Raw genomic sequence first — 57,671 nt, forward strand, 5'->3', positions numbered from 1 at the left:
AGGCGTTCGAGCGGCGGATCGGGGCGTTGGAGCGGGAGCTGGCGAAGCTGGCCACGCTTCGGAGAGGGATCGTTGACGAACGGGCCACAGGGCCTGATGCGCGACTTGGCGACCTCCTCACTGAGAGCCCGAAGAACGGTTATTCGGCGTCCGAGGTCCATGAGTGGACCGGGATGCTCGTTCTGGGGCTCGGCTGCCTGACCAACGATGGGTTCGTTCCTCGCCAGTTGAAGCGGATCCCGAAGTCGCCGCTCGCCGAGCGGTTCCGTCTGGCTGACGGAGACTTGCTGATGAGCCGGGCCAACACCCGTGAACTCGTGGGTCTCGCCGCCCGTTTCAGGGATGTCGGTCAGCCGTGCAGCTATCCGGACCTCATGATGCGATTGAGGCCGGACGAGGGCCGATGCCTCACCGCGTACCTGGAGCTGGTACTTGGTTCTTCACGCGTCCGACGTGATGTGCAGGCAGGAGCGCGAGGAACCAGTGAGAGCATGGTCAAGATCAGTGCGGGCACAGTGGAATCGCTGAGAATCCCCCTGCCGACGATTGCAGAGCAGCGGAAGGCGGTCGACGCAGTCACGTCGGTAGACCAGCGGTCCGCCACTGTACGAGTACTCCTCGCCAAGCTTCGTGTCACGCAACGGGCCGTAGTAGAGGACCTGCTCAGTGGCCGGTCCCGAGTGAACCGGACCTGAGGCCTTCTATCAACGCACCGAATGACGCCCGGCCCGTGACGAACACGTTCGCCGGGCGTTTGCTGTCCCGCACGGCAACTCCTGCCCGCACCGGCGCGACCTCGACGCAGTTGTTGCCACCGGAGTCGGAGTATGACGACTTCAACCACTGCGGGCCGGGCACGTGAGACACCCCTTACAGCTCTCTTGCGATCTTGCGGACGAAGTCCCTGGACTTGGGGGGAGTCAACGCCACCTTCTCCGCCATGTCCAGCCGGGTTCGGAAGTTGGCCAGTTGGGTTGGCGAGTCGATGAACACGGGCTCTGCGGGGGAGTCCATGTGCACCGTGTCCAGATGGGGATTGGGCGCTTCGGCGTACAGCACGGAGGAGTCCCCGAGCAGGGGGAAGCCGCCTGCTTCGAAGGGAACCACGCGCAGCGTGACATTGGGGCGTTCGCTGGCCTCCAACAAGTGCTGGAGCTGGGCTTTGGCCACATGGCTACCGCCGAGTTGCATGCGCAGGGCCGCTTCGTGGATGACACCCGAGTAGGAGATAGGGGAGTCACCGGTCACCACGGTTTGGCGCGCCAGGCGGTGTGCCACGCGCAGCTCGATCTCCAGGCGGGCGAGTGGAGGGAAGAACAACTCGAAGATGGCACGTGCGTGTTCTTCGGTATGGAACAGGCCGGGCAGGTGCGCGATCTGCACCGTTCGCAAGCCGACGGCGTAATCCTCCAGCGCGGACACGTCCAGGAAGCCAGGCGGGATCTTGCCTCGGTACTCCTCCCACCAGCCGGTCTTACGACCGCCGGTCAGGTTTGCCAAGGCGTTGACGAGGTCGGTGTCGTCGCACTCGTAGATGCTGGCGAGGCGGCGCAGGCGTTCTTCGCTGATGCCGAAGCGGCCGGCCTCGACGTTCGAGATGACCGTGCGGTCCGTGCCGAGCAGTCCGGCGGCTGTTGGCGCGGACATACCTGCCGCCTCGCGGAGCCGTCGCAGCTCGGTGCCGAACCTGCGTTGAAGGATGGTCGGGGTCTGCCGGGGTGACATGAGGCCTCTCCTAGTGCTCGCGCACAGTGTGCCGAGTCGATTACTCACGGTCTACCAGAATCCAAATGTTAACTCTTCTGTGTAACCACATAGCAACGTTATGTGGTCTCGCAGTACCTTGTTAATCGCACCGCCCCGGCACTCGCCGCCCCGCGGAAGCGCACCGGCCCCCTGCTCTCCGGAAGGCAGGGTCCCGGCACTGCCACCGCCGTCCGGCAGTTCGCAGACAGGCGCACCAAAGAACCCGTTCCGCACCACGGAGGTAGACCCTCGTGAGCAGCAACGAACAGAGCACTGAACCGAGCAACAAACCGGCCCACCCCGTCAGTTACGGCGTCGATTACGACGTCAGCTACGGCGACCACCCCGCCCCTATCCCGTTCACCGCCCCCTGGGTGTACGAGATCCACTTCCCCTGCGACCCACGCGGCCCCCGGATCGTCCGGGGCACCCTCCGTGCCGTACTCCACGCGCACGGGATCGGTGAGATCGCGGAACGAGCCGAGCTGTTGACCTGCGAACTCGCCACCAACTCCGTGCGGCACACCAAGGGCCCGGTCATCGTCCGGATGCAGTGGCTGTGCCCCGTGCTGCGGGTGAGCGTGTGGGACGCGAGTCCGGATCTGCCTCCGTTCGCGCCGGGCGCGGCGATGCCCGATCCCGCCGCTCCCTGTGGTCGTGGGCTGCCGATCGTCGAGAGTCTCGCCGACCGGTGGGGCGGCTGCGGGTCCGTCGACGGGCCGAATGGCGGGCCGGGTGGCAGGACCATCTGGTTCGAGCTTGCCCTTGGCGGTGATTTCCGGTCGCCGTCCCCGGCACTCGCGGCCTGATCCGCGCACCCGGTGCCGTACCTCCCGCGGTCGACGCCGGCAGTGTTCATCACCCGTATGGGGAACACCGCTGGCATCCCGGTTCAGGACTCACAGCGCCCGTGGTACACCGATCACGCCGTTCCGCGAGAGAAGGCGACGACGCCATGAGCACCCACCCGCAGCCCGACGACAGGTACGCGGACATCGATCACGAGCGGGCCCTGAAGCACGCCATCAGGTACATGGCCGGCAGCCGCGTACAGATCATCGAAGGGATCATCCAACCCGTGCCGCCGACTTGGGACCACGAACGCGCCACACGGGTCATTCGCCGGCAGATCGAGGACCGCGTCGACGAACTCGGCTGCGTCGAGGGTTCCGGGGACATCGACCTCCCCGGCTCGCCCAACTGGTACGTCCCGGACATCGCCGTCGTCCCCGAGGAACTCGCGCAGGACGACAACATCGTTGTCACCCCGGACCTGACGCTTCTGGCGGTCGAGGTCACCTCGAAGTCCAACGGCGACACGGACCGCGTCACCAAGCGCAAGCGCTACGCCGAGTACGGCGCTCCGCTGTACCTACAGGTCGACCGGCAGAACCGCGAAGTCACCCTCTTCTCCGAGCCGGGCGGACTCGGCTACACCAAGGCCGACGGCCCTCACCCCTTCGGTACCCCGGTCACCCTGCCCGAGCCCTTCGGGATCGTCCTGGACACCACGCGCCTCTGAGTAAGGAGCAGGTGATTTCCGGCCACCCTCACCCGTGCTCGCCGCCTGATCCGCGCGCATCCCGCGCCACGCTCTCCGGCCGCCGATAGAGTTTCGATCACCCGTCCTGTACCGGAGGGCGGGGAGCGAGGCCGGTGGCCAGGGAGGGCAGGCGCGTGGCGGAGCAGCCGGAGTACGTCAGGACCGAGCGGCCGCTGATCGAGCAGCTGACGGTGATGGGCTGGACCCATCTCCGGGGCGGACCGAGCGCCGGGCCCGCCACCGCGCCGGGCGCCTCGGACCGTACGAGCTTCGAGACCGTCGTGTACGCGGACCGGTTCAAGGCCGCCGTGGCCAGGATCAACCCGAGGCCGTCGGACGGGAAACCCTGGCTGAGCGACGCGCAGCTCGACCACCTCCTCGCCCTGGTCCAGGGCACCGCGCCGGGCCAGGGCCCGAAGGAGCGCGGTGTCGCCGGGAACCTGGAGGTGACCGACCTCCTGCGCAAGGGCCGCAACGCCCGCACCCTGCCGGGCTGGACGAAGGGCGACCCCGAACACGTACGACTCGTCGACTGGGACGGTGAGTTCGGGGAGCAGCCGGACACTCCCGGCGGCGGAAACGACCTGCTCCTCGTCTCTCAGTTCCGGGTCGAGCGGAAGGGCGCCGCTCCCGTCACGCCCGACCTCGTGCTGTTCGTGAACGGGCTGCCCTGGGTGGTGATCGAGTGCAAGGCGCCCGTGGTGTCCGGCCCTCAGGGAGACGTTCGGGCCGCCCTGGACGACGCCGTCGACCAGGTCCTTCGGTACGCGGGTGTCAACTCCCCGGCCGCCGTTCCCGAGTTCGTCCGTTTCGCGCAGGTCCTTGTCGCCACCGACCGCGACCACGCCGAGACCGGCACGGTCACCGCCGAACCCCGGCACTTCGCCCCCTGGCGCACGGTCGCGCCCGTGAGCGAGGACCGCGTACGCGAGGAGGTGCGCAAGCCCGCGTCGGCGGCCCTCACCGACCAGGAGATCCTCGTCGCAGGGATGCTGCGCCCTGCCCATCTCCTCGACCTGGTCCGGGACTTCACCACTCGGCTCGGCAGCGGTCACCGTACGGTCAAACTGGTCGGCCGCCACCAGCAGTTCAAGGCGGTGAAGGCACTCACGCGGAAGCTGGAGGAGCGGGACCGGAAGGCGGCGGCCGGACTGGCCGTCAGCCACCGGGGCGGTGTCGTCTGGCACACCCAGGGCTCCGGCAAGAGCCTGACCATGGCGTTCCTGGTTCGGCACCTGCGTAGTCGTCCCGCTCTGAAGTCGCACAAGGTGGTCGTGGTCACCGACCGCCTCGACCTGGAGAAGCAGATCCGGGCGAGCCTCGCCGCCACCGAGGAGAAGGTGCACCGCGCGCCGGGCGTCAAGCGGGCCAGGAAGTACCTGGAGGTGGACGTCGGGGACGTCGTCCTCGTCACCCTGCAGAAGGCGCAGCGCGACGACACCGCGTACGACGGCCGGGAGGAGTCACTGCCCGACACAGTCCCGGACGATGACGATGACGATGACGAGGACGGTGGCGGGGACGAGGGATACGTACAGAACCGGGTCGCCAATCCCCACCACCACGTCGTCGTCCTCGTCGACGAGGCCCACCGGGGCCAGGACAAGTGGCAGCACGCCCGCTGGCGGGCCATGCTGCCGCGCGCCGCGTTCGTCGGCTTCACCGGCACCCCGGTGATCAGCAGCAACCGCAAACGCAGCGAGGAGATCTTCGGCCCGTACGCCGACACCTACACCCTGCGCGACGCCGAACTCGACCGGTCCGTCGTGCCCGTCCGCTACGAGGCGTACGCCGTACCGCTCGATGTCATCGAACAGGCCGCCCTCGACGCCCGGTTCGACGAGAAGGTGCCGTCCGATCCAAAGCTGCGGGCCAAGGTGCTGCGCAAGTTCGGCCGCCGCAAGGAGATTCTGGAAGCCCCATCGGTGATCGAGGCCAAGGCCGAGCACATGCTCGACCACTGGGCCCGCACCGCGTTGCCCGACCGCTTCGGGGCGCAGATCGCCACCGTCTCCCGGCTCGCCGCCGTCCGCTACCACACCGCGCTGCTCGCCGCCCGCGACCGGCTGGTCGCCCGCCTGGACGCGCTCGACCCGGCCCTGACCGCCGACCCCATGGCCGTGCGCTACGCCTCCGACGAGGAGCGGGCGCTCCTCATGCTCCTGCCGGACCGCGAGGTACTGAGAACGCTCGAAGCGGCCGTCGTCATCTCCCCGGCGGGCCAGGGCGGCAGCGATCCGGAGGAGTGGCGGCCGTGGATCACCAAGAGCCACCAGGACGCGCACATCGAACGCTTCAAGAACGGGCTGCCTCCGCGCGACATCACGGCCGACCCGGCATGGAACGTCAGGACGCACGGGCTCCAGCCGTCCGGCGTCGGCACCCCGGCGAGCGGTGGCCAGGTGTGGAACGTCGATCTCGACCTGCCCGCGGACAGCGGACCACCCGCGCCGCCGGACACGGAGGGCGGCGCGTCACCGGAGACCATGGCCTTCCTGGTGGTCCAGTCGATGCTGCTCACCGGCTTCGACGCACCCGTCGAGCAGGTCCTCTACCTGGACTGCAAGTTGTCCGGCGCGGGACTGCTGCAGGCTGTGGCCCGCACCAACCGGCCCTACCCGGCCAAGAAGTGGGGCCAGGTCGTCGACTACGTCGGCATCGGTCCCGAACTGGCCCGCTCACTCGCCTCCTACGACCAGGAGCACCTGCGGCACGTCCTCGGCTACCGGAACGTATCCGTGGACCACCTCCGGCCGGACTACGAGGGACCGCAGCCCGACGGCCGAGGGCCGGACCGGGACGGACTGCTGCTGCGGTCCGACGCCGCCGCCAAGGCCCTCCTGGAAGACCTCGGGGCGAAGGTCACCCGTTTCCTGGCCGGGCAGAACGTCACCGACCCCGGCGACGAGTCCCAGTGGGAGGACTTCCTTGGTGAACGCCTGGACGATCCCTTGCTGCGGGGTGAGTTCGACGAACGCGTCCGTGATTTCCTGACGGCGCTCAACGCGGTCCTGCCGGACCCGGAAGCTCTGAAGTACCGCGAGCTGGCGGGCCAGTTGGGCACACTGCAGTACATGGCCAGACGCCGTTACCTCGACGGCCGCGAACAGTTCAGCCCGCGCCGCTACGGGGCCAAGGTGCGCCGGCTCATCTCGCAGCACATCGAGACCACCGGGATCCGGCAGCGGATCCCACCCGTCGAACTCACCGACCCGGAGTTCATGGAACGGGTCGACGCGAATGCCGACCCCCGGGCGCGGTGCTCGTACATGACGGGCTCGCTGAAGCTGCGCATCACCGCGAAGATCGGCGGCGACCGGGCGGGCTACCAGCGGTTCAGTCTCCGGCTCGAAGAGATCATCGCGCGGATGCGGGACGACTTCGAGCAGGCCGCGGCCGACCTGGCGCGTCTGGTCGGGGACGTGGCCGTGGCGGAGCGGGAGCCGGAGAACGACGACGGCCTCGACTCCCGGACCGAGCGGCTGGTCCTCGGACTGCTCCAGCAGCACGCCGAAGGCGCCGTGCGGGAACCGTGGCCGCCGGGCACCGATCTGATCCGGGCGGCCCGCGGCCTCACCATGGAGATGTCGGTGCTCGTCCGGCGGCCGCAGATACACACGCAGATCGCCGCCCGCAACCGCATGCGCAACGAACTGTATGAGCACCTGGAAACCTGGCTCGCCATGGACTGGGACGACATCGGCGACCTCGCGAGCCATCTGACGGAGCTGGCTGTGGAGAGGCACGAGTACTTCCTCGGATACCGGCCGCGCGACGAGGCGGACGGCGGGGACACCTGACCCGGTGACCGCAGGTGACCGCCGATGGCTGCCAGGCAGGGTGATGTCGTTGCCGGATGGTAGGAAGAGCAGGTGAGCACCGTCGTCGAACAGGCCATCGCCGATCTCCCCGTGCCCAGGGCGTGGCGGTGGGATGTCGTCGTGCGGCCCCGGCGCCGCACCCTCGGCATCGAGATCGCCGAGGACGGCCGCTTGCTCTTCGCGATCCCCGCAGACGCGGATCCCGAAAAGATCGCCGACGCGGTGCGAAGCCGCATGCCGCGTCTCGCTGCCGAGGTCCGCCGCCGTCAGGACCTGCGGGCGGCCGAACCGGTCAAGGACCTGATCGGCGGCGAAGGCTTCGCCTACCTGGGCCGCCGATACCGGCTCAAGCTCACTCCCGACGACGCCGGCAGTCACGTACGGCTGCGACAGGGATGGCTGGAGCTGCCCCGATCGCGGTCGGCCGCCGCCGATGCCGGGCCCCTTGTCGAGTGGTACAGCAGCCGCGGGGAGCGCTGGCTCGCTGCCCGGCTGCCGCCGCTGGCCTCACTGGCCGGAGTGCGTGATCCGGCCGGCATCGAGGTGCGGGACCTCGGCCGTCGCTGGGGTGCCTGTTCCCCTGAGGGCGCGATCACCGTGCACTGGGCGGTGATACAGCTGCCGGTCGCCCTGGTGGACCTCGTCCTGATCCATGAGCTCTGCCACCTCAAGCACCCCGGCCACGGAGCGGCTTTCCGAGGGGCCGTCCGGCTCGCGCTGCCCGACGCCGACCTGCGCGAACGGCAGTTCGCGCAGGAGGAGCCCCGACTGTGGCGGGGAGCTGTCTCCTCGCCAAGGCACTAGCTAGGCGGCAGGCGGCTGCTCATCGAGCGTGTCCGCACCGGCCGCCCCGTCGCGCACGTCGCGGCCGAGATGGGCATCTCCCGCGTCACGGCCCACAAGTGGGTCCGCCGCTGGAGGTCCGAAGGCGAGCAAGGCTGCACGACCGCTCCAGCCGTCCTGGAGGTGACCTTCACCGAGCCGGTCCGCGGCGTCGCCCCGGCCAGGCGATCGTGCTGTACGACGGCACCCGCGTGGTGGGCTCGGCGACGATCGCGTCCACCACGCGCGCGACGGCCGGAGCGGCCTGAGCCGGCCGCCCGGACACACGGGAGTGACCTCGACGGCGCCCCCGACGGCGCCGGTTCAGACCGCGAGGAACTCCACCAGCACCGGCGCCAGTACGCCCGGCTCCACCATGTGGGTCTGCCGGTCCACGGAGCCGTAGGTGCCGTCCGGGGCCGCCTGCGCGATCGCACGGGCGACCTCGTGCCACCACGCGTCGCTCGCGCCGCCCGCGAGGACCAGCAGGGGAGCGCTGATCGAGGCGATCGCGGACGTGGGCACCCGGCTGTCGCCCAGCACGGCGTCGTCGTACGCCAGACTCGGCGCCAGCGACTCCATCCCGGCCCACATGGGGGACTGCCGGGCACCACGGATCATCTCCTCGCCCAGCCCCGTGTGCCGCAGGAACAGCTCCACCGCGTCCCCGCGCCGGCCCTGCCCCAGCGCCTCGGCCAGCCGCTCGGTGTACTCGGCCGCGGCCCGCGCGGCGGCGTCGTCCACGGCGTACGGCACCTCGTACACGGCGACCCGGCGTACCGGCACCCCGCTCGCCGCCGCCCGGAGCACCAGCGCGCCGCCCGAGGACATGCCGTACAGCGACGCGTCGCCGCCCACCGCCTCGATCAGCGCCGCCAGGTCCTCGATCTCGCGTTCCACCGCGTAGGGCGCCGTTTCGCCGCTCTCGCCGCGCCCCCGGCGGTCGTACACGGTGACGTCGAAACGGCCCGACAGCTCGGCGGCGAGCGGGGCCGTCGTGGCACCGGTCGACATGGCGCCGCTGACGAGCACGACCGCCGGTCCCCGCCCGGAGCGTGCGTAGGCGATGCGGGTGCCGTCACGCGAAACAGTCGTCTTCTCCATGCCTGAGCAGACTGCCTCACCGCACGTGAATCACCGCTCAGGACACCTCGACTTCGTAGAAACAGAAGTGGTCCTTGATCTCCGCGACCTCCGGCTTCGGGTCCGGGTACGCCCAGACCAGGTCCGCCGCGTCCGGCAGCGACCAGTAGGACGCGTCGCCCTTGAAGGGGCAGTGGGTGGTCGTGTCGGACGGCGTCAGCAGGTCGAGGCGCACGTCCTCGGCCGGGATGTAGTACCGGTCGGGACAGCCCGTCTCGTGCAGCACCAACGCCCCGTCGCTCTCCGCCAGCACCTGCTCGCCGTGCACCACGCGCACGTGCCGGTCGCTCGGCTCGACGGTGATGACGTGTCCCTTGAGTCCCTTGGTCACGGTCGTCCTCCTGGTGGCAGTGGTCTGCGTCACGTCCCTACAGCGTTCCCGGAGGCCGGGTTCTTCCCCTCCGGGCCCGGCCGTACGGTGGAGGCCATGAACATCTGCGTCTTCCTCTCCGCCGCCGACCTCGACGAGCGCTACACGCGTCCCGCGAAGGAGTTCGCCACGCTGCTCGGCAAGGGCGGGCACACGCTCGTCTGGGGCGGCTCGGACACTGGGCTGATGAAGGTGGTCGCCGACGGCGTGCACGAGGCGGGAGGGCGGCTTCTCGGGGTCTCGGTGGACTTCCTGGCGGCCAAGGCGCGCGAGGGTGCCGACGAGATGGTGATCGCGCGTGACCTCGCCGAGCGCAAACGGCTGCTGCTGGAGAAGGCCGACGCCGTGGTGATCATGGTGGGAGGCACCGGCACGCTGGACGAGGCGACGGAGATCCTGGAGCTGAAGAAGCACGGGCACACCGACAAGCCGGTCGTCCTGCTCAACACGGCGGGCTTCTACGACGGCCTCAGGGAGCAGTTCCGCCGCATGGAGGACGAGGGATTCCTGCCCCGCCCCCTCACCGAGCTGGTGTTCTTCGCCGAGGAGCCGGTCGGGGCACTGGCCTATCTGGAGGAGAGCCGGGGCACCGAGTGAGCCTGCGGTGATGCGAGCATGGCGGGCATGGCTACACATGTGATCACCGGAGCGGGCTCCGGCATCGGCGCGGCCGTGACCCGCCTCCTGCACGAGCGCGGCGACGAGGTCGTGCTGCACGCGCGCGACGCGGGCCGCGCGAAGGAACTGGCGGCCGCGTTCCCCGGCGCCAGGACGCTGGTCGGCGACCTGGCGGACCCGGACAAGCTCTCCTGGGCCTTCTCGCACCAGACGCTGCCCGACCGCGTGGACTCGCTGCTGCACATCGCCGGTGTGGTCGACCTCGGCCCGGTCGGCGACCTCACCCCGAAGACCTGGCGCAACCAGCTCAACGTCAACCTGGTCGCCCCCGCCGAGCTGACCCGGCTCTTCCTGCCCCAGTTGCGCGTCGCCCAGGGCCACGTGGTCTTCGTCAACTCCGGCGCCGGCCTCAGCGCCCACGCCGACTGGTCCGCGTACGCGGCCTCCAAGCACGGCCTGAAGGCCCTCGCCGACTCCCTGCGCCAGGAGGAGCACGCGAACGGCGTCCGCGTCACCTCCGTCTACCCCGGCCGCACCGCCAGCCCCATGCAGGCCAAGGTCCACCAGCAGGAGGGCAAGGAGTACGACCCCGCGCGGTGGATCGACCCCGAGTCGGTGGCCACGACGATCCTGATGGCCCTGGATCTGCCGCGGGACGCGGAGGTCAACGACCTGACGGTGCGCCCGGGCAGGTGACGGGCGGCTGAGCTTCCGGGCCGTCCGGCGTCCGAGGGCGAGCCGTCCAGGCCGAAAGCGGAGGCCCGGGGCGGCGCACCCTCGGAGACGGGACGGGACGGGAAGGGGCGGCCGGGGGCGGGAACCCGTCCCGGCCGCCCCTGCGTACGCTTCCCCTTGTGAACGACAACCTCCACCTCGGCCCCGCCACCGGCGTCGGCTCCCTGCCGGGGGACGACGCGCGCGAGGCCGTCAAGACCGCCACCGGCACCTTCGAGGACTTCCCCTTCCTGCCCGAGCTGCCCGCCCGCGGGCCCGGCGCCGACATGATCGGTCGCACCGCCGGGATGCTCGTCGAGCTGTACGCGCGCGTGGAGCCCAGCGGCTGGCGGCTCGGCGACCGGCCGGGCCGGGACACCAAAAGGGCGCGGGCCTGGCTGGGGGAGGACCTCGACGCACTGGAGGAGTTCACCCAGGGCTACGAGGGGCCGCTGAAGGTCCAGGCCGTCGGCCCCTGGACGCTGGCCGCCGCCCTGGAGCTCAGGAACGGCGAGGCGGTCCTCTCCGACGCCGGCGCCTGCCGCGACCTCGCCGCCTCGCTCACCGAGGGGCTGCGCCTGCACCTGGCGGAGGTCCGGCGCCGGGTGCCCGGCGCGCGGCCCGTGCTCCAGCTGGACGAGCCGTCCCTCACCGCCGTCCTGCGCGGCCAGGTGCGCAGCGCCAGCGGCTACCGCACCCACCGGGCCGTCGACCGCCAGGTCGTCGAGGCCGCCCTCCGCGACGTCGCCGGGGTGCACGGCGACGGCCCCGTCGTGGTGCACTCGTGCGCCCCGGACGTGCCGTTCGCCCTGCTGCGCCGGGCGGGTGTCGCGGGCGTCTCCTTCGACTTCTCGCTCCTCACCGAGCGTGATGACGACGCGATCGGTGAGGCGGTGGAGGGCGGCACCCGGCTGTTCGCCGGCGTCGTGCCCGGCACGGACGGCCCGTTGTCAGACCCTGCCGGTAGCGTCATGGGTGTCAGGACGCTGTGGCGCAGGCTGGGGCTGCATCCGGGGCTTCTCGCGGAGGCGGTCACCGTCACCCCGTCGTGCGGACTCGCGGGCGCCTCCCCGGAGTACGCCCGCCGGGCGCTCGCCCACTGCGTCCGGGCGGCGAGATCCCTCGCGGACAACCCAGAGTAACGGGAGGACCACACGGTGGCCGGCGACAAGCAAGCGGAGACGACGAGTGTGCCCGCCGAGGCGCGCGAGAAGCACGTGCAGCTCGCTGAGCAGATCGAGGAGCACCGCTTCCGGTACTACGTGAAGGACGCCCCCGTCGTCAGCGACGCGGAGTTCGACCGGCTGCTGCGTTCCCTCGAGCAGTTGGAGGAGGAGTATCCGGCGCTGCGCACCCCGGATTCCCCGACCCAGAAGGTCGCCGGCTCCTACGAGACCGAGTTCACGGCCGTCGAGCACCGCTCGCGCATGCTCTCCCTGGACAACACCTTCAACGACGACGAACTCGCCGCGTGGACCGAGCGCATCGCCAAGGAGCTGGGCGAGCAGAAGTACCACTTCCTGTGCGAGCTGAAGGTCGACGGACTCGCCGTCAACCTCACCTACGAGCGCGGCCGCCTCACCCGCGCGGCCACCCGCGGCGACGGCCGCACCGGCGAGGACATCACGCCCAACGTCCGCACCATCGCCGAGATCCCGGAGCGCCTCGAGGGGGACGAGGTCCCCGACCTCGTGGAGATCCGCGGCGAGGTCTACTTCCCGATGGAGAAGTTCCAGGAGCTCAACGCCCGGTTGAACGCGGCCGGTGACAAGCCCTTCGCCAACCCGCGTAACGCGGCGGCCGGTTCGCTGCGCCAGAAGGACCCGCGCGTCACGGCCGGCCGCCCGCTGCACATGGTGGTCCACGGCATCGGCGTCCTGGAGGGCTTCTCGGGCATGACCCGTCTCTCCCAGGCCTACGACCTGCTGAAGAGCTGGGGCCTGCCCACCTCCCCGCACAACAGGGTGGTCGACGGCCTCGACGGCGTACGCGAGTTCATCGCGTACTACGGCGAGAACCGCCACTCGGTGGCGCACGAGATCGACGGTGTCGTCGTCAAGCTCGACGAGATCCGCCTCCAGGGACGGCTCGGCTCCACCGCACGGGCGCCCCGCTGGGCCATCGCCTACAAGTACGCGCCGGAGGAGGTCAACACCAAGCTCGTCGACATCAAGGTGGGCGTCGGCCGCACCGGCCGCGTCACGCCCTACGCGCAGGTCGAGCCGGTCACGGTGGCCGGCAGCGAGGTGGAGTTCGCCACGCTGCACAACCAGGAGGTCGTCAAGGCCAAGGGCGTGCTCATCGGCGACACCGTGGTGCTGCGCAAGGCCGGTGACGTGATCCCCGAGATCCGCGGACCGGTCGCCGACCTCAGGGACGGCAGCGAGCGGGAGTTCGTGATGCCGGCCGAGTGCCCCGAGTGCGGGACGCCGCTGCGGGCCATGAAGGAGGGCGACATCGACCTGCGTTGCCCCAACGCCCGTACCTGCCCCGCGCAGTTGAGGGAGCGCGTCGCCTACCTCGCCGGCCGGGAGTGCCTGGACATCGAGCACTTCGGCGGCGTCGTGGCGGCCGCGCTCACCGGGCCGCTGGAGCCGGCCGACCCGCCGCTGGTGGACGAGGGCGACCTCTTCGACCTCACCGTCGAGAAGCTGCTGCCCATCAAGGCGTACGTCCTCGACCCGGACAGCGGGCTGCCCAAGCGCGACCCCAAGACCGGCGAGGAGAAGATCGCCACGGTCTTCGCCAACAAGGAGGGCGCGCCGAAGAAGAACACCCTCGCGCTGCTGAAGCACATCGAGGAGGCCAAGACCCGCCCGCTCGCCCGCTTCCTCAACGGTCTCTCCATCCGGCACGTCGGACCCGTCGCCGCGCAGGCCCTGGCCCGCGAGTTCCGCTCGCTCGACCGCATCGAGCAGGCCACCGAGAAGGAGTTGGCGAACACCGACGGCGTCGGCCCGATCATCGCCACCGCCCTCAAGGAGTGGTTCGCCGAGGAGTGGCACCGCGAGATCGTCCGCAAGTGGAAGGCGGCCGGGGTTCCGCTGGAGGACCGGTCGACGGGGGAGGACGAGGGCCCGCGCCCGCTCGAAGGACTCACCGTCGTCGTCACCGGCACCCTGGAGAACTTCACCCGGGACGCGGCCAAGGACGCCCTGCAGAGCAAGGGCGCGAAGGTGACCGGATCGGTGTCCAAGAAGACCTCGTTCGTCGTGGTCGGTGACAACCCCGGGTCGAAGTACGACAAGGCGATGCAACTCAAGGTGCCGGTGCTCAACGAGGACGGTTTCACCGTTCTGCTCGAGCAGGGGGCCGAGGCGGCGGCCGACGTAGCGCTTTCGGCCGAGGAATAGCGGTTGAAGGCCACCCGATCGGCGCATACCAGATGCATACGGGAGCCCGGGTCGCATTCGGGCAACCGTCGACGACAGCTGCCCGTGGAAGCCTTCCGCGGCCTAGTGTTGAGGTGTGCGCCTGCCGTGCCCAGCTGCGGTTGGGGGCATCTCCCTGCCCCGAGGGACAGGGGGAAGAGTTCTCCAACGCGGAGTCATCGAGGGTGGTCGAGGCGGGCCGCGTGGCGTGGGCACCGCCGGCTGGTGAGAGGGACGGAAATGGAACCGACCGAGAGCGCCGCCGCGGGCTCACGGCCGCGCGTGCGTCGTCTGGTGGCGACGTGGCACGTGAGCCGGCGGCCCGGGCAGCGCGGTGGTGGCGTGCCGCGTTCCGCGGTGAAAGCCCGCGGCTCGGCGCCGCGGGCCGTCGGCCACGCCTCCGGACTTCCCGGCACCGACGGCGAACGGCACCCGTCCTGGCCCGCGTTGCCCTCGGCGATCGTCGCGGCCGCCGGCTTCGTGCTGGGCGCCGGTTTCTACCGGGCGTTCACCGACGGCCAGGCCCTCTTCCCGTCCGGCACCACCGGCTGGGCCCTGGCCGTGCTGACCGGCATCGTCGTCGGCCACCTGGTCATGCTCGGCCGCTCCCGCTGGTGGGGCGGCACCGGCTCGGGCGCCGCCCTCACCCTGGCCGTCCTGCTGCTGTACGGCTGGATTCCGGCCGGCATGGTCAGCCTCACCGTCGTCGTCCTGGTCGGCGTGGCCCGCCGGGGCCGCTGGCGGCAGGGAGTCCTGCACGGCGCGGTGGACATCCTCGGCATAGCCGCGGGCGCCCTGCTGCTGGGCGTCTGCGGCTCCGTGCCGTCCGTGGAGGACCCCTGGGACCCGAACACCTGGGGGATGGACGCGGCACCCAAGGTGGTGCTCGTGGCCGTCGCCTACCTCGCCGTCACCCGCGCCCTGCTGTGGTACCTGCAGACGCCGCGCGCCGGCCTGCCCACGGTCGCCCGCACCGCCCTGGTCAGACAGGGCCTGCTCGCCGTCGCGCTGCTCGGCATCGCGCCGCTGGTGTGCGTGGTCGCCGTCGCCAAGCCGCTGCTGCTGCCGCTGTTCGCCATACCGCTGATCGCCCTCGACTCCACGCTGTGGATCGCCCGCGCCCGGGCGGAGGAGCAGCTGCGCGACCCGCTCACCGGACTGCCCAACCGCCAGTGGCTGCTGGAGCGGACCTGGACCGCGCTGGACGACGCCGAGCGCAGCGGCGCCCGAGCCGCTCTGATGATCATCGACCTCGACCGCTTCCGGTCGGTCAACGACACCCTCGGGCACCTGGCCGGCGACCGGCTGCTGCTGCAGACCGCCGACCGGCTGCGGCTGGCCCTGCCGCGCGGGGCGGAGGCCGCCCGCCTCGGTGGCGACGAGTTCGCCGTCTTACTTCCCGTCGCCGACTCCACCACGTCGGCGACCCGGGTCGCCCGGGGCCTCGTCACCGCGCTCAGCTCCCCGCTGGACCTGGACGGACTCACCCTCGTCCTGGAGGCCAGCGCCGGGGTCGCCGTCTTCCCCGACCACGCGCTGGACGCCGAAGGCCTGCTGCGCCGGGCGGACGTGGCGATGTACCAGGCGAAGCGGGACCGTACGGGCGTGGAGGTCTACGAGTCCAAGCGGGACTCCAACACCCCGGACCGGCTCGGGCTGCTGGGCGATCTGCGCCGGGCCCTGGACGCCCACGAGGTCCAGTTGCACTACCAGCCCAAGGTCCGCTTCGACGGACAGGTCGCGGGCCTGGAGGCCCTGGTGCGGTGGGTGCACCCCGAGCGCGGCAAGGTGCCGCCGGACGAGTTCATAGCGATCGCCGAGTCCTCGGGGCTGATGCCCCACCTGACGGAGTACGTGCTGGAGACGGCGCTCGGCCAGGTCGCCCGGTGGCGCTCCCAGGGGCTCTTCGTGCCGGTCGCGGTCAACGTCTCCCCGCGTGACGTGCACACCCCCGGCTTCGCGGGCGCGGTGGCCGCCCGGCTGGCCCGGCACGGCGTCCCGGCGGGAGCACTCCAACTGGAGATCACCGAGCACGTCCTCCTGGAGGACCCGCAGCGCGCCGCCGACACCCTCAACGCGCTGACCGGGCACGGCGTGAAGATGTCCCTGGACGACTTCGGCACCGGCTACTCGTCCCTTGTCCACCTGCGCAAGCTCCCGGTCAGCGAGCTCAAGATCGACCGGTCGTTCGTGGCCCGGCTGGCCGTCGACACGGAGGACGCCGCGATCGTGCGCTGCACCGTCGACCTCGCGCACTCCCTCGGCCTGCTCGTCGTCGCCGAGGGAGTGGAGGACGACGAGACCTGGGAGCGCCTGCGCGACCTGGGCTGCGACGCCGTACAGGGCTGGCTCGTCGCGGCCGCGATGCCGCCGGAGGAGACCACCGCCTGGCTGCTCGCCCGCGGCTCCCGGGGCTGGGTGCGGGCCGCCGCCGCGCTGCCCGCGGCGGCGACCGACGAGTGACCCGGCCACCGTGCGACACGGCCGACGGGTGCGCCTTCCCCCAGAAGGCGCCCACCGACGGCTGACCACCGGGCACGGCGCGGCGGTGCTCCCGGCCCCTTCCGTCCCGGCGCGGTGGCTCCCGGGCTGGTTCCGTCACGGTGCGGTGGTGTTCCCGGCCCCTTCCGTCCCGGCGCGGTGGCTCCCGGGCTGGTTCCGTCACGGTGTGGTGGTGTTCCCGGCCCCTTCCGTCCCGGCGCGGTGGCTCCCGGGCTGGTTCCGTCACGGTGTGGTGGTGTTCCCGGCCCCTTCCGCCCCGGCGCGGTGGCTCCCGGGCCGTTCCGTCACGGCGACTCATACCGTCCCGGCGCGGCGGTGCTCCCGGCTCGTTCCGTTCAGCCCGCGGTGTCCCGCGGGGCGAAGTGGTCGATGAGCAGGGCGAGCCGGCGGTCGTGGGCCTCCTCCGGCAGCCGGCCGCTGCGCATCAGGGTCACCAGGCCGTGCAGGGCCGCCCAGTACGTCTCCGTGAGCAGCCGCGGCTCCTCGCCCTCGGCCGCGAAGGGCTCGACGGCCCTCAGCAGCTCACCGAACGCCTCCTGGAGGGCCGTCGGAGCCTCGGGCGTGGCGAACGGCAGGTCCACCCGGAGCGTGAACATCGCGTCGTAGAGCGCGGGCCGCCGTCGCGCGAAGGCCGTGTACGCCTCCCCGACCGCTGCCAGCGTCTCCCGCGCACCCTCGACCGCCTCGGACGCCGCCCGCAGTTCCGCGGTGAACTCCTCGCAGCCCCGCACCGCGACCGCCGCCATGATCGCGTCCTTGCCCTTGAAGTGGCTGTACAGGACCGGCTGGCTGTACTCGATCTCGGCGGCCAGCCGGCGGGTGGTGACCGCATCCCAGCCCTCCGCCTCGGCCAGTTCCCGCGCGGCCGTCACGATCAGCCGCTCGCGTTCCGCTCGTTCGCGCTCCCGGCGCGTCTGGATCGTCATGGCCGCGATTCTAGCAGTGCTAGCCATTCTGTCGCCGCTCTGCTAGCGTCACTCTCGTCCCTAGCGCTGCTAGCGAGGAGAAGTCGTGACCGTCACCGCGTACACCCTGGCCATCGTGCTCAACCTGTTCTGCGTGTTCCTCGGATACCGCTTCCTGTTCCAGCCCGCCTCCGCCGCCACCGGCTACGGTGTCCCCGCCGACCCCGGCGGCGACGCCGGCGCCTATCTGACGATCAAGGGCCTGAGGGACGGCACGTTCGGCCTCGTCGGTCTGGCGCTGCTGGCCTTCGCGGGTGCGGGCGCCGAGGCCTGGTTCATGCTGTGCGTGGCCCTCGTGCCGCTCGGCGACACGCTCATAGTGCTGCGCCACGGGGGTACGAAGGCCGTGGCCTTCGGCATCCACTTCGCCACCGCGGTCGTTGTCCTGATCAGCGCCGCCCTGCTCTTCGCGGTCTGAGCACGTCCGTACCGTCACCGTCACCAGGAGGTTCGAAGATGTCGCTGTTCATCCCGAAGTTCGACGAGACCGTGGTCGTCCGCGAGGCCGAGGCCGAAGTCGTCGGCCGTGCGCCCACCACCGTGCGCCTGCTGGCCGACAGCAGCGCGACCGGCGGAGCCCTGTCCACCCAGCGCGTCACCCTCACGGCGGGCGCCGACGGCGCCAAGCCGCACTGGCACGACAACTCCGCCGAGATGTTCTTCCTGCTCGACGGCGCCGCCGACATCCTCTCGGGCGACGAGGTCCTGACCGCGGGCCCCGGCGACCTCGTCGTCGTCCCGCCCGGCAAGCCGCACGCCTTCGCCGCCGTGCCCGGAGCCGACGCCGACCTGCTCATCGTCCTCACGCCGGGTGTCGAGCGCTTCGAGTACTTCCGCCACCTGCGGCGTGTCGCCCTCGGCGAGGTCACCCCGGAGACCCTGCTGGAGGTCCAGGACCTCTACGACAACCACTTCCTGAGCAGCGCCGCCTGGGACGCGCGGCGCCGGGGAGCGGCTCCGGGGGAAACCGTTTAACGGCCACGGTGCCCGGCCCCATAGGATTGGGCCACAACCGATCGGCCCGAACCACACACACTCACCCCAGAGGAACGCTGCATGCCTGGCATCACGCGCGAGGAGGTCGCCCACCTCGCCCGGCTGGCGCGTCTGGAGCTGAAGCCCGAAGAGCTCGAGCACTTCGCGGGACAGCTGGACGACATCATCGGCGCGGTCGCCCGCGTCAGCGAGGTCGCCGACCAAGACGTACCGCCGACCTCGCACCCGCTCCCGCTGACGAACGTCATGCGGCCGGACGAGGTCCGTCCGTCGCTCACGCCCGAGCAGGCGCTCTCCGGCGCCCCGGCCCAGGAGCAGCAGCGTTTCAAGGTGCCGCAGATCCTGGGGGAGGAGTAACCGCCATGAGCGACATCATCAAGCTCACCGCGGCCGAGATCGCCGCGAAGATCGCCTCCGGCGAGCTGACCGCGGTCGAGGTCACCGAGGCCCACCTGGCCCGCATCGAGGCCGTCGACGAGAAGGTGCACGCCTTCCTGCACGTCGACCGCGAGGGCGCCCTGGCCCAGGCCCGCGCCGTCGACGAGAAGCGCGAGCGCGGCGAGAAGCTCGGCCCGCTGGCCGGCGTCCCGCTCGCGCTCAAGGACATCTTCACCACCGAGGGCGTCCCCACCACCGTCGGCTCGAAGATCCTCGAGGGCTGGATCCCGCCGTACGACGCGACCGTCACCAAGCGCCTGAAGGCCGCCGACGTCGTCATCCTCGGCAAGACCAACATGGACGAGTTCGCCATGGGGTCCTCCACCGAGAACAGCGCCTACGGCCCGACCGGCAACCCCTGGGACCTCACCAAGATCCCCGGCGGCTCCGGCGGCGGCTCCTCCGCCGCGCTCGCCGCCTTCCAGGCCCCGCTGGCCATCGGCACCGACACCGGCGGCTCCATCCGGCAGCCCGCGGCCGTCACCGGCACGGTCGGCGTCAAGCCGACGTACGGCGGCGTCTCCCGCTACGGCATGGTGGCCTTCTCCTCCTCCCTCGACCAGGGCGGCCCCTGCGCCCGCACGGTCCTGGACGCGGCCCTGCTGCACGAGGTCATCGCCGGGCACGACCCGATGGACTCCACCTCCATCGACGCCCCGGTCCCCGCGGTCGTCGAGGCCGCCCGCAACGGCTCGGTGTCCGGCATGCGCGTCGGCGTCGTCAAGCAGTTCCGCGGCGAGGGCTACCAGGCCGGCGTCATCCAGCGCTTCGACGAGTCCGTCGAGCTGCTGAAGGAGCTGGGCGCCGAGGTCGTCGAGCTGGACTGCCCCTCCTTCGACCTCGCGCTCTCCGCGTACTACCTGATCGCCCCCTCCGAGTGCTCCTCCAACCTCGCCCGCTTCGACGGCCTGCGCTACGGCCTGAGGACCGGCGACGACGGCACGCACTCCGCCGAGGAGGTCACCTCCCTGACCCGCGAGGCCGGCTTCGGCCCCGAGGTCAAGCGCCGCATCATGCTCGGTACGTACGCCCTGAGCTCCGGCTACTACGACGCGTACTACGGCAGCGCCCAGAAGGTCCGCACCCTCATCAAGCAGGAGTTCGAGCGGGCCTTCGAGCAGGTCGACGTGATCGTCTCCCCGACGACCCCGACCACCGCCTTCGCGATCGGCGAGCGCGCCGACGACCCGATGGCGATGTACCTGGCCGACCTGTGCACCATCCCCACCAACCTGGCGGGCAACGCGGCCATGTCGCTGCCCTGCGGCCTCGCCCCCGAGGACAACCTGCCGGTGGGCCTGCAGATCATCGCCCCCGCGATGAAGGACGACCGGCTCTACAAGGTCGGCGCCGCCGTCGAGGCCGCGTTCGTGGAAAAGTGGGGCCACCCGCTGATCGAGGAGGCACCGTCGCTGTGAGCGCACTGTCCAAGGCCAAGGGCTTCAAGAAGTCCAAGTCCGGCCTGTACGTCTCGATGGCCACCTCGGCGTTCGGCGCCGTCGGTGTCTACAAGCAGATCAAGAAGGCGCGTGGCGAGAACGACACGCTGCGGCTGCTCGACGCCGTCGTGACCGGTGCCGCGGTCGTCACCAACCTCGCCATCCTCTACCGCGAGCTGAAGCGCCTCGGCGACGACGACGTCCTGCTGGGCTGAGAGGGAAGTTTCACCGTGACCACCACGACCGACCTGGTGTCGTACGAGGACGCACTCGCGTCGTACGACCCCGTCATGGGCCTCGAGGTCCATGTCGAACTCGGCACCAAGACCAAGATGTTCTGCGGCTGTTCGACCGCGCTCGGCGCCGACCCGAACACCCAGACCTGCCCCGTCTGCCTCGGCATGCCCGGCGCGCTCCCGGTCGTCAACGCGACCGGCGTCGAGTCGGCGATCAAGATCGGTCTCGCGCTGAACTGCGAGATCGCCGAGTGGTGCCGCTTCGCCCGGAAGAACTACTTCTATCCGGACATGCCGAAGAACTTCCAGACCTCCCAGTACGACGAGCCGATCGCCTTCGACGGCTACCTCGACGTGCAGCTCGAGGACGGGGAGACCTTCCGCGTCCAGATCGAGCGCGCCCACATGGAGGAGGACACCGGCAAGTCGCTGCACGTCGGTGGCGCGACGGGCCGTATCCACGGCGCCTCGCACTCCCTCCTCGACTACAACCGCGCCGGCATCCCGCTCATCGAGATCGTCACCAAGCCGATCGAGGGAGCGGGCGAGCGTGCCCCCGAGGTCGCCCGGGCCTACGTCCGTGAGCTGCGCGAGCTCATCCGGGCCCTCGGCGTGTCCGAGGCCCGCATGGAGATGGGCCAGATGCGCTGCGACGTCAACCTGTCGCTGCGCCCGCACGGCCGGGAGAAGTTCGGCACCCGCAGCGAGACCAAGAACGTCAACTCGCTGCGTTCCGTGGAGCGCGCGGCCCGCTTCGAGATCCAGCGCCACGCGGCGGTCCTCTCCTCGGGCGGCACGATCATCCAGGAGACCCGCCACTTCCACGAGGACACCGGGTCCACGACCTCGGGTCGTGTGAAGGAGGAGGCCGAGGACTACCGGTACTTCCCGGAGCCCGACCTGGTGCCGGTGGCGCCCTCCCGCGAGTGGGTCGAGGAGATCCGCTCCGCCCTGCCCGAACTGCCGCTGGTGCGCCGCAGCCGGCTCCGGGAGGAGTGGGGCGTCTCCGGCACCGACATGCAGGCGATCCTCAACGCCGGTGCGCTGGACCTGATCGTCGCCACGATCGACGCCGGTGCCGACGCGGCCTCCGCCCGCAAGTGGTGGATGGGCGAGCTGGCCCGCAGCGCCAACGAGTCGGGCAAGGCGCTCGACGAGCTGGCGATCACGCCGGACCAGATCGCCCGCGTCACCGAGCTGGTCGCGAAGGGTGACCTGAACGACAAGCTGGCCCGCCAGGTCATCGAGGGCGTCCTCGCCGGTGAGGGCACGCCGGACGAGGTCGTCGACAAGCGCGGTCTGAAGGTCGTCTCCGACGAGGGCGCGCTGACCGCCGCCGTCGACGAGGCCATCGCAGGCAACCCCGGTGTCGTGGACAAGATCCGCGGCGGCAAGGTGGCCGCGGCCGGCGCCCTGGTCGGCGCCGTCATGAAGGCGACCCGGGGCCAGGCGGACGCCGCCCGCGTCAAGGAGCTGATCCTTCAGAAGCTGGGCGTCGGCGAGGGCTGACCCGGCAGATCCGCAGGCCCGAGGGGGCGCACCGTAGGTCGGTGCGCCCCCTCGGTTGTCACCCGCCGGTGAGCCGCCCCGCGGGTTGTCACCCGCCGGTGCGCGCCTCTCCGGTTGTCACCCGCGGCGCCCCACGACCCGTGCGCAGCCCAGGGCCCACCCCTGGTCGGCGCGCAGCGGCTCCACCGAGACGCGCCATCGCCGCCATGAACTCGCTCGGGCTCTCCCCGGCGCACACCTCGCCCCACCGCAGCGTGCACCGGCACCATCCGGCCGGCGACCCCCGCCCGCGCGACGCGCTCCGCGTTCTCGTCGGGCCGGAACCCCAGGTCGACGGAGGTGACCCGCGGGCCGTACTCCCGGGTCGGCAGGACCGAGGTGGGCGCGGTACGACAATGTTGTGAATAAGGCCACGAAATCCTCAAAGGATCATTTCTGCCTGCAAGAGTGGCTTCGCATTGCTCATGCGTTCTTTGCGGGCCGTTCACACCATGAACGACTGTTCCCGGTCAAAGATCCACAATCGGAAACCCTGGGAGCACGTTAGTGGCAGCCCTTGCACGCTGGTGTGTCCAACGCCGCCTCGTCGCCGTCCTGTTCTGGCTCCTCGCCTTCGGCGGGGTCGCCACGGCCGCCGTCGTCGCCGGCTCCGCGTACTCCAACGACTACGGGGTCCCCGGCACCGACTCCGACCGTGCCTCCCAGCTGCTCGCCGCCGGCTTCCCCGGCCACGACGGCGACAGCGACACGATCGTCTGGCACACCACGGGCGGCTCCGTCCGCGCCACCGACGTCGAACAGACCATGACCCGCACCCTGGACCGCATCGGGGACCTGCCCGGGGTCGCCTCGGTGACCAACCCGTACGACGACCCGGACTCGCCCATGGTCAGCGAGAACGCCCGCACGGCGTACGCCTCGGTGACCTTCGCGGACGCGTCCGAGGACATCGACGCGGACGAGGTGCGCGCCGTGGTCGACACCGCCGAGGCGGCCGAGACCGACGGGCTCCAGGTCGACATGGGCGGCAGCGCCGTCGCGCTCACCGAGGCGTTGGGCAGCCACCTCGCCGAGGCCGTCGGCGTGGCCGTCGCGGCGGTCGTCCTCTTCCTCGCCTTCGGCTCCCTCGCCGCCTGCCTGCTGCCCATCGCCACCGCGCTGGTCTCGGTCGGCACCGCCTACGCCGGTATCACCCTGCTCGGCCACGTCATGACCGTCGCGGACTTCGCGCCCATGCTGGGCACCCTCATCGGACTCGGCGTCGGCATCGACTACGCCCTGTTCATCGTCACCCGGCACCGGCGCGGACTGAAGCGGGGCCTGTCCGTCGCCGAGGCCGCCGAGAGCGCCGTCGCGACCACCGGACGCGCGGTCGTCTTCGCGGGGGCCACCGTCTGCATCGCCCTGCTGGGGATGCTGATCCTCCGGCTGAGCTTCCTCAACGGCGTGGCCGTCGCCGCCTCGCTGACCGTCGTCCTCACCGTCGCGGCCTCCGTGACGCTGCTGCCGGCCCTGCTGTCGTACATCGGCCCGCGCGCCCTGAGTCGGCGCGAGCGGCGCCGGCTCGCGGAACACGGGCCCGAACCCGAGCTGCCGACCGGGTTCGCCGCACGCTGGTCGGCCCTGGTCGAGCGCCGTCCCAAGCTGCTCGGCGCCCTCGCCCTCGTCGTCATCACCGTCCTCGCGCTGCCCACCCTGGGACTGCGCCTGGGCACCTCCGACCAGGGCAACGACCCCAAGGGCACCACCACCCGCCAGGCCTACGACCTCCTCGCCGAGGGCTTCGGACCCGGCGTGAACGGACCCCTCACCCTGGTCACCAAGGTGAGCGGCGCCGAGGACCGGCTCGCCCTGGACAACCTCGACGCCACCCTGAGCGCCACCGAGGGCGTCGCCTCGGTGGCGCCGGTGACGTACGACTCGGCCGGCGACACCGCGTACCTCACCGTCGTACCCGAGTCGGCCCCGCAGTCCCGGACCACCAGCGAACTCGTCGAACGGCTGCGCTCCGAGGTGCTGCCGCGCACCGAGTCCGGCACCACGCTCGACGTGCACGTCGGCGGCGTGACGGCCGGCTACGACGACTTCGCCGGCGTCATAGTCGGCAAGCTGCCCCTCTTCGTCGGTGTCGTCATCGGCCTGGGCTGCCTGCTGCTCCTGCTGGCCTTCCGGTCCGTCGGCATCCCGGTCAAGGCCGCCGCGATGAACGTCGCCGCCGTGGCCGCCTCCTTCGGCATCGTCGTCGCGGTCTTCCAGTGGGGCTGGGGGAGTGAACTGCTCGGCCTCGGCAGCGCGGGTCCGATCGAACCCTTCCTTCCCGTGATCATGGTGTCGGTGCTCTTCGGACTCTCCATGGACTACCAGGTCTTCCTGGTCAGCCGGATGTACGAGGAGTGGCTGGAGACCGGTGACAACCGCCGCGCCGTCCGCGTCGGCCTCGCCGAGACCAGCCGGGTGATCAACTCCGCCGCGGTCATCATGATCTCGGTGTTCCTCGCCTTCGTCCTCACCGGTGACCGGGTGATCGCCATGTTCGGCATCGCGCTCGCCGCCGCGGTCGCCCTGGACGCCTTCGTGCTCCGCACCCTCCTGGTGCCCGCCCTGATGCATCTGCTCGGCAACGCCAACTGGTGGCTGCCGCGCCGGCTGGACAGACTCCTGCCGCGCATCAGCATCGAGCCGCCGGAGTGCCGCGCCGCCCATGAGAGGCTGGCCGCGGCGACGGACGCCGAAGTGGCGGACGTCCTTGCGAAGGAGGAACGGCAGCGGGATGTACGCGATACCACTGGGTGACGACGGAGCCGAACTGCGCCCCCTGGAGACCTGGCACGCCGAGGAGTTCCTGGCCCACCTGGAGCGGGGCAGGGACTTCATCACGCAGCACATCCCCTTCGGGACGAAGGTCACCGACGTCGACTCCGCCCGCGAACTGCTCCAGTCCTACGCCGACCGGCACGCCGCCGACAGCGGCTTCCTGCACGGGCTGTGGCTGGACGGCAAGCTCGTCGGCGGCCTGCTCTTCCGCGTCTTCGACGCCGCCACAGGCGTCTGCGAGATCGGCTGCTGGCTGGAGCCCGCCGGAACGGGGCGCGGCCTGGTCACGCGTGGCGCCCGGGTGCTGATCGACTGGGCGTTCGACGAGCGCGGCATGCACCGCGTGGAGTGGCACGCGTCGTCCGCCAACACCCCGAGTGTCAACGCCGCCCGGCGGCTCGGCATGATGCATGAGGGCGTGCGGCGCGAGAGCTTCCCCTACCGGGGCGTCCGCCAGGACATGGAGGCGTGGGCGGTGCTCGCGCCCGAGTGGCGTGCGGCACGCGAGGCACGCGCGCGTGCCGCGCACAAGGATCATTAAGGGACCTCTCAGACAGCGTCCGTACGGTGCGAGACATGGGAACGAAGACAGTGGACGAGACCGGCCTGAAGACCGACGAGCACAAGACGGACAAGGCGACGGAGGCGACCGAGGCGACGGAATCCGCCGAGGACGCGGCGACCGAGACCCCGGAGGGCGCCGACGCCACGGAAGGCGCCGCCGAGACCGACGCCGCGAAGGACGACATCGCGACCGGTGCCGCCGAGACCGAGGGCCCCACCGGCGTCGGCCAGGGCGCGGGCGCGGTCGTCTCCGCCGGACTGGGCGTCGTCTCGCTGACGGGCAGCTGGGTCGGCACCGTGGCCTCCGCCCGCGAGGCGGTCTTCGGACAACTGGAGACGACCCAGTCGTCGAACGTCCAGACCATGCTCGAGAAGGGTTACGGCGACGCCTGGCAGGCCACCGCGCTCTGGGGCGGCGTCTTCGCGCTGGTCGCGCTGATCGTCGGCGTCGTGGTGCTGGCCCGGCCCGCGTTCGGCGCGCCTGGGAAGCCGCAGGCCGCGTGGATCAAGTCGGTGTCCTGGGCGGGCGTCGCGCTGGGCGTGATCGGCCTGATCCTGGCCGTACTCAAGTACACCGACGTCATGCTGGCCGTGCCGTCCGTGGGCTGACGCCTACGCGGTTCACGGGGGGTCTTAGGGCACCGGGCGCGTACCACGCGCCCGCCCTGAGCCCCCTTACGCACGTCTAAGGCCCCGCACCCCGCCGAAGATGCGGAACTTTCCCGATGTGGCGCGCCCCCTGGGAGACGAAGGTTGAGGCATCGCAGACAAGCGAAGCCGAAACCGACTCTCACCGAGGACCGAGGGACACACCATGTTCGAGTACGACATCCACCGGCTCCGTTCCGCCGAACTGGTCCGCCGCGCCGATGAGGCCCGGCTGGCCCGCGAGGTGGTCCGCGCCCGTCGCGCCGCCCGCCGGGATGCCCGCCGCGCAGCCGCCGGGGCGGAGAGCCATACGTCCCCGTTCCGCCGGCACCGGTTCGCCCGGGCCGCGTGAGCGGGGGGTCGGGGGAGGACGGCCGCACGGCCGTCCTCCCCGAATCCATCGCCGCGTTGTCGGACCCCCGTGCGATGCTCGGGTCCGTGGAGACCAGGTCCGTCAGTCCCGTGTTCGTCGGCCGCGCCGGCGAACTGGACACGTTGAACCACGCGCTCGTCCGCGCCGGTGCGGCCGAGCCGCAGGCACTGCTGCTCGGCGGCGAGGCGGGCGTCGGCAAGACCCGCCTCGTCGAGGAGTTCGCCGGCGCCGCACGCCGGCAGGGCGCCGTCGTCGCGCTGGGCGGCTGTGTGGAGATCGGCGCCGACGGACTGCCCTTCGCGCCCTTCTCCACCGCGTTGCGCGCCCTGCGCCGCGAACTGCCCGCGGAACTGGCCGCGGCCGCCGCCGGGCAGGAGGAGGAGCTGGCCCGACTGCTGCCCGAACTGTGCGAGACCTCCACCGGACCCGGTGGCGGCCGGCACGACGAGGAGAGCATGGCCCGCCTCTTCGAACTCACCGCCCGCCTGCTGGAGCGCGTCGCCGCCCGGCACACCGTCGTCCTCGTCCTGGAGGACCTGCACTGGGCCGACGCCTCCACCCGCCACCTGATCGCCTACCTCTTCCGCACCCTGCGCACCGGCCACCTCGTCGTCCTGGCCACCTACCGCTCCGACGACATCCACCGCCGCCATCCGCTGCGCCCCCTGCTCGCCGAACTCGACCGGCTGCGCACCGTCCGCCGCCTCGAACTGGGCCGCTTCATCCGCGAGGAAGTGGGCCGCCAGATCGCCGGCATCCTCGCCCACGAGCCCGACCCGCTCCAGGTGGACGAGATCTTCGAGCGCTCCGACGGCAACGCCTTCTTCGTCGAGGAACTCGCGGTGGCCGCCCACGAGGGCTGTCGCACCGGCCTCACCGACTCCCTGCGCGACCTGCTCCTGGTCCGCGTCGAAGCCCTGCCCGAGAGCGCCCAGCGGGTCGCCCGGATCGTCGCCGAGGGCGGCTCCACCGTCGAGTACCGGCTGCTCGCCGCCGTCGCCCGGCTCGCCGAGGACGACCTCATCGAAGCCCTGCGCGCCGCAGTCAACGCCAACCTGCTGCTCCCCGCCCCCGACGGCGACGGCTACCGCTTCCGCCACTCCCTGGTCCGCGAGGCCGTCGCCGACGACCTGCTGCCCGGCGAGCGCTCCCGCCTCAACCGCCGCTACGCCGAGGCCCTCGACGCCGATCCGACGCTCGTGCCCGCCGCCGAGCGCGTGATGCGCCTGGCCAGCTACTGGTACCACGCCCACGACCCGGCCAAGGCCCTGCCCGCCGTACTGGACGCCTCCGTCGAGGCCCGTCGCCGCCACGCCTACTCCGAGCAGCTCCGGCTGCTGGAGCGGGCCATGGAGCTGTGGGACTCCGCCCCCGACGACGTCCGCGCCACCCTGCGCCCCGTCGACCGCACCGAGGTCTGTCCGCCTTGCGGCTGCGACCCGCGGACCGCTCCCCTGCGGTACCTGGACCTCATGGCCGAGGCCGCCGTCGCCGGGCGGCTGTGCGGGGAACGCGAGCGCGCCATGAAGATCACCAAGCGGGCGCTGCGCCTGCTGGAGGACGAGCAGGACGCCGAACCGGGCGACCGGCCGGGCGGCGGCGGGCGGGACCCGCAGCGCGCCGCCTGGTTCTGGACGCAGCGTTCGCTGCTGGTCCAGGCCCAGGGCCGCGGCGACGGCCGGCGTGAACTCGGCATCGCCCAGGAACTGGTCCGCGGCCTGCCGCCCTCCGAGGTGCACGCCGAGGTGCTGGCCATGGCCGCCAACTGGTCGATGCTCCGCGACCCCGGCCCCGACGCGGTGACCGCCGCCGAGCGGGCCGTCGAGTACGCGCGCATGGTGGGCGCCGACGACATCGAGCTCAACGCCCGGCTCACCCTCGGCGGCCTGATGGTGGACGCGGGGCACATCGACGCGGGACTCGCGGAGATGTACCAGGTCAAAGACGCGGTGGTGGCGCAGGGACGGGCCGCCGTGGTGGCCCGCAGTCACGTCAACCTCCCCTCCGTCCTGGAGGGCGTCGGCCGCTCCGAGGAGGCGGTCGGCATCCTGCGTGAGGGCGTCGAGCTCACCCGGCGGATGGGGCTGCTGGAATCCGAGGCCTGGGTGTGGGGCAACCTCGCCGAGTCGCTCATCTCGCTGGGCCGCTGGGACGAGGCGATCGAGGCCGCCGTCAGGTCCGGAGCCGCGGGCCGGGGCTCCGCACCACGCGGCGGCGCCGCCCTCAAGCGCGCCGCCGTGGCGCTCGCCCGCGGCGGGAGAGCCGAGGCCGGCCGACTGCTCGCCGAGGCCCGCGCCGCCTTCGGCACGCACGAGCCCATGCCGCAGCACCGCCTGCCGCTGGCCGCCCTCACCATCGCCTTCGCCGCCGCCGAGGGCCGCGTCCTCGACGCCCGTGCCGAACTGCTCCAGGTCCTGGACGCGGGCTTCCCGCCCGGCACCCAGCGCTTCGGCTGGCCCCTGCTGCTGTCCGCCGCCGAGGCCGAGGCCGACGCCCGCGGACTGCCGGCCACCGAGAAGGGCCGCGCCGAGATCCTCGAGCGGCTCGCGAAGGCCGCCAAGTCGCTGACCGCCGGCGCGCCGATCTGGCTCGCCCACGAGAAGTGGGTCCGCGCCGAACTCCACCGCGCCGAGGGCCGGGACACCCCCGAACTCTGGTCGGAGGCGGTCACCGCCTTCGAGCTCCTGGAGCGTCCCTACGAGCTCGCCCGCGTCCGGCACCGGCTGGCCGGCGCGCTTCTGGCGACCGGCGGCGAGGACGAGCGCGCCCGCGCCAGGGACCTGCTCCGTCTGGCCCGCACCCTCGCCGGCCACCTCGGTGCCCGCCCGCTCGCCGACGCCGTCACCCTGCTCGCCCAGCGCGCCCGCCTCACGCTCGGCCGCGCCCCCGAGCCGGACACCGCCCCCGCCGACCCGGCCGAGGCCCTCGGCCTCACCAGCCGAGAACGCGACGTACTGCGCCTGGTCGCCGACGGCCGCACCAACCGCCAGATAGCCGGGGAACTCTTCATCTCCCCCAAGACGGCCAGCGTCCACGTCTCCAACATCCTGGCCAAGCTCGGCGTCTCGGGCCGCGGCGAGGCGGCGGCGGTGGCCCACCGGCTGGCGCTCTTCCCGGCCGCAGGAATCACGTCCCGTCCGGCGGGATGAGACCTACGCTGTAGGGACACCGACGGACGGAGACCGGCGTGTTCAACGCATTCGAGGAACTGTTCACCCCCGGCCGCGAGCACACCCGCGACGAGCAGAACCGCCTGGAACTGACCCGTGAGGACGTCGGCGACGGCGATCCGGCACACGGTCCGATAGACCTCACGTCGGGCAAGGTCCTCGTACACCTGCCGCGTCCCGAGGACGCGGAACGGGAAGCGCCCGCCGGGGACCGCCCCGACGAGAACTGACCGGCTCCGCGCCCTACTTCACCTCCAGCTCCAGAATCCGGTCGTCGCCGTCCCGCACGTTGCCCCGCCCGTCCGTGTTGCTGGTCACGAGCCACAGCTTGTCGCCGCCCGCCGCGACCACCGTGCGCAGCCGCCCGTACTCACCCTCGAGGAACGCCTGCGGGTCGGCCGCGGCCTCCGTGTCCTTCAGCGGCACCCGCCACAGACGCTCCCCGCGCAGGCCCGCCATCCACACCGAACCCCGGGCATACGCGATGCCGCTGGGCGAGGCCTCGTCCGTGCTCCACTGGGCGAGCGGATCGTGGAACCCGGAGCCGCCGTCCTTGCCCTCGGCCTCGGGCCAGCCGTAGTTGTCACCCGGCTTGATCGCGTTCAGCTCGTCCCAGGTGTCCTGCCCGAACTCCGCGGCGAACAGCCGCTGCCTGCCGTCCCACGCCAGCCCCTGCACGTTCCGGTGGCCGTACGAGTACACCGGGGAGTCGGGGAAGGGGTTGCCGGGCGCCGGGGCGCCGTCCGGCGTCATCCGCAGGATCTTGCCGCCCAGGGACTCCTTGTCCTGGGACAGACCCGTGTTGCCGCTCTCGCCCGTGCCCGCGTACAGCATCTTGTCGGGGCCGAACGCGATCCGGCCGCCGTTGTGGACGAAGCCCATGGGAATGCCCCGGAAGACCGTGTCCGGCGCGCCGAGCTGCTGACCGGGGGGCTTCTTCTCGTTGTACAGCATGCGCACGATGCGGTTGTCGGAGGCGGCGGTGAAGTACGCGTAGACCATGTGGTCGGAGGCGAAGTCGGGGGAGAGCGCGATGCCGAGGAGGCCGCCCTCTCCGGCCGGCGACACCCCGGGCACCTCGCCCAGCTCCGTCTTCTTGCCCGTCTTCTCGTCGACCCGCGTGATCGTGGCCTCGCCACGGGAGGAGACCAGCAGGTCCCCGCCGGGCAGCGGTGCCAGCCCCCAGGGGCTCTTCAGCCCCGTGGCGACCGTGCGGACCACCTTCACGGCGCCCTTCGCGGGCGGTGTCTCCGCGGTGGCCGGGCCGGAGGGCGACGACTGGGCTGTCGTACTGCCCAGGGAGGGGCTCCCGTGCGAGTCCGGGGGACCCGGGTCGTCGGAGGAGCAGCCGGCCGTCAGCAGGAGGGCGGCGGCCAACACGGCCGTCACGGCTCGACGTTGCACGATCATGGTCCCTTCGACGCGGCGGGTTCTCCTTGTCATACACCGCTGCGGCCGTCCAGGTTCCCGATCAGGGAAACCCGAATCCGGGAACCGCGCGTCGGGCGTCAGTCCCAGGAGCCCTGCGCCGCAGGCAGCTCACGCACCTCCGCCAGATCCTGCGCGGACAGCCGCAGCGCCGACGCCCGCGCGTTCTGCGTCACCCAGCGCTCCTGCTTGGTGCCCGGCACCGCGACCACGTGCCGTCCCTGCGCCAGGACCCACGCCAGCGCCACCTGCGCCGGCGTGACCCCGTCGCCGTGCCGGGCCGCGATCCGGCGCAGTCCGGCCACGATCGGCTGGTTGGCGGCCATCATCTCGGCGGTGAAGCGGGGATGCCGGGCGCGCAGGTCCTCCGGTTCGAAGCCCTGCCCGGGCGTCAGCGTGCCGGTCAGGAAGCCGTTGCCGAGCGGCATCGCGGCGAGGAAGCCGACGCCGCGCGAGACGCACCACGGCAGCAGCGTGCGCAGCGCCTCCGGCGACCACACCGACAGCTCGGCCTCGACCGCGCTCACCGGGAAGACCTGCTGCACCCGCTCCAGCTGCCGGATCGTCGCGTCGTGCAGCCGGGCCCCCGGCCGCCGGGCCGACCGCGCACCGACCGCGCAGAGCCCGAGCGCCCGTACCTTCCCGGCCCGCACCAGCTCCGCCATCGCGCCCCAGGTCTCCTCGACGGGCACCTCGGGGTCGGCGCGGTGCAGTTGGTAGAGGTCGATGACGTCGGTCTGCAGCCGGCGCAGGGAGGCGTCGCAGGCACGTCTCACATATCCGGGGCGGCCGTTGGCCACGATGTGCTGATCGCCCACCAGCAGACCGACCTTGGTCGACACGAAGGCGTCCGACCGCCGCTCCTTCAACACCCGTCCCAGCAGCAGCTCGTTGGTGAACGGGCCGTACATGTCCGCCGTGTCCAGCAGGCACGCGCCCAGGTCCAGGGCCCGGTGCACGGCCCTGACCGACTCGTCACCCCGCTGCCGCGAGGCGCTGTACGCCCAGTTCATCGGCATGCACCCCAGTCCGACGGCCCCCACCGAGAGTGCCGTCGCGCCGATCGTCCTGCGCTCCACCTGGTCGTGACCCTCCCTCGTCAGGCCACCCAACCTAACCTCTGCCCTTCCGCGTCCCTGACATAGCCTCCTGGGCATGACTGCTGACGTGTGGCTGCCCATCCCGCCGGACGAGATCGAGGGACTCCCCGAGGGCCCCACCTACCGTTACTGGAACGGCGAGGAGGCCTTCCCCGCCGACCCGGCCGACTGCGCGTACTACGTCGTCCCCTACATGAAGCCCACCGGGATCGGCGTACGCCCGTTCCCGCGGATGAGCTCCGTCCAGGTCGTCCAGACCCTCTCCGCCGGCATCGACCACGTGGAGCCGGGGCTGAAGCACCTCCCGGCGGGCGTGCTCCTGTGCAACGCGCGGGGCGTGCACGAGGCCAGCACCGCGGAGCTCACCCTGGCCCTGATCCTGGCGTCGCTGCGCGGCATCCCCGACTTCGTCCGGGCACAGGACCGGGGCGAGTGGCTCGGCGGGTTCCGGCCCGCGCTGGCCGACCGGAAGGTGCTCGTCGTCGGGTACGGATCGGTCGGCGCCGCGATCGAGGACCGGCTCGTTCCGTTCGAGGTCGCGCCGGTCGTGCGCGTCGCGCGCTCCGCCCGCACCACGGCGCGCGGTCCGGTGCACCCGTTCACCGAACTCCCCGCCCTGCTCCCCGAGGCGGACGTCGTCGTCCTCTCCACCCCGCTCACCGAGGCCACCCGTGGCCTGGTGAACGCGGAGTTCCTCGCCCGGATGAAGGACGGAGCCCTGCTCGTCAACGTCTCCCGCGGCCAGGTCGTCGACACGAAGGCGTTGCTCACCGAACTGGAGAGCGGGCGCCTCACGGCCGCCCTCGACGTGACCGACCCCGAACCGCTGCCGCCGGGTCACCCCTTGTGGAATGCTCCCGGCACCGTCATCAGCCCGCACGCGGGCGGGCCGAGCTCCGCCTTCCTGCCGCGCGCCAAGCGGCTGCTGGTGGACCAGTTGAGCCGATTCGTGAACCGGCGGCCGTTGCGCAACGTGATCCTGACGACGGGCGAGTAATCCCGCTTCGGGTACCCTCCGCAATCTCCCGGAAGCGGTGGGTACGCGCATATCCGCTGGTCGTCACGGAGAGTAGAGAACCTATGTCCCTGAGTGACGATCCTGGTGTATCGTCCGACAAGGGATGCGCCGCGCACCGCTCGGCGCCGGGGATGGACATCTCAGACTGTGAGGGGGGCGACGGGCGATGCACGGCCTATGGACGAACGACCCGACGCGGCGGAGCCGCCGCCGGCGACCCTGGCGCACGACCACGCGCGGACGGGGTCAGCACGGCCACCACAGCGGCCACCACGGTCGGTACAGCCCTCACCAGCGTCGGCAGAGCGCCCGCAGGCGGCAGGCCCAGCCGGCCCACCGGAGCCCGCGGGGTGCGGGAGCGGCGCGGATCTGGAGGATCCGGTGAGTCCGCCGCCCCTCGTGCCCACTCTGGACGGAGCGCTGCGGCCGCAGGCGCCGTCCGGACCGCTGTCGTCCCGGCTGCCGGGCGTCAACCGCCGGCCGACCCTCGTCCGCCAGCTCGCTCTGGCCCTGGTCTGCGCGGCGTACGCCGTCGGTGCCGGGCTCGGCTGGGGTTCGGAGTACGTCGCCAAGATCATGGGCGACTTCGGGCTGAGCGCCGCCGCCGGCATCGCCGCCGTCTCCTGCTTCTTCTACGCCCGCGGTCGCCGCGTCCGTTTCCGAGCGGCCTGGCTGCTGTTCGCCGTCTCCTCGGCGATGGCGGCCCTGGGCAATCTGGTCTGGGGGTGGCACGAGGTCGTCCTGCGGCAGCCCGTACCCAGCCCCAGTTACGCGGACCTGTTCTTCCTGTGCTTCGCGCCACCCGCCATCGTGGGGCTGCTGGTCCTCGCCAAACGGCCGGTGACGAAGGCGGGCTGGATCTGCCTGGGGCTCGACGCCTGGCTGATCGGCGGCTCGCTGCTGACCCTGGCCTGGAGCCTGGCGCTCGCGCAGGCGGCGAAGGCCGAGGGCGGCTCCAGCGTGGCGCACTCCGCGCTCTCGGTGGCCTATCCGCTGCTCGACATCGCCCTCGTCAGCATGGTGCTCGCGCTGCACTTCAGGCGATCGCCCGTGTGCAGATCGGCCGTCAACACCGCCATCGGCGCGCTCGCCCTGACGGTCATGTGCGACGCCCTGTTCACCTCGCCGCTGCTGCACAACAGCTACCGTTCCGGCCAGCTGCTCGACGCCGGCTGGTTCGCCGGCTCGCTGCTGCTCGCGTACGCCCCCTGGGCCGCGTCCCGGCGCGGGCGGCCGTCGGACGAGGACGGATCCGGCGAGCACACGCGCGTGGTGTGCGAGCACCTGCCCGGACAGCGCGGCACCGGCCACCAGCCCGCACCGGCACCCGTCTGCGCACCCGCGGTCACGTCCGTGCCCCCGGTCACGTCCGTGCCCGTGTCCGCGGTCACGTCCGTGTCCGTGTCCGTACCCGCGTCGGTGTCCGTGCCCGCGCCGGGTGAGCGGGGCCGCTATCCGGCCTCCCGGCCCATCACCGGGTCGCTGGCCGCGCTCACGCCGTATCTCGCCGCCGCGGTCTGCACCCTGGGCATCCTCTACAACGTCCTCAACGGCCGCAGCGTCGACCGCGTCGTGCTGCTGACGGGCGGCACCGTGGTGCTCGCGCTCGTCGTACGCCAGGGCATCATGCTGCTCGACAACATCACCCTCACGCAGGAACTGGCCCAGAAGGAGAACCACTTCCGCTCCCTGGTGCAGGGCTCCAGCGACGTCATCATGATCGCCGCCCCCAACGGCGTCCTCCGCTACGTCTCCCCGGCCGCCGCCGGGGTCTACGGGCGGTCGGCCGAGGAGCTGGTCGGCAGTGAACTGGCCGCCCTCATCCATCCGGAGGACCTCGGCTGCGTGGTGCACGAGGCACGCCGGTTCCTGGCCGCCAGCCCGGTCGAGGAGCCGACCACGCGCATCGAGTGCCGCTTCCGCTCCGGTGACGGCGGCTGGCTCAACGTCGAGTCCACCGTCAACCGCCACCACGGCGGCCTGATCTTCAACAGCCGGGACGTGACCGAAAGAGTGCGCCTCCAGGCGCAGCTCCAGCACAACGCCGAGCACGACCCGCTCACCGACCTGCCCAACCGCGCCCTGTTCACCCGGCGCGTCCAGCAGGCCCTGTCCGGCCGCCGTGCCTCCGACCGGGGCGCCGCCCTGCGCGGTACGGCGGTGCTCTTCATCGACCTCGACGGCTTCAAGGCCGTCAACGACACCATCGGGCACCAGGCCGGGGACGAGCTGCTCGTCCAGGCCGCCCGCAGACTCCATGAGGCCGTCCGCCAAGGGGACACCGCCTCCCGACTGGGCGGCGACGAGTTCGCGGCACTGATCATCGGGGACGGCGTCCGGGACCGGACCGCCCGCGAGGGGCACATCCTGGAGCTCGCCGACCGCCTCAGGCTGACCCTCTCGCAGCCCTACCTCATCGACGGAAACGACGTCCGTGTCAACGCCTCCATCGGCGTGGCCTTCGCCGAACCGGGCCTCGGCGCGGGCGAGCTGCTGCGCAACGCCGACCTCGCGATGTACCGCGCCAAGGCGGCCGGCAAGGGGCGCGTCGAGCTGTACCGACCGCACATGCAGCAGGACGTCGTGCGCAAGGCGGAGCTGGCCACGCGACTGCGGGCCGCGCTGCACGACGGGGAGTTCGCACTGCTGCACCAGCCGGTGGTCGCCCTGACGGACGGCCGGATCACGTCGGTCTGCGCGCAGGCGCGCTGGCGCTCCTCCCAGGGGGTGCTGTTCACCCCCGCGGAGTTCCTGCGGGTGGCCGAGGACGGCGACAAGACCGCCGAACTGGACCGCTGGGTGCTCCAGGAGGCCGTCGAGCAGGCCGCCGAACGGGCGACGGCCGGGCTGTCGGTGGCCGTGACCGTCCGCGTGGGAGCTCGCCGGCTGCTGGACCGCTCCATGCCGCTGGGCTCCGTGGAGGCCCTGCTGACCCGGCACGGACTGCCCCCCGGTTCCCTTGTGATCGAGCTGTCGGACATCGATCCACGGGTCGGACTGGACGAGCTGGACCGTCGCCTGAACGCCCTGCGGAGAGTGGGCGTCCGCATCGCCCTGGACGGCTTCGGCAGCGGATACGCGGCGATCACCGCGCTGAGGCGCCTGCCCGTGGACGTCCTCAAGCTCGACCGCGGCATGGTCGAGGGCGTCGTGGAGTCCGCGCGGCTGCACAAGATCACCAGTGGTCTGCTGCGCATCGCCACCGACCTCGGACTCAAGTCCGTGGCCGACGGAGTGGACCTGCCCGAACAGATCGTCGCCCTGCGCGCGATGGGCTGCACGCACGGGCAGGGCGCGGCGTTCTCCGGGCCACTGGACGAGTACCGGCTGCGTAGAGCGCTCGCAACCGGCCACTACCCGGTGCCGCACGGCCCTGTCGAACCGGCGTTCGCCGGCGGCGTCGCGTCCGGGCTGCCGACCGCCCTGCGGGGTGGCACGTCCCTTCGTTCACATAATGAGACTCCTGTCCCACCCACTTGACAGTGGGTGCGGGTCGGGAGGAAGGTCAGTGCCATGCGCACCCGAATTCTCGTACTTGGAAAGCGCGTCGGCTGAGCTGGTGACGTCCGGACCGACCCGGACTCCCAGCGACCCACACCCGGCGCGCTCCCCTCGCTTGCCTTTTGGCACGAGGGGTTTTTTGTTGCACCAGCACCGCTGAGCAACAGCCGCACACCGCCCGAAACCTCGCAAAAAACCCTCAGCATCGAGAAGAGAATGCCGATGACCGAGCAGGCCACCGGGGCCCATCACCCGCAGCCGCGGCCCCGATCCGGAGGACAGTCCGCCCCCGAGCACGTCACGGGTGCGCAGTCCCTCATCCGCTCTCTCGAGGAGGTCGGCGCCGACACGGTATTCGGCATTCCCGGCGGTACGATCCTTCCGGCGTACGACCCGTTGATGGACTCCACCAGGGTGCGCCACGTGCTGGTCCGCCACGAGCAGGGCGCGGGCCACGCGGCCACCGGCTACGCGCAGGCCACCGGCAAGGTCGGCGTCTGCATGGCGACCTCGGGACCCGGCGCGACCAACCTGGTCACCCCGATCGCCGACGCCAACATGGACTCCGTGCCGCTGGTCGCGATCACCGGGCAGGTGGTCTCCTCCTCGATCGGCACGGACGCCTTCCAGGAGGCGGACATCGTCGGCATCAGCATGCCGATCACCAAGCACAGCTTCCTGGTCACCAAGGCCGAGGACATCCCCCGGGTGATCGCGCAGGCGTTCCACATCGCCTCCACCGGCCGCCCCGGGCCGGTCCTGGTCGACATCCCCAAGGACATCCTCCAGAAGAAGACCACCTTCTCCTGGCCGCCGGTCATGGACCTGCCCGGCTACCGCCCGGTCACCAAGCCGCACGCCAAGCAGATCCGCGAGGCGGCCAAGCTCATCACCGCCGCCAAGCGCCCCGTGCTCTACGTCGGCGGCGGCGTCGTCAAGGCCCGGGCCACCGCCGAGCTGAAGGTCCTCGCCGAGCTCACCGGAGCGCCCGTCACCACCACCCTGATGGCGCTCGGCGCGTTCCCCGACAGCCACCCGCTGCACGTGGGAATGCCGGGCATGCACGGTGCGGTCACCGCCGTCACCGCGCTGCAGAAGGCCGACCTGATCGTCGCCCTCGGCGCCCGCTTCGACGACCGCGTCACCGGCAAGCTGGACAGCTTCGCGCCGTACGCCAAGATCGTCCACGCCGACATCGACCCGGCCGAGATCGGCAAGAACCGCGCGGCCGACGTGCCGATCGTCGGCGACGCCCGCGAGGTCATCGCCGACCTCGTGCAGGCGGTCCAGAAGGAGCACAGCGAGGGCAACCGGGGCGACTACGCCGCCTGGTGGAAGGACCTCACCCGCTGGCGCGACACCTACCCCCTCGGCTACGACCAGCCCGAGGACGGCTCGCTCTCCCCGCAGGCGGTCATCGAGCGGATCGGGCAGCTCGCACCCGAGGGCACGATCTTCGCGGCCGGCGTGGGCCAGCACCAGATGTGGGCCGCGCACTTCGTCCAGTACGAGCAGCCCGCCACCTGGCTGAACTCCGGCGGCGCCGGAACCATGGGCTACGCCGTCCCGGCCGCCATGGGCGCCAAGGCCGGCATGCCCGACCGGACCGTCTGGGCCATCGACGGCGACGGCTGCTTCCAGATGACCAACCAGGAACTGACCACCTGTGCCCTGAACAACATCCCGATCAAGGTCGCCGTCATCAACAACGGCGCCCTCGGGATGGTCCGCCAGTGGCAGACCCTGTTCTACAACCAGCGGTACTCCAACACCGTGCTGCACTCCGGTCCCGAGGACGTCAACCCGGACGCCCGCGGCACCCGGGTCCCCGACTTCGTCAAGCTGTCGGAGGCCATGGGCTGCTACGCCATCCGCTGCGAGGACCCGGCCGATCTCGACAAGGTCATCGAGGAGGCCAACTCCATCAACGACCGCCCCGTCGTCATCGACTTCATCGTCCACGAGGACGCGATGGTGTGGCCGATGGTCGCCGCCGGCACCTCCAACGACGAGATCATGGCCGCCCGGGACGTCCGCCCCGACTTCGGCGACAACGAAGACGACTGAGAGCCGTCGGGACTTCAAGCAGAGGAAGCAGACCATGTCCAAGCACACGCTCTCCGTCCTGGTGGAGAACACGCCCGGCATCCTCGCCCGGATCGCCGCGCTCTTCTCCCGCCGCGGCTTCAACATCGACTCGCTCGCCGTCGGCGTCACCGAACACCCCGACATCTCCCGCATCACCATCGTCGTGAGCGTCGAGGAGTTCCCGCTGGAGCAGGTGACCAAGCAGCTCAACAAGCTGGTCAACGTGCTGAAGATCGTCGAGCTGGAGCCCACCCAGGCCGTCCAGCGCGAACTCGTTCTGGTGAAGGTGCGCTCCGACAACGAGACGCGCTCCCAGATCGTCGAGATCGTCCAGCTGTTCCGCGCCAAGACCGTCGACGTCTCCCCGGAGGCCGTCACCATCGAGGCCACCGGCAGCAGCGACAAGCTGTCCGCGATGCTCAAGATGCTGGAACCGTACGGCATCAAGGAACTCGTCCAGTCCGGCACGATCGCCATCGGCCGCGGCGCCCGTTCGATCACGGACCGCTCGCTGCGCGCACTCGACCGGTCCGCATAACGACGGATACGGGCGGTCGGCGCCCATTCCGGCCGCCCGTATTCCGAGACCCCGAAACTTCCCTTCCCCTCACCGGCATACGGTGGGACGCAACACCGCACACAAGGAGAGAACCCAGTGGCCGAGCTGTTCTACGACGCCGACGCCGACCTGTCCATCATCCAGGGCCGCAAGGTCGCGGTCATCGGGTACGGCAGCCAGGGCCACGCCCACGCCCTGTCGCTGCGCGACTCCGGCGTCGACGTGCGCGTCGGTCTGCACGAGGGCTCCAAGTCCAAGGCCAAGGCCGAGGAGCAGGGCCTGCGCGTGGTGAGCCCGTCGGAGGCCGCCGCCGAGGCCGACGTCATCATGATCCTCGTCCCGGACCCCATCCAGGCCCAGGTCTACGAGGAGCACATCAAGGACAACCTGAAGGACGGCGACGCGCTGTTCTTCGGTCACGGCCTGAACATCCGCTACGGCTTCATCAAGCCCCCGGCCGGCGTGGACGTCTGCATGGTCGCCCCCAAGGGTCCGGGCCACCTGGTGCGCCGTCAGTACGAGGAGGGCCGCGGCGTCCCGTGCATCGCCGCCGTCGAGCAGGACGCGACCGGCAAGGCGTTCGCGCTGGCCCTGTCGTACGCGAAGGGCATCGGCGGCACCCGCGCCGGCGTCATCAAGACGACCTTCACCGAGGAGACCGAGACCGACCTCTTCGGTGAGCAGGCCGTCCTCTGCGGTGGCACCGCCGCGCTGGTGAAGGCGGGCTTCGAGACGCTGACCGAGGCGGGCTACCAGCCGGAGATCGCCTACTTCGAGTGCCTGCACGAGCTGAAGCTGATCGTGGACCTCATGTACGAGGGCGGCCTGGAGAAGATGCGCTGGTCGATCTCCGAGACCGCCGAGTGGGGCGACTACGTCACCGGCCCGCGGATCATCACGGACGCCACCAAGGCCGAGATGAAGAAGGTCCTCGCCGAGATCCAGGACGGCACGTTCGCCAAGAACTGGATGGACGAGTACCACGGCGGTCTGAAGAAGTACAACGAGTACAAGAAGCAGGACTCCGAGCACCTGCTGGAGACCACCGGCAAGGAGCTGCGCAAGCTCATGAGCTGGGTCGACGAGGAGGCGTAAGCCTCACCGCGGAGGGGGCCGGGGCGACATCGCCCCGGCCCCCTCGGCGAACCCCGGGTAACGTCGTACGTACGGCGTTGTCCAACCCGTCCAGCCACGGACGGGTGATCCTTCCGCAGAGGCGCAGGACGGCGCCCGTCACGCCACTACACTGCTGAACACATACGCGTCAGGCCCACAGCGTCGTGCGTCTTCCACGCGGCTTAGCGACACCGAATGCGGCCGTCGGGACGGCCGTCCGCATTGGACTTGTGAGGACTCACGTGAGCTCGAAACCCGTCGTACTCATCGCCGAAGAGCTGTCGCCCGCGACCGTGGACGCGCTCGGCCCCGACTTCGAGATCCGCCAGTGCAACGGCGCGGACCGGGCCGAACTGCTCCCCGCCATCGCCGACGTGGACGCGATCCTGGTCCGCTCCGCCACCAAGGTCGACGCCGAGGCCATCGCCGCCGCCAAGAAGCTCAAGGTCGTCGCACGAGCCGGCGTCGGCCTGGACAACGTCGACGTCTCCGCCGCCACCAAGGCCGGCGTGATGGTGGTCAACGCCCCGACCTCCAACATCGTGACCGCCGCCGAACTGGCCTGCGGTCTGCTCATCGCCACCGCCCGCAACATCCCGCAGGCCAACGCCGCGCTGAAGAACGGCGAGTGGAAGCGCAGCAAGTACACCGGCGTCGAGCTGGCCGAGAAGACCCTCGGTGTCGTCGGCCTCGGCCGCATCGGCGCCCTCGTCGCGCAGCGCATGTCGGCCTTCGGCATGAAGGTCGTCGCCTACGACCCCTACGTGCAGCCCGCGCGGGCCGCGCAGATGGGCGTCAAGGTGCTGTCGCTGGACGAGCTGCTCGAGGTCTCCGACTTCATCACCGTCCACCTGCCCAAGACCCCCGAGACCCTCGGTCTGATCGGCGACGAGGCGCTGCGCAAGGTCAAGCCCAGCGTCCGCATCGTCAACGCCGCGCGTGGCGGCATCGTCGACGAGGAGGCGCTGTACTCGGCGCTGAAGGAGGGCCGCGTCGCCGGCGCCGGCCTGGACGTGTACGCCAAGGAGCCCTGCACGGACTCCCCGCTGTTCGAGTTCGACGAGGTCGTCTGCACCCCGCACCTCGGCGCCTCCACCGACGAGGCGCAGGAGAAGGCCGGCATCGCCGTCGCCAAGTCGGTCCGCCTCGCCCTCGCCGGTGAGCTGGTCCCCGACGCGGTGAACGTCCAGGGCGGCGTCATCGCCGAGGACGTCAAGCCGGGCCTGCCGCTCGCCGAGCGCCTCGGCCGCATCTTCACCGCGCTCGCCGGCGAGGTCGCCGTCCGCCTCGACGTCGAGGTCTACGGCGAGATCACCCAGCACGACGTGAAGGTGCTGGAGCTCTCCGCCCTCAAGGGCGTCTTCGAGGACGTCGTGGACGAGACGGTCTCCTACGTCAACGCCCCGCTGTTCGCCCAGGAGCGCGGCGTCGAGGTCCGGCTGACCACCAGCTCGGAGTCCCCGGAGCACCGCAACGTGGTCACCGTGCGCGGCACCCTCGCGGACGGCGAGGAGGTGTCGGTCTCCGGCACGCTGGCCGGCCCCAAGCACCTCCAGAAGATCGTCGCCGTCGGAGAGTACGACGTCGACCTCGCCCTCGCCGACCACATGGTGGTGCTGCGCTACGAGGACCGCCCCGGCGTCGTCGGCACCGTCGGCCGCGTCATCGGCGAGGCCGGCATCAACATCGCCGGCATGCAGGTCGCCCGCGCGACGGTGGGCGGCGAGGCGCTGGCCGTGCTGACCGTCGACGACACGGTGCCCGCCGGGGTTCTGGCGGAGGTTTCGGCGGAGATCGGCGCGACGTCGGCCCGTTCGGTGAATCTGGTCTGACCGGCCCTCGGAAGTAGGCCTCACACGCCGGACGGGCTGAGCTGGTCAGCCTGTCCGGCGTTTGTCGTGTCCGTTTCGGGACGCACCCGGATGTGCCGCAGCCCCGCGGCGGCCAGTCCCGCCGCCCCGAGGAGCAGCAGCGCCGCCGCGACCGCGGCACCCCGCATTCCGTCGGTGAACGCCTCGCGTGCCGCCGTGGCCAGGGCGTCTCCCGCGCGCCCCGGTAGGTCGGCGGCGACTGTCAGTGCGCCACCCAGGGTCTCCCGGGCCGGAGCGGGGGCGTCCGACGGGATGCCGTGGCGGTAGAGGGCCGTACCGATGGATCCGAGGGCGGCCATGCCCAGGGCGCCGCCGAACTCGGTGCCGGTTTCGAGCAGTGAGGAGGCGGCGCCCGCCTTCTCGACCGGGGCCGAGCTCAGGGCCAGGTCGGTGAGCTGCGACATCACGACGACGATGCCGGCGGCGAGGACACCGCAGGCGGCCAGCACCAGCCACAGCGAGTCGGTACCGGCCAGGGCCAGCAGCCCGTAGCCCCCCGCGGCGATGGCGAAGCCGGCCGTCACGACGTACGCGCGCTCGGCACCGCGCTGGACCAGGTGGGCGGCGACGGGTGCGGCGGCGCCGATGAGCACCGAGGGCAGCAGACTCCACAGCGCGGCCTCCAGCGCGCTCTTGTCCAGGACCGACTGCAGGTACTGGGTGGTGAAGTACGCCGAGCCCATCATCCCGAAGGCCGACACGGTGTTGAGCACGAGCGCCGGGGTGAAACCGTGTCCGCGGAAGAGGGCGGGTGAGATCATCGGCGAGGCCGTGGTGCGCTGGCGCTGCACGAACAGCGCCGCGAACAGCAGGCCGACGGTGATCGAGACGACGTAGCGGACGTGCCAGCCCTCGGAGGGCAGTTCCTTCAGGCCGTAGACCACGGGCAGTACCGCCGCCATCGACAGCGGGACGCTCAGCAGGTCGAAGCGGCCGGGGGAGGGGTTCTTGGACTCGGGGAGCAGGACCGGGCCGATGACCAGCAGCAGGACCATGGCGGGCAGGTTGACCAGGAAGACCGAGCCCCACCAGAAGTGCTCGACGAGGACGCCGCTCGTCACCGAGCCGAGCGCGATCCCGGCCGTCATCACGCCGGACCACAGCCCGATCGCCTTCGCCCGCTGGGCGGGATCGGTGAACATCGTGCGGACCAGCGCCATCGTCGACGGCATCAGGGTGGCGCCGCCGATGCCGAGGATCGCGCGGGCCGCGATCAGCGTCTCGGCGGTGTGGGCGTAGGCCGCGAGCAGGGACGCCGCGCCGAAGGCCACCGCCCCGAGGAGGAGCAGCTTGCGGCGGCCGATGCGGTCGCCCAGCGACCCCATCGTCATCAGCAGGCCGGCCAGCACGAAGCCGTAGATGTCGAAGATCCACAGCTGCTGGCTGCCGCTCGGTTCCAGGTCCGCGCTGATCTCCGGGACCGCGAAGTAGAGGACGGAGACGTCCATGGACACCAGGAGCAGCGGAAGCATCAGTACGGCCAGGGCGGTCCATTCGCGGCGCCCGGCACGGGAGGGGTGCGTCGTCATACCGGGGACTGTACGCATGTCTTATACGACTGTCTAGAACGAATGTACAAGACGTTTGTATGTATCGGGGTAGGGTGGTCCCATGGGACACCGTGAGGATCTGCTCGAAGGCGCCAAGCGCTGCCTGCTCGCCAAGGGGTTCGTGCGTACGACGGCGCGTGACATCGTCCATGAGTCGGGCACCAACCTGGGGTCGATCGGCTACCACTACGGGTCGAAGGACGCGCTGCTCGCACAGGCGTACGTGGCGATGGTGGAGAACATGTCCGAGGACTTCGACGGCGAGATCCGGGGCGAGCCCGGCTCGCTGGAGCGGTTCGCCTCGGCGTGGTCGAACATCATCGGCACCATGCGGGCCCCGGGGTCGATGTGGCGGCTCAGCATGGAGATCGTGGCCATGGGCGACCAGCTCCCCGAAGTGCGCGACCATCTCGCCCGGGCCCAGCGCGAGGGTTCGCGCGGTTTCGTCGCGATGTTCTCCGGGGTGCCCGAGGAGGATGTGACGGAGGAGGCCGTGGACACGCTCGGCAGCTTCTACACGACCCTGATGATGGGCCTGATGGCCCAGTGGACCTTCGACCCGAAGTCGGCGCCCGAGGCCGGGCAGCTCACCGACGGCCTGCGGCAGGTGATCCGGGGAGTCACCGCTACAGGCGAAACGCCTTGAGCGCCATGTGCAGCAGCAGCCGGTCCTCGCCGTCGTCCAGGTCCAGGCCCGTGAGCTGTTCGACGCGGGAGAGACGGTAGTACAGCGTCTGGCGGTGGATTCCCAGCTCCGCGGCCGTGCGGCCGGCCTGGCCCGCGCAGTCCAGGTAGACCTCCGCGGTGCGGGCCAGTTCGCGGTGGGCGGGGGAGAACAGCACCCGCACCACGGGGTCGTGCGCGGACTGCGGAGGCAGCGCGGTCAGCAGGCGGAACGGCCCGATGGACGTCCACTCGGCGACCGGGCCGAACCGGGTCTCGGCGCGCGCCGCCCGGGCCGCCGCCGCCGCCTCCCACCAGGCGGCCCCCAGCTCCGCGAGCCCGGTGCGCGGCGCGGAGACCCCCGCCGCCGCCCCGGCCCCGGACGCCCCGCCCGCGCCCCGCGCCCGCTCCAGCAGCCGCCCCGCCGCCGACGTCGCCGGGGTCGGCACGTCCGCCGAGCGCAGCCGGACCAGCAGCGCCAGTGACTGGGCCGCGGTGCCCCACGGCACCGTGCACAGTGCCGTCGCCCCCGGCACCGTACGGACGGAGGGAGCGTCGTCGGGGTCGGCGGACGGCCAGGGCGCCACGCACACCACCGCGTGCGGGGTGTCCGCGCGGGAGCCCAGCGCGGTGCGCAGTTCGGCCACGGCCATGTCCCGCTGCCAGTCCCGCTCGGCGGTCAGTACCGCCCGCAGCTCCCGGCTCAGGTCCGCGCCGTGCTGCGCCTCGTCCGCGAGCAGCGCGCCGATCCGGGCGGTGACCTCCATGGCCGCCGTCAGCTGCCGCTCCGTCGGGCCCGGGTCGGTGTCCAGGAGCCACACGTACCCCAGCACCACACCCCGGTGGCGGGCCGGCAGACAGGTGCGCCCCCGGTACACCCCCGCCTCCGGGGTCGGCGGAATGCGGACCGGGCCGGTCGCGCGGGTGATGCCGAAGCTCTCGAACCAGGCACGCACGGCCGCCGTGGAACGCCGGGTGAGGATCGAACGGGTGCGCACGGGGTCCAGGGCGGAGGGGTCGAGGTCGCCCTCGCTGTCGTACGCGCCGAAGGCGATCAGCTCGAAGTCGCGGTTCTCCAGGGTCGCGGGCGCGCCCAGCAGCTCGGAGATCTCGTCGACGAGGTCCTGGTAGTGGGCACTGGAACCTCCGGAACCTCTGGAATCCGACGTCACCCGGGCATTCTGCCGCATTTCCGTTCGCCTTTCATACACGTGTCTGAGATCCGCGGCACGGATGCGTGACAGCTGTCGATGGCCGACGATCGGGGGGATCCTTAGATTTCACGGTGGTTCTCCGTGCCGTTCCCCGATCGCCGGGTGGCGGCCCCTGTGTTGGTTGGTAAGTGGAGGTGCCCCGTGCTGGGTCCCGTGATTCTCGCCGCGTCGCGCAGCGACCGGATGCGTCGTATGGTTTCGGCCGCGCCCGTGACCAAGCCGGTCGTCGACCGGTTCATCCCCGGCGAGACGGTCGACGAGGTGCTGCCGATCATCCAGGGCCTGACCGGCCAGGGCCTGGAACTGACGATGGACGTCGTCGGCGAGGACATCACGAACCCGGCCCAGGCCGAGGCCGCCCGTGACGCCTACCTGGAGCTGATCGACCGGCTGCGGCCGCTGGACCTCGGCACCCGTGCCGAGATGTCGGTGAAGCTCTCGATGTTCGGCCAGGCACTGGACGGCGGCCACGAGCTGGCCCTGAAGAACGTCCGCCCGGTCGTCGAGGCCGCCGCCGAGATCGGCACCACGGTCACCCTCGACGCCGAGGACCACACCACCCTCGACTCGATGTTCGCCATCCACGAGGAGCTGCGCAAGGACGTCCCGCAGACCGGCTGCGTCATCCAGGCCTACCTCTTCCGCACCGAGGCCGACGCGCGCCGGCTCGCCGACAGCGGCAGTCGCGTACGGTTGGTGAAGGGCGCCTACAAGGAGCCCGCAGAGGTCGCGTACCAGCAGCGCCACGAGATCGACAAGGCGTACGTGCGCATCCTGCGCACCCTGATGGAGGGCGAGGGCTACCCGATGATCGGGTCGCACGACCCGCGCCTGATCTCCATCGCCCAGGAGCTGGCCCGCACCGCCGGGCGCAAGCTCGACGAGTACGAGTTCCAGATGCTGTACGGCATCCGCGGCGACGAGCACCTGCGGCTCGCCGCCGAGGGCCACCGCATGCGCGTGTACACCGCCTACGGCACCGACTGGTACGGCTACTTCATGCGCCGTCTGGCGGAGAAGCCGGCGAACCTCCGGTTCTTCGTCCGCTCGATGGTCACCAAGGGCTGAGCCCGCACCCGCTCGCACAACCCGCTCAGTAAGGAGTTACGGAACTCATGGACGCTGTGACCCAGGTCCCCACCCCCGTCAACGAGCCGGTGCACGGCTACGCCCCCGGCTCGCCCGAGCGTGCCCGTCTGGAGGCCAAGCTGAAGGAGCTGGCCGACAACCCGATCGACCTGCCCTGCACCATCGGCGGCGTCAAGCGGATGGGTGGCGGCGAGCGCTTCGACGTCGTGCAGCCGCACAACCACAAGGCGCGCCTGGGCACCTACGCCAACGCCACCCAGCAGGACGCGCAGGACGCCGTCGACGCGGCCCTCGCCGCCGCCCCGGCGTGGCGTGCGATGTCCTTCGACGACCGCGCGGCGATCATCCTGCGCGCCGCCGAGCTGCTGTCCGGCCCGTGGCGCGAGACCATCGCCGCCTCCACCATGCTCGGCCAGTCCAAGACGGCCCAGCAGGCCGAGATCGACAGCCCCTGCGAGCTGGTCGACTTCTGGCGCTTCAACGTCCACTACGCGCGGAACATCCTGGCCGAGCAGCCCCCGGCCAACTCGCCGGGCGTGTGGAACCGCATGGACCACCGCCCGCTGGAGGGCTTCGTCTACGCGATCACGCCGTTCAACTTCAGCGCGATCGCGGCCAACCTGCCCACCGCCCCGGCCCTGATGGGCAACGTGGTGGTCTGGAAGCCGTCCCCGACGCAGACCCACGCCGCCGTGCTGCTCATGGAGCTGCTGGAGGAGGCCGGTCTGCCCAAGGGCGTCATCAACCTGGTCACCGGTGACGGCCTGGAGGTCTCCGAGGTCGCCCTGAACCACCGCGACCTGGCCGGCATCCACTTCACCGGCTCGACCAGGACCTTCCAGCACCTGTGGAAGACGGTCGGCAACAACATCGAGAAGTACCGCACCTACCCGCGTCTGGTCGGCGAGACCGGCGGCAAGGACTTCCTGGTCGCCCACCCGTCGGCCGACCGTGCGGTGCTCAAGACCGCCCTGACCCGCGGTGCCTTCGAGTACCAGGGCCAGAAGTGCAGTGCCACCTCCCGCGCGTACATCCCGGCGTCGATCTGGAACGACGGCTTCAAGGAGGAGTTCGCCGCCGAGGTCGACTACCTCACCATGGGTGACGTCACCGACCTGTCGAACTTCGTCGGCGCCGTCATCGACGAGCGGTCCTTCGCCAAGAACAAGGCCGCCATCGACCGCGCCAAGGAGGACGACGCCTGCACGATCGTCGCGGGCGGCTCCTACGACGACTCGGTCGGCTACTTCGTCCGCCCGACCGTCATCGAGTGCACCGACCCGGAGAACGAGGTCTTCCGCACCGAGTACTTCGGCCCGATCCTCGCCGTGTACGTGTACGACGACAGCAAGGCCGACGCGTACGACGAGATGCTGACCCAGATGGAGTCGGTGTCCGACTACGCCCTCACCGGCTCGGTCATCTCCAACGACCGCGCGGCGGCGGCGTACACGATGGAGAAGCTGCGCTACGCGGCCGGCAACTTCTACATCAACGACAAGTCGACCGGCGCCGTGGTCGGCCAGCAGCCCTTCGGCGGCGGCCGTGCCTCCGGCACCAACGACAAGGCCGGCGCCCCGCAGAACCTGATGCGCTGGACCCTGACCCGCGCCATCAAGGAGACGCTGGTCGCGCCGACCGACTACACGTACCCGCACATGGGCTGACGCCCGCACCCGAACGCCCGACGGGCCAGGTCAGCCGACCTGGCCCGTCGGGCGTTCGCGCAGACCGGGGCCGTGTGACCGAGGGCACCGTCTCAGATAGTAGGAAGTCCGAGTAATTGTGGAGACAGACGCTCCGCGCTCCCTTAGCTTTGTAGGAGCCGAACGTCCCGCTCGATCGAGCGAATGGCGGTCGTGGGCCGGGCCCCGTGCAGGCAATCCCTGCGGCACCGTGCTCCCCGCCCCTTCCGGCGTCTCGTAAACCCTTTTCTCCGCACTTCCGTGTGCTGTGCCGAAGGAGTCGATCCCCATGGCCGAGACGACCGTCCGCCGCCGAGTCCGCCACCTCTCCCGTACCGGCGACTCCGACCGCAAGAACGCCGCCGCCGCCCTCCAGCGCGCCCTGGACCGCCGGGACAACGGCGGCGCCACCGGCCACTGAGCCGTACGCGACAGCCAGGCGTCCGCATGGCGGACGCCTCATGTCATCCCGTGGGACGGCGGGTAGGGTGCTGCGCATGTCGGCAAGCTCTCGCATCCTCAATCTCGCAGTGATCCCCGGTGACGGCATCGGCCAGGAGGTCGTGGCCGAAGGCCTCAAGGTCCTCTCCGCCGTCCTTCCGAAGGATGTGAAGCTGGAGACCAAGGAATTCGACTTCGGCGCCCGGCGTTACCACGCCACCGGTGAGACCCTCACCGACGCCGACCTCGACGCCCTCAAGGCGCACGACGCCATCCTGCTCGGCGCGATCGGCGACCCGTCGGTGCCGTCCGGTGTGCTGGAGCGCGGCTTCCTGCTGAAGCTCCGCTTCGCCTTCGACCACCACGTCAACCTGCGGCCGTCGAAGCTGCTCCCGGGTGTCGCCACCCCCCTCGCGGGCCAGCCGGAGATCGACTTCGTCGTCGTCCGCGAGGGCACCGAGGGACCGTACACCGGCAACGGCGGCACCATCCGCAAGGGCACCGAGCACGAGGTCGCCACCGAGGTCTCCGTCAACACGGCCTTCGGTGTCGAGCGCGTGGTCCGCGACGCCTTCGCCCGCGCGCAGGCCCGCCCGCGCAAGAAGCTGGCGCTGATCCACAAGAACAACGTGCTGACCTTCGCGGGTCACCTGTGGACGAACGTCTTCAACAAGGTGGCCGAGGAGTACCCCGAGGTCTCCACCGAGTACATGCACGTCGACGCGGCGACCATCTACCTGGTCACCCAGCCCGAGCGCTTCGACGTGATCGTCACCGACAACCTCTTCGGCGACATCATCACCGACCTCGCCGCGGCCGTCTCCGGCGGCATCGGCGTCGCCGCGAGCGGGAACATCAACCCGTCCGGCGCGTTCCCCTCGATGTTCGAGCCGGTCCACGGTTCCGCGCCCGACATCGCCGGCCAGGGCAAGGCCGACCCCACCGCCACGGTCCTGTCCGTCGCCCTGCTGCTGCGCCACCTCGGCCACGAGGCCGAGGCCACCCGGATCGAGGACGCGGTCTCCGCCGACCTCGGCGAGCGCGGTGACCTGCCCGCCCGGAGCACCTCCGAGATCGGCGACGCACTCGCCGCACGAGTAGCCGGCTGACCGGGCCGCACACTCGAAACCCAACCTTTCGAAGCCGCCGGGTCCACAAAACAAGGCACCCGGCGGCTTTCACCTGTCCCCGCCGGGTGCGACCATCGACCCCTGGGCCGCATTCACCCCGTTTCAGCCGACGCGGACCCGCGCGCGATAATCGAACGCGGAGCCGCGGTATGAGGGAATGCTCGGACGTCCTAACACCGGCCACCGGCCGTACGGGCGTGAGCGCGGCCCGTCACGACAACCGGTGAAGGACATCAATCCATGACGACGCCCACGATCGAGCTCAAGCCCTCCTCCAGCCCGCTCTCCGCCACCGAGCGCGAGGCGATCCTGGCCAACCCGGGGTTCGGCCGCCACTTCACCGATCACATGGTGACGATCAAGTGGACGGAGGGCCGCGGCTGGCACGACGCGGAGCTGGTCCCCTACGGGCCGATCTCTCTCGACCCCTCCACGCACGTCCTCCACTACGGGCAGGAGATCTTCGAGGGCCTCAAGGCCTACCGCCAGCCGGACGGCTCGGTCGCGCTCTTCCGTCCCGAGGCCAACGCGCGCCGCTTCCGCACCTCCGCCCGCCGCATGGCCATGGCCGAGCTGCCCGAGGAGCTGTTCATCGCGGCCCTGGACGCGCTGCTCACCCAGGACGCCGACTGGGTGCCGGCGCACGGCGGCGAGGAGTCCCTCTACCTGCGCCCGTTCATGTTCGCCTCGGAGACCGGGCTCGGCGTCCACCCGGCCACCGAGTACCTGTTCATGCTGATCGCCTCGCCGTCCGGCGCCTACTTCGCCGGCGGCGTCAAGCCGGTCACCATCTGGGTCTCCGAGGACCACGTCCGCGCCGTCCCCGGCGGCACCGGCGACGCCAAGACCGGCGGCAACTACGCGGCCTCCCTGCTGCCCCAGGCCGAGGCCGCCGCGCACGGCTGCGACCAGGTCGTCTACCTCGACGCGGTGAGCCGCACCAAGGTCGAGGAGAGCGGCAGCATGAACATCGCGTTCGTCTACGGCGACCGCGTCGTCACCCCCGAGCTGAGCGGCTCGATCCTGGAGGGCATCACCCGCGACTCCCTCCTCCAGGTCGCCCGTGACCTCGGCTACACCGCCGAGGAGGGTGTCGTCACCCTCGAGCAGTGGCGCGAGGACGCGAAGTCCGGCGCCCTGACCGAGGTCTTCGCCTGCGGCACCGCCGCCGTGGTCACGCCCATCGGCCACGTCAAGACGAAGGGTGGCGCCTGGACCCACGGCGACGGCACGCCCGGCCCGGTCACCTCGCGCCTGCGCGAGGCGCTGCTCGGCATCCAGCGCGGTGTCACCGAGGACCGGCACGGCTGGATGCACCGGCTCGGCTAGGACCCACAGCCCTCCCGGTCGTCGACAGGGCCGCCCCGGACTCCGTGTCCGTGGCGGCCCGGCGCTTTCCGGCCCGGCGCCGCCCCTTGAGCGAAGTTTAGAGTGCTGCTCTAAATATCGGACGCCAGGTCCTCGGCACACCTTCCCCTTTCTCGCACTATGCGTTTAGAGTCATGTTCTAAAACTCGTGCAGGCAAGGAGATGCCACGTCGTGAGACTGACTCCCACGGAACGTGACCGGCTGCTGCTCTTCGGGGCGGCCGAGCTGGCCCGCGCCCGCCGTGCGCGCGGACTCAGGCTGAACGTGCCGGAGGCGACCGCGCTGATCGCCGACACCGTGTGCGAGGCCGCCCGCGACGGCGCGCGCCTCGCCCAGGCCGTCGAGCGCGCCCGGTCCGTACTCGGCCCGGACGACGTGCTGCCCGGTGTCGCGGACGTGGTCACCGAGGTGCACGTGGAGGCCGTCTTCGACGACGGGTCGCGGCTCGCGGTCGTCTCCGACCCCATCGGGGGCGGGACGCTCGGTGCGGCGGGTCCGGGGGCCTTGTTGCCCGGACCCGCCCACGCCGACCCCGAGGCCGCGGTCCGCATCCAGGTCACCAACACCGCGACCGTGCCGGTCTCCGTCACCTCCCACTTCCACTTCTTCGAGGCCAACCCGCGCCTGGACTTCGACCGCGAGCAGGCCTACGGCATGCGCCTCGCCGTCCCCGCCGGTTCCTCGGTCCGCTTCGGACCCGGCGAACGCGTGGAGGTCGGCCTCGTGCCCATCGGCGGCGCGCGGGTGGCCATCGGCTTCGCCGGACTGGTCGACGGCCCGCTGGACGCGCGGGGCGCGAAGGAAGAGGCCCTGCGCCGGGCCGCCGCCTGCGGATACCTGGGAGCAGACCGATGAGCATCGACCCGTACGCGTACGCCGCCGCCCACGGCCCCCGCGCCGGCGACCGGGTCCGCCTCGGTGACTCGGGTCTGGTGGTCCGGGTGGAGTCCGACGCCCAGAACCACGGCGACGAGTTCCTCGCCGGCTTCGGCAAGACCGCCCGCGACGGACTGCACCTCAAGGCCGCCTCCGTGCGCGAGACCTGCGACGTCGTCATCAGCAACGTCGTCGTGATCGACGCGGTGCAGGGGATCAGGAAGGTCTCCATCGGCATCCGCGAGGGCCGGATATGCGGGATCGGCCGGGCCGGGAACCCGGACACCCTCGACGGCGTCGACGTCGTGGTCGGCACGGGCACGTCCATCGTCTCCGGCGAGGGGCTCATCGCCACCGCCGGGGCCGTCGACACCCACGTCCACCTGCTCTCCCCGCGCATCATGGAGGCGTCGCTGGCGTCCGGCGTGACGACGATCATCGGGCAGGAGTTCGGCCCGGTCTGGGGCGTCGGCGTCAACTCGCCCTGGGCGCTGCGGCACGCGTTCGGCGCCTTCGACGCCTGGCCGGTCAACATCGGTTTCCTGGGCCGGGGTTCGTCCTCCGATCCGGCGCCCCTGATCGAGGCGCTGGCCGAGGGGGGCGCGAGCGGCTTCAAGGTGCACGAGGACATGGGCGCCCACACCCGCGCGCTCGACACCGCGCTGCGCGTCGCCGAGGAACACGACGTCCAGGTCGCCCTGCACAGCGACGGGCTGAACGAGTGCCTCTCCGTGGAGGACACCCTCCGCGTCCTGGAGGGCCGCACCATCCACGCCTTCCACATCGAGGGCTGCGGCGGCGGACACGTCCCCAACGTCCTGAAGATGGCCGGCGTCCCCCACGTCATCGGCTCCTCCACCAACCCCACCCTGCCCTTCGGCCGGGACGCGGTCGCCGAGCACTACGGCATGATCGTCTCCGTCCACGACCTCAAGACCGACCTGCCGGGCGACGCCGCCCTGGCCCGCGACCGCATCCGCGCCGGGACGATGGGCGCCGAGGACGTGCTGCACGACCTCGGCGCGATCGGCATCACCTCCTCCGACGCGCAGGGCATGGGCCGGGCCGGCGAGACGGTCCGCCGCACCTTCGCGATGGCCGGGAAGATGAAGGCCGAGTTCGGCGCCCCCGACGACGACAACGACAACGAGCGCGTCCTGCGCTACATCGCCAAGCTGACCATCAACCCCGCCATCGCCCACGGACTGGCCCACGAGGTCGGCTCGATCGAGACCGGCAAGCTCGCCGACATCGTGCTGTGGCGCCCGGAGTACTTCGGGGCCAAGCCGCAGCTCGTCCTCAAGTCCGGCTTCCCGGCGTACGGCGTGGTCGGCGACCCGAACGCGGCCACCGACACCTGCGAACCCCTCGTCCTCGGCCCCCAGTTCGGCGCGCACGGCGCCACGCCCGCCGACATCTCCGTGGCGTTCGTCGCGCAGGCCGCCCTCGACCAGGGCACCGACACCATGCCGACCCGGCGCCGCCGGGTGGCCGTGCGCGGCACCCGCGGCATCGGCCCCGCCGACCTGCGCCGCAACGCCCGTACCGGGCAGGTCGACGTCGACCAGCGCACCGGCCTGGTCACCCTGGACGGCGACCCGGTCCGCTCCGAACCGGCCGAGTCCGTCTCCCTCAACCGCCTGTACTTCCTCTGACCTCCTGGTTACTCCGACCTCCTGGGACACCTCCATGACCTTCCGTATGCCCCCCGAGTGGGCCCCGCACGAGCGCACCTGGATGGCCTGGCCCGGCCCCAACCCGACGTTCGGCGACGACGCCGAGCTGGCGGACGCCCGTGCCGCCTGGGCGTCCGTCGCCCGTGCCGTGCGCCGCTTCGAGCCGGTGACGATGGTGCACGGACCCGGCCAGGGCGACTTCGCGCGCGAACTGCTCGGCCCGGACGTCGATCTGGTGGAGCGCGAGCTGGACGACGCGTGGATGCGCGACATCGGCCCGACCTTCGTGAAGGACGAGGAGGGCCGGCTGGCCGCCGTGGACTGGGTGTTCAACGGCTGGGGCGCCCAGGAGTGGGCCCGCTGGGGCCACGACTCCCAGATCGCCCGCCACGTCGCGGACCTGGCCGCGGTTCCCGTGCTGAGCAGCACGCTCGTCAACGAGGGCGGTGCGATCCACGTCGACGGCGAGGGCACGGTCCTGCTGACCGACACCGTCCAGCTCGGCGCGGGCCGCAACCCCGGCTGGACCCGCGAGCAGGTCGAGGCGGAGATCCACGCCAAGCTCGGCACCAGCAAGGCGATCTGGCTCCCGCACGGCCTGACCGGCGACTACGGCACGTACGGCACGCAGGGCCACGTCGACATCGTCGCGGCCTTCGTGCGACCGGGCACCGTCGTCGTGCACAGTCAGCGCGACCCCGCCCACCCGGACCACGTCCGCTCGCAGACGTACCTGGAGATCCTGCGCGGCCAGACCGATGCCAAGGGCCGCCGTCTGGAGGTCGTCGAGGTCCCCGCCCCGACCGTCCTGAAGGACGAGGAGGGCGACTGGGTCGACTACTCGTACATCAACCACTACCTGTGCAACGGCGGCGTCGTCCTGTGCGCCTTCGACGACCCGAACGACGAGCTCGCCGCGGGTGTCTTCCGCCGGCTGTTCCCCGAGCGCACGGTGACGACGGTGGACGCCCGTACGATCTTCGCGAACGGTGGAGGCATCCACTGCGTCACCCAACAGCAGCCGAGGAACTAGAGGAGCCGGGGATGGCCGGTGCGGCCAGAGCGCGCAAGAACGCACCGCCGCGCGAGGAGGTCCTCGCCGCCGCCATGGAGATGATCGCCGAGCGCGGCCTGGAGAAGCTCACCATGGCGGCACTCGGCCGTGAGGTCGGCATGAGCAGCGGCCACCTCATGTACTACTTCCGCTCCAAGGACGAGCTGCTGCTGCGCACCCTGGAGTGGAGCGAGGGCCGCCTCGGCGCCGAGCGCGCCCGCCTGCTCACCCGTACCGGCACGGCCCGCGCACGCCTCGACGCCTACGTCGACCTGTACGTCCCCGACGGCCACCGCGACCCGCACTGGACGCTGTGGCTGGAGGTGTGGAACCGCTCGCAGAGCGCCGCCGTCGAATCCGACGCCCGCGACCGGCAGGCCGCCATCGAGCGGGCCTGGCACCGCGACCTGGTCGCCCTGCTCGCCGAGGGCGTCTCGCGCGGCGAGTTCCGCCGCGTCGACCCCGACCGGCTCGCGTCGCGGCTGCGCGCCCTGCTCGACGGCTTCGCCATCCACGTGGCGATCGGACTGCGCGGCACGGACCGGGAGCAGGTCCTCGGCCATGTGCGGGAGTTCCTCGCCGACGGGCTCGACCTTGCGGGGAGCTGACGTGGACGCTCCCTGCTCGCATCCTGAGACGGGCGGTGAGAAGCGGGAGGGACTGTGCCAGACTTCCCCCGTGCTCTCGTTCGCCATGATTATCGGCAACAGGCGCGCCGGTCCGCAGTGACCACCACGTACGACCAGGTACGGGTGGACACCGTCGTCCTCGACCCGCGCGCAGACCTCTCGCACCCGCGAGAGGTTTTTCGTTTTCCTGGCCCACCTCAAGCCGGGAAGAGAGCGCGAGGGATCATAGATGGACGGTGGAGCCGGTCATTCCGGTAGACCGAGATCCCCTACAGGAGTCTTCAGATCATGACCGCAACCAGCGAACTCGACGATTCGTTCCACGTCTTCGACACCACCTTGCGTGACGGCGCACAGCGCGAGGGCATCAACCTCACGGTCGCGGACAAGCTGGCGATCGCGCGGCACCTGGACGACTTCGGCGTGGGCTTCATCGAGGGCGGCTGGCCCGGCGCGAACCCGCGGGACACCGAGTTCTTCGCCCGCGCCCAGGAGGAGATCGACTTCCGGCACGCCCAGTTGGTCGCCTTCGGCTCCACCCGCCGCGCCGGCACCACCGCCGCCGAGGACCCGCAGGTCAGGGCCCTTCTGGAGTCCGGCGCCCAGGTGATCACGCTGGTCGCCAAGTCCCACGACCGGCACGTCGAGCTCGCCCTGCGCACCACCCTGGACGAGAACCTGGCGATGGTCGCCGACACGGTCTCCCACCTCAAGGCGCAGGGCCGCCGGGTCTTCGTCGACTGCGAGCACTTCTTCGACGGCTACCGCGCCAACGCCGAGTACGCGAAGGCGGTCGTCCGCGCCGCCTCGGAGGCGGGCGCCGACGTCGTCGTCCTGTGCGACACCAACGGCGGCATGCTCCCGGCGCAGATCCAGGCCGTGGTCGCCACGGTGCTGGCCGACACCGGCGCCCGGCTCGGCATCCACGCCCAGGACGACACCGGCTGCGCGGTCGCCAACACGCTCGCCGCGGTCGACGCGGGCGCCACCCACGTCCAGTGCACGGCGAACGGATACGGCGAGCGCGTCGGCAACGCCAACCTGTTCCCCGTCGTGGCCGCCCTGGAGCTGAAGTACGGCAAGCAGGTCCTGCCCGAGGGCCGGCTGCGCGAGATGACGCGGATCTCCCACGCCATCGCCGAGGTCGTCAACCTCACCCCCTCCACCCACCAGCCCTACGTCGGCGTCTCCGCGTTCGCGCACAAGGCGGGCCTGCACGCCTCCGCGATCAAGGTCGACCCGGACCTGTACCAGCACATCGACCCCGAACTGGTCGGCAACACGATGCGGATGCTGGTCTCCGACATGGCGGGCCGCGCCTCCATCGAACTCAAGGGCAAGGAACTCGGCATCGACCTCGGCGGCGACCGCGAACTGGTCGGCCGGGTGGTCGAGCGGGTGAAGGAGCGGGAGCTGGCGGGCTACACGTACGAGGCCGCGGACGCGAGCTTCGAGCTCCTGCTGCGCGCGGAGGCCGAGGGCAGGGCCCTCAAGTACTTCGACGTCGAGTCCTGGCGCGCGATCGTCGAGGACCGCCCCGACGGCACCCACGCCAACGAGGCCACGGTCAAACTCTGGGCCAAGGGCGAGCGCATCGTCGCCACCGCCGAGGGCAACGGCCCGGTCAACGCCCTGGACCGGTCGCTGCGCGTCGCCCTGGAGAAGATCTACCCGGAGCTCGCCAAGCTGGACCTGGTCGACTACAAGGTCCGCATCCTGGAAGGCGTCCACGGCACCCAGTCCACGACCAGGGTCCTCGTCTCGACGTCGGACGGGGCGGGGGAGTGGTCCACGGTGGGCGTCGCGGAGAAC

48 protein-coding genes and 2 pseudogenes (2 of these 50 cut by a window edge) are annotated in these 57,671 nt (G+C 71.2%); 41 read left to right on the plus strand and 9 right to left on the minus strand.

The window, feature by feature from the left end:
* A protein-coding gene (locus RM812_RS04000; protein ID WP_311570992.1) for a restriction endonuclease subunit S crosses the window boundary here: on the plus strand, positions 1–695 show its 3' portion. 508 nt of this gene lie to the left of the window's left edge; the window shows 695 of its 1,203 coding nt (coding positions 509–1,203); its start codon lies beyond the left edge, outside the window; it ends in the stop codon at positions 693–695.
* Here the strand turns inward: RM812_RS04000 and RM812_RS04005 are convergent.
* Entirely contained in the window at positions 664–867 is a 204-nt protein-coding gene (locus RM812_RS04005; RefSeq protein ID WP_311570993.1) for a DUF397 domain-containing protein, read from the minus strand. The two genes, RM812_RS04000 and RM812_RS04005, sit on opposite strands and share 32 nt — an antisense overlap.
* 3 nt (positions 868–870) lie before the next feature.
* Positions 871–1,725, minus strand: a complete 855-nt coding sequence (locus RM812_RS04010; protein ID WP_311570994.1) for a helix-turn-helix domain-containing protein — start codon at positions 1,723–1,725, stop codon at positions 871–873.
* 272 nt (positions 1,726–1,997) lie between these two features.
* Here RM812_RS04010 and RM812_RS04015 point away from each other — a divergent pair, with 272 nt between their 5' ends.
* The 6 genes and pseudogenes from RM812_RS04015 to RM812_RS04040 form a co-directional block, all read left to right on the plus strand.
* A complete protein-coding gene (locus RM812_RS04015) occupies positions 1,998–2,555 on the plus strand; it encodes an ATP-binding protein (RefSeq protein ID WP_311570995.1) in 558 nt (185 codons plus the stop codon).
* A gap of 146 nt (positions 2,556–2,701) precedes the next feature.
* Positions 2,702–3,268 carry a Uma2 family endonuclease gene (locus tag RM812_RS04020; RefSeq protein WP_311570996.1) on the plus strand — a complete coding sequence of 189 codons (567 nt, stop codon included), beginning with the start codon at positions 2,702–2,704 and terminating at the stop codon, positions 3,266–3,268.
* A gap of 155 nt (positions 3,269–3,423) precedes the next feature.
* Positions 3,424–7,089 (plus strand): type I restriction endonuclease subunit R, encoded by a 3,666-nt coding sequence (locus RM812_RS04025; protein ID WP_311570997.1) that lies wholly within the window; start codon positions 3,424–3,426, stop codon positions 7,087–7,089.
* A gap of 72 nt (positions 7,090–7,161) precedes the next feature.
* Positions 7,162–7,914, plus strand: coding sequence for a M48 family metallopeptidase (locus RM812_RS04030; protein ID WP_311570998.1), 753 nt, complete (start codon positions 7,162–7,164; stop codon positions 7,912–7,914).
* A 15-nt stretch (positions 7,915–7,929) separates the two neighbouring features.
* Positions 7,930–8,090, plus strand: a pseudogene (locus tag RM812_RS04035) (helix-turn-helix domain-containing protein); the annotation flags it as partial.
* A pseudogene (locus RM812_RS04040) lies at positions 8,071–8,201 on the plus strand (aminomethyltransferase beta-barrel domain-containing protein); the annotation flags it as partial. The pseudogenes RM812_RS04035 and RM812_RS04040, both read left to right, overlap by 20 nt.
* A gap of 55 nt (positions 8,202–8,256) precedes the next feature.
* Here RM812_RS04040 and RM812_RS04045 read toward each other — a convergent pair.
* On the minus strand, positions 8,257–9,036 hold the full coding sequence (locus RM812_RS04045) for an alpha/beta fold hydrolase (RefSeq protein ID WP_311570999.1): 780 nt from the start codon (positions 9,034–9,036) through the stop codon (positions 8,257–8,259).
* A gap of 37 nt (positions 9,037–9,073) precedes the next feature.
* A complete protein-coding gene (locus RM812_RS04050) occupies positions 9,074–9,406 on the minus strand; it encodes a DUF427 domain-containing protein (RefSeq protein WP_311571000.1) in 333 nt (110 codons plus the stop codon).
* A 96-nt stretch (positions 9,407–9,502) separates the two neighbouring features.
* On the opposite strand from RM812_RS04050, the gene RM812_RS04055 reads away from it, so the two are divergent.
* The 5 genes from RM812_RS04055 (at position 9,503) to RM812_RS04075 (ending at position 16,611) form a co-directional block, all read left to right on the plus strand.
* On the plus strand, positions 9,503–10,042 hold the full coding sequence (locus tag RM812_RS04055) for an LOG family protein (protein WP_311571001.1): 540 nt from the start codon (positions 9,503–9,505) through the stop codon (positions 10,040–10,042).
* A gap of 18 nt (positions 10,043–10,060) precedes the next feature.
* Positions 10,061–10,759, plus strand: coding sequence for an SDR family oxidoreductase (locus RM812_RS04060; protein ID WP_311571002.1), 699 nt, complete (start codon positions 10,061–10,063; stop codon positions 10,757–10,759).
* A 158-nt stretch (positions 10,760–10,917) separates the two neighbouring features.
* The gene (locus RM812_RS04065; RefSeq protein WP_311571003.1) at positions 10,918–11,919 is read left to right on the plus strand and encodes a methionine synthase; all 1,002 of its coding nucleotides are present in this window, start codon (positions 10,918–10,920) and stop codon (positions 11,917–11,919) included.
* A gap of 15 nt (positions 11,920–11,934) precedes the next feature.
* Positions 11,935–14,130 carry an NAD-dependent DNA ligase LigA gene (ligA, locus tag RM812_RS04070; protein WP_311571004.1) on the plus strand — a complete coding sequence of 732 codons (2,196 nt, stop codon included), beginning with the start codon at positions 11,935–11,937 and terminating at the stop codon, positions 14,128–14,130.
* Between the two features lie 258 nt (positions 14,131–14,388).
* Complete coding sequence (locus tag RM812_RS04075; protein ID WP_311571005.1) at positions 14,389–16,611, plus strand: putative bifunctional diguanylate cyclase/phosphodiesterase; 2,223 nt, start codon at positions 14,389–14,391, stop codon at positions 16,609–16,611.
* Positions 16,612–16,985: 374 nt separating this feature from the next.
* Here the strand turns inward: RM812_RS04075 and RM812_RS04080 are convergent, their stop codons facing one another.
* On the minus strand, positions 16,986–17,576 hold the full coding sequence (locus RM812_RS04080; RefSeq protein ID WP_311571006.1) for a TetR/AcrR family transcriptional regulator: 591 nt from the start codon (positions 17,574–17,576) through the stop codon (positions 16,986–16,988).
* Between the two features lie 85 nt (positions 17,577–17,661).
* On the opposite strand from RM812_RS04080, the gene RM812_RS04085 reads away from it, so the two are divergent.
* From RM812_RS04085 to RM812_RS04140, 12 genes are all read left to right on the plus strand, one after another.
* On the plus strand, positions 17,662–18,033 hold the full coding sequence (locus RM812_RS04085; RefSeq protein ID WP_311571007.1) for a DUF4267 domain-containing protein: 372 nt from the start codon (positions 17,662–17,664) through the stop codon (positions 18,031–18,033).
* 38 nt (positions 18,034–18,071) lie between these two features.
* Entirely contained in the window at positions 18,072–18,590 is a 519-nt protein-coding gene (locus tag RM812_RS04090; protein WP_311571008.1) for a cupin domain-containing protein, read from the plus strand.
* Positions 18,591–18,671: 81 nt separating this feature from the next.
* Positions 18,672–18,968 (plus strand): Asp-tRNA(Asn)/Glu-tRNA(Gln) amidotransferase subunit GatC, encoded by a 297-nt coding sequence (gene gatC / locus RM812_RS04095; protein WP_003973500.1) that lies wholly within the window; start codon positions 18,672–18,674, stop codon positions 18,966–18,968.
* 5 nt (positions 18,969–18,973) lie between these two features.
* Positions 18,974–20,467 (plus strand): Asp-tRNA(Asn)/Glu-tRNA(Gln) amidotransferase subunit GatA, encoded by a 1,494-nt coding sequence (gene gatA / locus RM812_RS04100; protein WP_311571009.1) that lies wholly within the window; start codon positions 18,974–18,976, stop codon positions 20,465–20,467.
* Positions 20,464–20,703 (plus strand): hypothetical protein, encoded by a 240-nt coding sequence (locus RM812_RS04105; protein WP_030402391.1) that lies wholly within the window; start codon positions 20,464–20,466, stop codon positions 20,701–20,703. Before gatA ends, RM812_RS04105 begins: the two co-directional genes overlap by 4 nt.
* A 15-nt stretch (positions 20,704–20,718) precedes the next feature.
* A complete protein-coding gene (gatB, locus tag RM812_RS04110) occupies positions 20,719–22,233 on the plus strand; it encodes an Asp-tRNA(Asn)/Glu-tRNA(Gln) amidotransferase subunit GatB (RefSeq protein ID WP_311571010.1) in 1,515 nt (504 codons plus the stop codon).
* 546 nt (positions 22,234–22,779) lie between these two features.
* Positions 22,780–25,026: an MMPL family transporter gene (locus RM812_RS04115; protein WP_311571011.1), complete on the plus strand. Its 2,247-nt coding sequence runs from the start codon at positions 22,780–22,782 to the stop codon at positions 25,024–25,026.
* Positions 25,004–25,588, plus strand: coding sequence for a GNAT family N-acetyltransferase (locus tag RM812_RS04120; RefSeq protein ID WP_311571012.1), 585 nt, complete (start codon positions 25,004–25,006; stop codon positions 25,586–25,588). The genes RM812_RS04115 and RM812_RS04120 overlap by 23 nt, the downstream gene beginning before the upstream one ends.
* Positions 25,589–25,623: 35 nt before the next feature.
* On the plus strand, positions 25,624–26,220 hold the full coding sequence (locus RM812_RS04125; protein ID WP_311571013.1) for a hypothetical protein: 597 nt from the start codon (positions 25,624–25,626) through the stop codon (positions 26,218–26,220).
* A 205-nt stretch (positions 26,221–26,425) separates the two neighbouring features.
* Positions 26,426–26,611, plus strand: coding sequence for a hypothetical protein (locus tag RM812_RS04130; protein WP_311571014.1), 186 nt, complete (start codon positions 26,426–26,428; stop codon positions 26,609–26,611).
* Between the two features lie 74 nt (positions 26,612–26,685).
* Complete coding sequence (locus tag RM812_RS04135) at positions 26,686–29,781, plus strand: helix-turn-helix transcriptional regulator (protein ID WP_311571015.1); 3,096 nt, start codon at positions 26,686–26,688, stop codon at positions 29,779–29,781.
* Between the two features lie 38 nt (positions 29,782–29,819).
* Complete coding sequence (locus RM812_RS04140; RefSeq protein WP_311571016.1) at positions 29,820–30,032, plus strand: DUF6191 domain-containing protein; 213 nt, start codon at positions 29,820–29,822, stop codon at positions 30,030–30,032.
* A gap of 13 nt (positions 30,033–30,045) precedes the next feature.
* On the opposite strand, the gene RM812_RS04145 is transcribed toward RM812_RS04140, so the two are convergent.
* On the minus strand, positions 30,046–31,245 hold the full coding sequence (locus RM812_RS04145) for a PQQ-dependent sugar dehydrogenase (protein WP_311571017.1): 1,200 nt from the start codon (positions 31,243–31,245) through the stop codon (positions 30,046–30,048).
* A gap of 65 nt (positions 31,246–31,310) precedes the next feature.
* Positions 31,311–32,309 (minus strand): aldo/keto reductase, encoded by a 999-nt coding sequence (locus RM812_RS04150; RefSeq protein WP_311571018.1) that lies wholly within the window; start codon positions 32,307–32,309, stop codon positions 31,311–31,313.
* 76 nt (positions 32,310–32,385) lie between these two features.
* On the opposite strand from RM812_RS04150, the gene RM812_RS04155 reads away from it, so the two are divergent.
* From RM812_RS04155 to serA, 6 genes are all read left to right on the plus strand, one after another.
* Positions 32,386–33,327, plus strand: coding sequence for a 2-hydroxyacid dehydrogenase (locus tag RM812_RS04155; RefSeq protein ID WP_311571019.1), 942 nt, complete (start codon positions 32,386–32,388; stop codon positions 33,325–33,327).
* A 402-nt stretch (positions 33,328–33,729) separates the two neighbouring features.
* Complete coding sequence (locus tag RM812_RS04160; protein ID WP_311571020.1) at positions 33,730–36,828, plus strand: putative bifunctional diguanylate cyclase/phosphodiesterase; 3,099 nt, start codon at positions 33,730–33,732, stop codon at positions 36,826–36,828.
* Positions 36,829–37,071: 243 nt separating this feature from the next.
* Positions 37,072–38,916 carry an acetolactate synthase large subunit gene (locus tag RM812_RS04165; RefSeq protein ID WP_311571021.1) on the plus strand — a complete coding sequence of 615 codons (1,845 nt, stop codon included), beginning with the start codon at positions 37,072–37,074 and terminating at the stop codon, positions 38,914–38,916.
* Between the two features lie 34 nt (positions 38,917–38,950).
* Positions 38,951–39,475 (plus strand): acetolactate synthase small subunit, encoded by a 525-nt coding sequence (gene ilvN / locus RM812_RS04170; RefSeq protein WP_055421816.1) that lies wholly within the window; start codon positions 38,951–38,953, stop codon positions 39,473–39,475.
* A gap of 117 nt (positions 39,476–39,592) precedes the next feature.
* Positions 39,593–40,591, plus strand: a complete 999-nt coding sequence (gene ilvC, locus RM812_RS04175; protein ID WP_217141802.1) for a ketol-acid reductoisomerase — start codon at positions 39,593–39,595, stop codon at positions 40,589–40,591.
* Between the two features lie 263 nt (positions 40,592–40,854).
* A complete protein-coding gene (gene serA, locus RM812_RS04180) occupies positions 40,855–42,444 on the plus strand; it encodes a phosphoglycerate dehydrogenase (RefSeq protein WP_311571022.1) in 1,590 nt (529 codons plus the stop codon).
* Positions 42,445–42,464: 20 nt separating this feature from the next.
* On the opposite strand, the gene RM812_RS04185 is transcribed toward serA, so the two are convergent.
* Positions 42,465–44,012 (minus strand): MFS transporter, encoded by a 1,548-nt coding sequence (locus tag RM812_RS04185; protein WP_311571023.1) that lies wholly within the window; start codon positions 44,010–44,012, stop codon positions 42,465–42,467.
* 82 nt (positions 44,013–44,094) lie between these two features.
* Here RM812_RS04185 and RM812_RS04190 point away from each other — a divergent pair, with 82 nt between their 5' ends.
* Positions 44,095–44,679, plus strand: a complete 585-nt coding sequence (locus RM812_RS04190) for a TetR/AcrR family transcriptional regulator (protein WP_311571024.1) — start codon at positions 44,095–44,097, stop codon at positions 44,677–44,679.
* Here the strand turns inward: RM812_RS04190 and RM812_RS04195 are convergent.
* Positions 44,660–45,886, minus strand: coding sequence for a PucR family transcriptional regulator (locus tag RM812_RS04195; RefSeq protein WP_311571025.1), 1,227 nt, complete (start codon positions 45,884–45,886; stop codon positions 44,660–44,662). The two genes, RM812_RS04190 and RM812_RS04195, sit on opposite strands and share 20 nt — an antisense overlap.
* A 165-nt stretch (positions 45,887–46,051) precedes the next feature.
* On the opposite strand from RM812_RS04195, the gene RM812_RS04200 reads away from it, so the two are divergent.
* The 10 genes from RM812_RS04200 to cimA all read left to right on the plus strand — a co-directional run.
* A complete protein-coding gene (locus tag RM812_RS04200; protein WP_311571026.1) occupies positions 46,052–46,978 on the plus strand; it encodes a proline dehydrogenase family protein in 927 nt (308 codons plus the stop codon).
* Between the two features lie 47 nt (positions 46,979–47,025).
* The gene (gene pruA, locus RM812_RS04205) at positions 47,026–48,666 is read left to right on the plus strand and encodes an L-glutamate gamma-semialdehyde dehydrogenase (protein ID WP_311571027.1); all 1,641 of its coding nucleotides are present in this window, start codon (positions 47,026–47,028) and stop codon (positions 48,664–48,666) included.
* Positions 48,667–48,973: 307 nt separating this feature from the next.
* Positions 48,974–49,105: a hypothetical protein gene (locus tag RM812_RS04210; protein ID WP_302185135.1), complete on the plus strand. Its 132-nt coding sequence runs from the start codon at positions 48,974–48,976 to the stop codon at positions 49,103–49,105.
* Positions 49,106–49,181: 76 nt separating this feature from the next.
* Entirely contained in the window at positions 49,182–50,234 is a 1,053-nt protein-coding gene (locus RM812_RS04215; protein WP_311571028.1) for a 3-isopropylmalate dehydrogenase, read from the plus strand.
* A 261-nt stretch (positions 50,235–50,495) separates the two neighbouring features.
* Positions 50,496–51,584 carry a branched-chain amino acid aminotransferase gene (locus RM812_RS04220; protein WP_311571029.1) on the plus strand — a complete coding sequence of 363 codons (1,089 nt, stop codon included), beginning with the start codon at positions 50,496–50,498 and terminating at the stop codon, positions 51,582–51,584.
* A gap of 211 nt (positions 51,585–51,795) precedes the next feature.
* Positions 51,796–52,479 (plus strand): urease subunit gamma, encoded by a 684-nt coding sequence (gene ureA / locus RM812_RS04225; protein WP_311571030.1) that lies wholly within the window; start codon positions 51,796–51,798, stop codon positions 52,477–52,479.
* On the plus strand, positions 52,476–54,155 hold the full coding sequence (locus RM812_RS04230; RefSeq protein WP_311571031.1) for an urease subunit alpha: 1,680 nt from the start codon (positions 52,476–52,478) through the stop codon (positions 54,153–54,155). The genes ureA and RM812_RS04230 overlap by 4 nt, the downstream gene beginning before the upstream one ends.
* Positions 54,156–54,189: 34 nt before the next feature.
* Positions 54,190–55,209: an agmatine deiminase family protein gene (locus RM812_RS04235; RefSeq protein ID WP_311571032.1), complete on the plus strand. Its 1,020-nt coding sequence runs from the start codon at positions 54,190–54,192 to the stop codon at positions 55,207–55,209.
* An 11-nt stretch (positions 55,210–55,220) separates the two neighbouring features.
* Positions 55,221–55,838, plus strand: coding sequence for a TetR/AcrR family transcriptional regulator (locus RM812_RS04240; protein WP_311571033.1), 618 nt, complete (start codon positions 55,221–55,223; stop codon positions 55,836–55,838).
* Positions 55,839–56,147: 309 nt separating this feature from the next.
* Positions 56,148–57,671, plus strand: the 5' portion of a protein-coding gene (cimA, locus tag RM812_RS04245) for a citramalate synthase (protein WP_311571034.1). The gene runs 81 nt beyond the window's last position; 1,524 of the gene's 1,605 nt are visible here — the first part of the coding sequence; it begins with the start codon at positions 56,148–56,150; its stop codon lies off the right edge, out of view.

The sequence above is a fragment of the Streptomyces lancefieldiae genome, assembly GCF_031845825.1.
GTDB classification, from domain to species: Bacteria; Actinomycetota; Actinomycetes; order Streptomycetales; family Streptomycetaceae; genus Streptomyces; species Streptomyces lancefieldiae.

What these genes read in the sequence shown, in the direction of transcription:
- RM812_RS04010 (WP_311570994.1), bottom strand. Translation starts at nt 1,725, where the DNA reads ATGTCACCCCGGCAGACCCCGACCATCCTTCAACGCAGGTTCGGCACC.
- RM812_RS04020 (WP_311570996.1), top strand. Translation starts at nt 2,702, where the DNA reads ATGAGCACCCACCCGCAGCCCGACGACAGGTACGCGGACATCGATCAC.
- RM812_RS04045 (WP_311570999.1), bottom strand. Translation starts at nt 9,036, where the DNA reads ATGGAGAAGACGACTGTTTCGCGTGACGGCACCCGCATCGCCTACGCA.
- RM812_RS04055 (WP_311571001.1), top strand. Translation starts at nt 9,503, where the DNA reads ATGAACATCTGCGTCTTCCTCTCCGCCGCCGACCTCGACGAGCGCTAC.
- RM812_RS04060 (WP_311571002.1), top strand. Translation starts at nt 10,061, where the DNA reads ATGGCGGGCATGGCTACACATGTGATCACCGGAGCGGGCTCCGGCATC.
- RM812_RS04075 (WP_311571005.1), top strand. Translation starts at nt 14,389, where the DNA reads ATGGAACCGACCGAGAGCGCCGCCGCGGGCTCACGGCCGCGCGTGCGT.
- RM812_RS04080 (WP_311571006.1), bottom strand. Translation starts at nt 17,576, where the DNA reads ATGACGATCCAGACGCGCCGGGAGCGCGAACGAGCGGAACGCGAGCGG.
- RM812_RS04090 (WP_311571008.1), top strand. Translation starts at nt 18,072, where the DNA reads ATGTCGCTGTTCATCCCGAAGTTCGACGAGACCGTGGTCGTCCGCGAG.
- gatC (WP_003973500.1), top strand. Translation starts at nt 18,672, where the DNA reads ATGCCTGGCATCACGCGCGAGGAGGTCGCCCACCTCGCCCGGCTGGCG.
- gatA (WP_311571009.1), top strand. Translation starts at nt 18,974, where the DNA reads ATGAGCGACATCATCAAGCTCACCGCGGCCGAGATCGCCGCGAAGATC.
- RM812_RS04120 (WP_311571012.1), top strand. Translation starts at nt 25,004, where the DNA reads ATGTACGCGATACCACTGGGTGACGACGGAGCCGAACTGCGCCCCCTG.
- RM812_RS04125 (WP_311571013.1), top strand. Translation starts at nt 25,624, where the DNA reads ATGGGAACGAAGACAGTGGACGAGACCGGCCTGAAGACCGACGAGCAC.
- RM812_RS04130 (WP_311571014.1), top strand. Translation starts at nt 26,426, where the DNA reads ATGTTCGAGTACGACATCCACCGGCTCCGTTCCGCCGAACTGGTCCGC.
- RM812_RS04135 (WP_311571015.1), top strand. Translation starts at nt 26,686, where the DNA reads ATGCTCGGGTCCGTGGAGACCAGGTCCGTCAGTCCCGTGTTCGTCGGC.
- RM812_RS04145 (WP_311571017.1), bottom strand. Translation starts at nt 31,245, where the DNA reads ATGACAAGGAGAACCCGCCGCGTCGAAGGGACCATGATCGTGCAACGT.
- RM812_RS04155 (WP_311571019.1), top strand. Translation starts at nt 32,386, where the DNA reads ATGACTGCTGACGTGTGGCTGCCCATCCCGCCGGACGAGATCGAGGGA.
- RM812_RS04165 (WP_311571021.1), top strand. Translation starts at nt 37,072, where the DNA reads ATGACCGAGCAGGCCACCGGGGCCCATCACCCGCAGCCGCGGCCCCGA.
- ilvN (WP_055421816.1), top strand. Translation starts at nt 38,951, where the DNA reads ATGTCCAAGCACACGCTCTCCGTCCTGGTGGAGAACACGCCCGGCATC.
- RM812_RS04185 (WP_311571023.1), bottom strand. Translation starts at nt 44,012, where the DNA reads ATGACGACGCACCCCTCCCGTGCCGGGCGCCGCGAATGGACCGCCCTG.
- RM812_RS04190 (WP_311571024.1), top strand. Translation starts at nt 44,095, where the DNA reads ATGGGACACCGTGAGGATCTGCTCGAAGGCGCCAAGCGCTGCCTGCTC.
- RM812_RS04195 (WP_311571025.1), bottom strand. Translation starts at nt 45,886, where the DNA reads ATGCGGCAGAATGCCCGGGTGACGTCGGATTCCAGAGGTTCCGGAGGT.
- pruA (WP_311571027.1), top strand. Translation starts at nt 47,026, where the DNA reads ATGGACGCTGTGACCCAGGTCCCCACCCCCGTCAACGAGCCGGTGCAC.
- RM812_RS04210 (WP_302185135.1), top strand. Translation starts at nt 48,974, where the DNA reads ATGGCCGAGACGACCGTCCGCCGCCGAGTCCGCCACCTCTCCCGTACC.
- RM812_RS04215 (WP_311571028.1), top strand. Translation starts at nt 49,182, where the DNA reads ATGTCGGCAAGCTCTCGCATCCTCAATCTCGCAGTGATCCCCGGTGAC.
- RM812_RS04220 (WP_311571029.1), top strand. Translation starts at nt 50,496, where the DNA reads ATGACGACGCCCACGATCGAGCTCAAGCCCTCCTCCAGCCCGCTCTCC.
- RM812_RS04230 (WP_311571031.1), top strand. Translation starts at nt 52,476, where the DNA reads ATGAGCATCGACCCGTACGCGTACGCCGCCGCCCACGGCCCCCGCGCC.
- RM812_RS04235 (WP_311571032.1), top strand. Translation starts at nt 54,190, where the DNA reads ATGACCTTCCGTATGCCCCCCGAGTGGGCCCCGCACGAGCGCACCTGG.
- RM812_RS04240 (WP_311571033.1), top strand. Translation starts at nt 55,221, where the DNA reads ATGGCCGGTGCGGCCAGAGCGCGCAAGAACGCACCGCCGCGCGAGGAG.